General features: G+C 44.9%; 54 protein-coding genes (1 of these 54 cut by a window edge). 17 read left to right on the top strand and 37 right to left on the bottom strand.

The window, feature by feature from the left end; genetic code table 11:
- The 5 genes from FFM78_RS05985 to FFM78_RS05965 form a co-directional block, all read right to left on the bottom strand.
- On the bottom strand, positions 1-23 hold the 5' portion of the coding sequence (locus FFM78_RS05985) for a histidine phosphatase family protein (RefSeq protein WP_137637532.1). The gene continues 601 nt to the left of window position 1, outside the view; only the first 23 of its 624 coding nucleotides appear in the window; it begins with the start codon at positions 21-23; its stop codon lies beyond the left edge, outside the window.
- A 228-nt stretch (positions 24-251) separates the two neighbouring features.
- The gene (gene asrB / locus FFM78_RS05980) at positions 252-1040 is read right to left on the bottom strand and encodes an anaerobic sulfite reductase subunit AsrB (protein ID WP_223877018.1); all 789 of its coding nucleotides are present in this window, start codon (positions 1038-1040) and stop codon (positions 252-254) included.
- A gap of 1 nt (position 1041) precedes the next feature.
- Entirely contained in the window at positions 1042-2715 is a 1674-nt protein-coding gene (gene asrA, locus FFM78_RS05975) for an anaerobic sulfite reductase subunit AsrA (RefSeq protein WP_171001848.1), read from the bottom strand.
- A complete protein-coding gene (locus FFM78_RS05970) occupies positions 2712-3329 on the bottom strand; it encodes a 4Fe-4S dicluster domain-containing protein (RefSeq protein WP_137637530.1) in 618 nt (205 codons plus the stop codon). Before FFM78_RS05970 ends, asrA begins: the two co-directional genes overlap by 4 nt.
- Entirely contained in the window at positions 3329-5995 is a 2667-nt protein-coding gene (locus FFM78_RS05965; RefSeq protein ID WP_223877017.1) for a molybdopterin-containing oxidoreductase family protein, read from the bottom strand. Before FFM78_RS05965 ends, FFM78_RS05970 begins: the two co-directional genes overlap by 1 nt.
- Positions 5996-6400: 405 nt before the next feature.
- On the opposite strand from FFM78_RS05965, the gene FFM78_RS05960 reads away from it, so the two are divergent.
- Together FFM78_RS05960 and FFM78_RS05955 are read left to right on the top strand one after the other, a co-directional pair.
- The gene (locus tag FFM78_RS05960) at positions 6401-6664 is read left to right on the top strand and encodes a LysR family transcriptional regulator (protein WP_137637528.1); all 264 of its coding nucleotides are present in this window, start codon (positions 6401-6403) and stop codon (positions 6662-6664) included.
- A gap of 29 nt (positions 6665-6693) precedes the next feature.
- Positions 6694-7608, top strand: a complete 915-nt coding sequence (locus tag FFM78_RS05955) for a LysR family transcriptional regulator (RefSeq protein WP_137637527.1) — start codon at positions 6694-6696, stop codon at positions 7606-7608.
- Between the two features lie 167 nt (positions 7609-7775).
- Here the strand turns inward: FFM78_RS05955 and cls are convergent, their stop codons facing one another.
- Positions 7776-9233: a cardiolipin synthase gene (gene cls / locus FFM78_RS05950; protein WP_137637526.1), complete on the bottom strand. Its 1458-nt coding sequence runs from the start codon at positions 9231-9233 to the stop codon at positions 7776-7778.
- A 361-nt stretch (positions 9234-9594) separates the two neighbouring features.
- Positions 9595-9918 carry a hypothetical protein gene (locus FFM78_RS05945; RefSeq protein ID WP_137637525.1) on the bottom strand — a complete coding sequence of 108 codons (324 nt, stop codon included), beginning with the start codon at positions 9916-9918 and terminating at the stop codon, positions 9595-9597.
- 161 nt (positions 9919-10079) lie between these two features.
- Here FFM78_RS05945 and FFM78_RS05940 point away from each other — a divergent pair, with 161 nt between their 5' ends.
- The 6 genes from FFM78_RS05940 to tpx all read left to right on the top strand — a co-directional run bounded on the left by FFM78_RS05940 (position 10080) and on the right by tpx (position 15485).
- Positions 10080-11429: a TrkH family potassium uptake protein gene (locus tag FFM78_RS05940; RefSeq protein WP_137637524.1), complete on the top strand. Its 1350-nt coding sequence runs from the start codon at positions 10080-10082 to the stop codon at positions 11427-11429.
- Positions 11430-11448: 19 nt separating this feature from the next.
- Positions 11449-12594 (top strand): AI-2E family transporter, encoded by a 1146-nt coding sequence (locus FFM78_RS05935; RefSeq protein WP_137637523.1) that lies wholly within the window; start codon positions 11449-11451, stop codon positions 12592-12594.
- Positions 12595-12781: 187 nt separating this feature from the next.
- The gene (locus FFM78_RS05930) at positions 12782-13378 is read left to right on the top strand and encodes a TetR/AcrR family transcriptional regulator (RefSeq protein WP_137637522.1); all 597 of its coding nucleotides are present in this window, start codon (positions 12782-12784) and stop codon (positions 13376-13378) included.
- A 54-nt stretch (positions 13379-13432) separates the two neighbouring features.
- Entirely contained in the window at positions 13433-14092 is a 660-nt protein-coding gene (locus tag FFM78_RS05925) for a TetR/AcrR family transcriptional regulator (protein WP_223877016.1), read from the top strand.
- A 197-nt stretch (positions 14093-14289) separates the two neighbouring features.
- Positions 14290-14868 carry a hypothetical protein gene (locus tag FFM78_RS05920; RefSeq protein ID WP_137637521.1) on the top strand — a complete coding sequence of 193 codons (579 nt, stop codon included), beginning with the start codon at positions 14290-14292 and terminating at the stop codon, positions 14866-14868.
- A gap of 125 nt (positions 14869-14993) precedes the next feature.
- A complete protein-coding gene (gene tpx / locus FFM78_RS05915; protein ID WP_137637520.1) occupies positions 14994-15485 on the top strand; it encodes a thiol peroxidase in 492 nt (163 codons plus the stop codon).
- 306 nt (positions 15486-15791) lie between these two features.
- On the opposite strand, the gene FFM78_RS05910 is transcribed toward tpx, so the two are convergent.
- From FFM78_RS05910 to FFM78_RS05815, 21 genes are all read right to left on the bottom strand, one after another.
- Positions 15792-16850 (bottom strand): LCP family protein, encoded by a 1059-nt coding sequence (locus tag FFM78_RS05910; protein WP_137637519.1) that lies wholly within the window; start codon positions 16848-16850, stop codon positions 15792-15794.
- Positions 16851-16916: 66 nt separating this feature from the next.
- Positions 16917-17069, bottom strand: a complete 153-nt coding sequence (locus tag FFM78_RS13845) for a hypothetical protein (RefSeq protein WP_171001847.1) — start codon at positions 17067-17069, stop codon at positions 16917-16919.
- The gene (locus FFM78_RS05905; protein ID WP_137637518.1) at positions 17069-17956 is read right to left on the bottom strand and encodes a ribonuclease H family protein; all 888 of its coding nucleotides are present in this window, start codon (positions 17954-17956) and stop codon (positions 17069-17071) included. Before FFM78_RS05905 ends, FFM78_RS13845 begins: the two co-directional genes overlap by 1 nt.
- 1001 nt (positions 17957-18957) lie before the next feature.
- Positions 18958-19581, bottom strand: a complete 624-nt coding sequence (locus tag FFM78_RS05900; RefSeq protein WP_137637517.1) for a CBS and ACT domain-containing protein — start codon at positions 19579-19581, stop codon at positions 18958-18960.
- A 3-nt stretch (positions 19582-19584) separates the two neighbouring features.
- Entirely contained in the window at positions 19585-20295 is a 711-nt protein-coding gene (locus FFM78_RS05895) for an ABC transporter ATP-binding protein (RefSeq protein WP_137637516.1), read from the bottom strand.
- Positions 20295-21071 carry an ABC transporter ATP-binding protein gene (locus FFM78_RS05890; protein WP_137637552.1) on the bottom strand — a complete coding sequence of 259 codons (777 nt, stop codon included), beginning with the start codon at positions 21069-21071 and terminating at the stop codon, positions 20295-20297. The genes FFM78_RS05895 and FFM78_RS05890 overlap by 1 nt, the downstream gene beginning before the upstream one ends.
- The gene (locus FFM78_RS05885; protein ID WP_171001846.1) at positions 21071-22027 is read right to left on the bottom strand and encodes a branched-chain amino acid ABC transporter permease; all 957 of its coding nucleotides are present in this window, start codon (positions 22025-22027) and stop codon (positions 21071-21073) included. The genes FFM78_RS05890 and FFM78_RS05885 overlap by 1 nt, the downstream gene beginning before the upstream one ends.
- A gap of 9 nt (positions 22028-22036) precedes the next feature.
- Complete coding sequence (locus FFM78_RS05880; RefSeq protein WP_035456844.1) at positions 22037-22915, bottom strand: branched-chain amino acid ABC transporter permease; 879 nt, start codon at positions 22913-22915, stop codon at positions 22037-22039.
- Positions 22916-23286: 371 nt separating this feature from the next.
- Entirely contained in the window at positions 23287-24480 is a 1194-nt protein-coding gene (locus tag FFM78_RS05875) for an ABC transporter substrate-binding protein (RefSeq protein ID WP_137637514.1), read from the bottom strand.
- A gap of 382 nt (positions 24481-24862) precedes the next feature.
- The gene (locus FFM78_RS05870) at positions 24863-26074 is read right to left on the bottom strand and encodes an NRAMP family divalent metal transporter (protein WP_137637513.1); all 1212 of its coding nucleotides are present in this window, start codon (positions 26072-26074) and stop codon (positions 24863-24865) included.
- Between the two features lie 86 nt (positions 26075-26160).
- Entirely contained in the window at positions 26161-26910 is a 750-nt protein-coding gene (locus tag FFM78_RS05865) for a LamB/YcsF family protein (protein ID WP_137637512.1), read from the bottom strand.
- Positions 26911-26950: 40 nt separating this feature from the next.
- Positions 26951-27739 carry a putative hydro-lyase gene (locus FFM78_RS05860; RefSeq protein WP_137637511.1) on the bottom strand — a complete coding sequence of 263 codons (789 nt, stop codon included), beginning with the start codon at positions 27737-27739 and terminating at the stop codon, positions 26951-26953.
- Between the two features lie 12 nt (positions 27740-27751).
- The gene (locus FFM78_RS05855; RefSeq protein WP_137637510.1) at positions 27752-29071 is read right to left on the bottom strand and encodes an acetyl-CoA carboxylase biotin carboxylase subunit; all 1320 of its coding nucleotides are present in this window, start codon (positions 29069-29071) and stop codon (positions 27752-27754) included.
- Between the two features lie 11 nt (positions 29072-29082).
- Positions 29083-29484 carry an acetyl-CoA carboxylase biotin carboxyl carrier protein gene (locus FFM78_RS05850; RefSeq protein ID WP_171001845.1) on the bottom strand — a complete coding sequence of 134 codons (402 nt, stop codon included), beginning with the start codon at positions 29482-29484 and terminating at the stop codon, positions 29083-29085.
- A 194-nt stretch (positions 29485-29678) separates the two neighbouring features.
- On the bottom strand, positions 29679-30680 hold the full coding sequence (locus FFM78_RS05845) for a 5-oxoprolinase subunit C family protein (protein WP_137637508.1): 1002 nt from the start codon (positions 30678-30680) through the stop codon (positions 29679-29681).
- A complete protein-coding gene (pxpB, locus tag FFM78_RS05840) occupies positions 30680-31402 on the bottom strand; it encodes a 5-oxoprolinase subunit PxpB (RefSeq protein WP_137637507.1) in 723 nt (240 codons plus the stop codon). Before pxpB ends, FFM78_RS05845 begins: the two co-directional genes overlap by 1 nt.
- Positions 31403-31677: 275 nt before the next feature.
- Complete coding sequence (locus tag FFM78_RS05835) at positions 31678-32217, bottom strand: DNA-3-methyladenine glycosylase I (protein WP_137637506.1); 540 nt, start codon at positions 32215-32217, stop codon at positions 31678-31680.
- Between the two features lie 556 nt (positions 32218-32773).
- Complete coding sequence (locus FFM78_RS05830) at positions 32774-33442, bottom strand: ABC transporter permease (RefSeq protein ID WP_137637505.1); 669 nt, start codon at positions 33440-33442, stop codon at positions 32774-32776.
- Positions 33442-34371: an osmoprotectant ABC transporter substrate-binding protein gene (locus FFM78_RS05825; protein ID WP_137637504.1), complete on the bottom strand. Its 930-nt coding sequence runs from the start codon at positions 34369-34371 to the stop codon at positions 33442-33444. The genes FFM78_RS05830 and FFM78_RS05825 overlap by 1 nt, the downstream gene beginning before the upstream one ends.
- Entirely contained in the window at positions 34371-35009 is a 639-nt protein-coding gene (locus FFM78_RS05820) for an ABC transporter permease (RefSeq protein ID WP_137637503.1), read from the bottom strand. The genes FFM78_RS05825 and FFM78_RS05820 overlap by 1 nt, the downstream gene beginning before the upstream one ends.
- Positions 35006-36172 (bottom strand): betaine/proline/choline family ABC transporter ATP-binding protein, encoded by a 1167-nt coding sequence (locus FFM78_RS05815; RefSeq protein ID WP_137637551.1) that lies wholly within the window; start codon positions 36170-36172, stop codon positions 35006-35008. Before FFM78_RS05815 ends, FFM78_RS05820 begins: the two co-directional genes overlap by 4 nt.
- A gap of 343 nt (positions 36173-36515) precedes the next feature.
- On the opposite strand from FFM78_RS05815, the gene FFM78_RS05810 reads away from it, so the two are divergent.
- On the top strand, positions 36516-36956 hold the full coding sequence (locus FFM78_RS05810) for an Hsp20/alpha crystallin family protein (RefSeq protein ID WP_137637502.1): 441 nt from the start codon (positions 36516-36518) through the stop codon (positions 36954-36956).
- Between the two features lie 113 nt (positions 36957-37069).
- Here the strand turns inward: FFM78_RS05810 and FFM78_RS13840 are convergent, their stop codons facing one another.
- Positions 37070-37231, bottom strand: coding sequence for a hypothetical protein (locus FFM78_RS13840; RefSeq protein ID WP_171001844.1), 162 nt, complete (start codon positions 37229-37231; stop codon positions 37070-37072).
- Positions 37232-37492: 261 nt separating this feature from the next.
- Between FFM78_RS13840 and FFM78_RS05805 the strand changes: the two genes are divergently transcribed.
- Both FFM78_RS05805 and FFM78_RS05800 read left to right on the top strand, forming a co-directional pair.
- The gene (locus tag FFM78_RS05805; protein ID WP_137637501.1) at positions 37493-38806 is read left to right on the top strand and encodes a hemolysin family protein; all 1314 of its coding nucleotides are present in this window, start codon (positions 37493-37495) and stop codon (positions 38804-38806) included.
- Positions 38807-38832: 26 nt separating this feature from the next.
- Positions 38833-39210: a YbaN family protein gene (locus FFM78_RS05800; RefSeq protein WP_137637500.1), complete on the top strand. Its 378-nt coding sequence runs from the start codon at positions 38833-38835 to the stop codon at positions 39208-39210.
- 217 nt (positions 39211-39427) lie between these two features.
- Here the strand turns inward: FFM78_RS05800 and FFM78_RS05795 are convergent, their stop codons facing one another.
- From FFM78_RS05795 to FFM78_RS05780, 4 genes are all read right to left on the bottom strand, one after another.
- Positions 39428-41035, bottom strand: coding sequence for a BCCT family transporter (locus tag FFM78_RS05795; protein WP_263390745.1), 1608 nt, complete (start codon positions 41033-41035; stop codon positions 39428-39430).
- 433 nt (positions 41036-41468) lie between these two features.
- On the bottom strand, positions 41469-42020 hold the full coding sequence (locus tag FFM78_RS05790; protein ID WP_137637498.1) for a sugar O-acetyltransferase: 552 nt from the start codon (positions 42018-42020) through the stop codon (positions 41469-41471).
- A gap of 58 nt (positions 42021-42078) precedes the next feature.
- Positions 42079-42645: an NUDIX hydrolase gene (locus FFM78_RS05785; RefSeq protein WP_137637550.1), complete on the bottom strand. Its 567-nt coding sequence runs from the start codon at positions 42643-42645 to the stop codon at positions 42079-42081.
- An 80-nt stretch (positions 42646-42725) separates the two neighbouring features.
- Positions 42726-44120 carry a Na+/H+ antiporter NhaC family protein gene (locus FFM78_RS05780; RefSeq protein WP_137637497.1) on the bottom strand — a complete coding sequence of 465 codons (1395 nt, stop codon included), beginning with the start codon at positions 44118-44120 and terminating at the stop codon, positions 42726-42728.
- Between the two features lie 756 nt (positions 44121-44876).
- Here FFM78_RS05780 and FFM78_RS05775 point away from each other — a divergent pair.
- Entirely contained in the window at positions 44877-46229 is a 1353-nt protein-coding gene (locus FFM78_RS05775) for an FAD-dependent oxidoreductase (RefSeq protein ID WP_137637496.1), read from the top strand.
- A 265-nt stretch (positions 46230-46494) separates the two neighbouring features.
- The gene (locus FFM78_RS05770) at positions 46495-47355 is read left to right on the top strand and encodes an aldo/keto reductase (protein ID WP_137637495.1); all 861 of its coding nucleotides are present in this window, start codon (positions 46495-46497) and stop codon (positions 47353-47355) included.
- A 388-nt stretch (positions 47356-47743) separates the two neighbouring features.
- Here FFM78_RS05770 and FFM78_RS05765 read toward each other — a convergent pair whose 3' ends face one another.
- Positions 47744-48757: a hypothetical protein gene (locus FFM78_RS05765; RefSeq protein WP_137637494.1), complete on the bottom strand. Its 1014-nt coding sequence runs from the start codon at positions 48755-48757 to the stop codon at positions 47744-47746.
- A 184-nt stretch (positions 48758-48941) separates the two neighbouring features.
- Here FFM78_RS05765 and FFM78_RS05760 point away from each other — a divergent pair, with 184 nt between their 5' ends.
- The 4 genes from FFM78_RS05760 to FFM78_RS05745 all read left to right on the top strand — a co-directional run bounded on the left by FFM78_RS05760 (position 48942) and on the right by FFM78_RS05745 (position 53777).
- Complete coding sequence (locus FFM78_RS05760; RefSeq protein WP_137637493.1) at positions 48942-49817, top strand: hypothetical protein; 876 nt, start codon at positions 48942-48944, stop codon at positions 49815-49817.
- On the top strand, positions 49810-50871 hold the full coding sequence (locus FFM78_RS05755) for a hypothetical protein (RefSeq protein WP_137637492.1): 1062 nt from the start codon (positions 49810-49812) through the stop codon (positions 50869-50871). The genes FFM78_RS05760 and FFM78_RS05755 overlap by 8 nt, the downstream gene beginning before the upstream one ends.
- Before the next feature lie 123 nt (positions 50872-50994).
- Complete coding sequence (locus tag FFM78_RS05750) at positions 50995-51795, top strand: fumarylacetoacetate hydrolase family protein (RefSeq protein WP_137637549.1); 801 nt, start codon at positions 50995-50997, stop codon at positions 51793-51795.
- Between the two features lie 245 nt (positions 51796-52040).
- Positions 52041-53777: a CotH kinase family protein gene (locus tag FFM78_RS05745; RefSeq protein ID WP_137637491.1), complete on the top strand. Its 1737-nt coding sequence runs from the start codon at positions 52041-52043 to the stop codon at positions 53775-53777.
- A gap of 168 nt (positions 53778-53945) precedes the next feature.
- Here FFM78_RS05745 and FFM78_RS05740 read toward each other — a convergent pair whose 3' ends face one another.
- The 3 genes from FFM78_RS05740 to FFM78_RS05730 form a co-directional block, all read right to left on the bottom strand.
- Positions 53946-54929, bottom strand: a complete 984-nt coding sequence (locus tag FFM78_RS05740) for a glycosyltransferase family 2 protein (protein ID WP_137637490.1) — start codon at positions 54927-54929, stop codon at positions 53946-53948.
- A 2-nt stretch (positions 54930-54931) separates the two neighbouring features.
- Positions 54932-55939: a glycosyltransferase family 2 protein gene (locus FFM78_RS05735; protein ID WP_137637489.1), complete on the bottom strand. Its 1008-nt coding sequence runs from the start codon at positions 55937-55939 to the stop codon at positions 54932-54934.
- 448 nt (positions 55940-56387) lie between these two features.
- The coding region (locus FFM78_RS05730) for an LPXTG cell wall anchor domain-containing protein (RefSeq protein WP_137637488.1) at positions 56388-57671 on the bottom strand (1284 nt) is incomplete at its 5' end.

The raw sequence follows: 57671 nt of genomic DNA, 5'->3' as shown, positions 1-57671 counted from the left end.
CGAATAAAATAAAATTCGGTCAAATTTTCCACCCCATTAATTAATTGCTATAGCTAAATAGTATCATTGCCGCTGAGCGGCTGCAAATACGGTTACGAATAGTTGAATATTGTTGGTCCAACTTACAGCATCAACATAATATAGAGCAGACAAAAATGGTGGTAAAAGTAGTTGCACACTATTTTTACCACCATTTTTTGGCCAATAGATTCGACCTAAATTTAAAATGACCACCCGAAATAACGGCAACTTTAGTCAAACAGATTTTTAGCCTTGGTGTAATTGAACACTGGTCCGTCTAAACAAACGTAAGTACCGTTGATCTTGCAGTGACCACATTTGCCGACACCACAAGACATGCGGCGTTCAAACGACACCCAGATTTTATCTTCTTGGGCGCCATTGGCCAGGCATTCCTGGGCCGCCAGTCCCATCATGACCGGCGGCCCAACGATCGCCACGTTATAATCGGCAAAATCAGCGAAAGGAATTTCTTTGATATATTGCGTCACGAAGCCTTGGTGAAATCCTGGCGCTTCCATATTATCTAAGCAATAAATCGTATGAAATTTCTGGGCAAACTTAGCGAGTTCATCACTAAATAACACCGCATTGACATCCTTAAAACCTGTGATCAAATGCACCGAGCGGGCAATCGCTGGATGATCATAAAAATGATTCAAGATCGTTTTCAAAGGCGCCATCCCAGTACCACCACAGATCACAACTAAATCTTTGCCTTCAAAATCGGCGACTGGGAAACTATTACCGTAAGGCCCGCGCATAAACAAAGTATCATTAGGCCCTAACCCAAAAATACCGTTGGTCAGCCGACCGGTTTTACGGATCGTAAATTCCAGATAACCGACACCGCGACCGCTGATCGAGATCGGCGCTTCCCCAATTTTAGGGATCGACAGCTGGAAAAATTGATTGTAAGCAGTCGGCCGATCGTAAGCAACCCGAAAGGTATATTCCGCTTGCGTTTCCCGCAAAACTTTTAAAATTTTATGGGCTTGGGGCAACATTATATTTTCCACGTTATTGCACCTCGCTTTTTGCTTTTTCTAGCGCATCATGAAACTCATTGATCGTGTCCAAAACAGAAATATCCTGAGGACAGCGGGCGATACAGCGACCGCAGCCAACACACATATTCTCACTGCCACCGAAACGTTGCCGGTAATCATAAACTTTATGGAGTACTTTGAAACGCATATTAGCGCCTGGTGTTTTCCGCACACACCGGCCACCAGCCGTGCGGGTAAAGCTATCCAACATGCAAGATGACCAAACCCGACGGCGTTCCCCATCTGGGCTAGTTTCGTTATAACGGACATCGGTGGTATCGAAACAAGTACAAGTTGGACAAACCGTATTGCAACCACCACAACCAATACAATTATTGTCAAACTTATGCCAATAATCCAAGTGTCCCGCCAATTTCAATTCAGCTGTATTATTGATCTCAGGCAGTACCGCTTTTTGCTTATTTGCGGTGACAAATTTCGGGGTAAATTGACTAGGTTGCATTCCGGAAAAGGCAGCCGCTAAACTAGGATCCTGGACTTGGACTTGAACGCCATCGGTACCTAGACGAACCGCCAGGCTGTAGTTGTGACTGACATTAGTATGCATGGAAACGCAGAAACAATTAGGCAAACTTTGCTCACATTCCAACAACACGATTTTTAATTTGTCACGCAATCGCTTGTAATAAATATCCTCATTGCCGCCATTTTTCAGAAAAATATTGTCGGTTCGTTTTAAGGCATTGATATCACACGGGTGTAAAAACAGAATAATATCCTTATCGTCAGTTAACTGGCTTTCCTGACAGCCATTTTGGTTGAAATAAAATAGGGTCTGCATGATCGGATAATAAATTTCTTTAGCCGAAAAATCGGACTGGCGATCCGTTACGATCTCTTTAACCGAATTAATTTCACCAAAACGAACTAATTCAGGTTGATCAGGATTACGACTAGCCATTAATTTAGGCGCGTAAACATGATAATGTTCCTGCCATTGACTGATAATTTGGTCCATTGCCGCGTAACTTAAGGCATAACTCGGTGGTTTGGGCGCCGGGGCATCAGCCGTAACCAGTAATTTAGCTTCCATTTGTAAAAAGCCGAGCGTTAACTTGGCGACACCGGGATAAAAAGTTGTCCGACTATAGCGGGCAATATCTTGACAAAATTGCGGCACCCAATTCAATAAATGCCGGTGCAAAAAGATTTGTTGCTGCGCTAAGCTAGCTTCTGTACGCACTAAATGCGCCATAAATTTCAGTTCCACCGCAATATGATCTTCTTTAATATCTGTTTGTTCCGTAACAAGTGCTAGGCCGGCCGCAGCATACTCGGCCTGAACCTGCTCCCAAGCTTCCTGCATGATCAATTTTTGCTTACTGGTATAGACAGATTCATAGGGAAAGGCGGCCTTCCCTTTTGGTTCCCCTGCTGCTAAGAAAACTTTCGCATAGTCAACGGCGAGATCATCAATTGCATCCACATGCGAATTAGCGGTTAAAAAAGTATGGATCTGATCATAACCAGCCTGCAGCGTAACCTCACCACAAGCGGTAGGGTAAGTCAATTGCCTTAATTGCCGCAAAAGAGCCGGCGAAACCTCGTGCTCATATAAGCGGGCTAAAAACAGATAGAACTGCTGCCGATTTTGCTGGACAGCTACATCATTAATTGCTGTCATCCCTGCCGCCCCCTTCTCACACCGACACAATCTTGGGGTAAAACATCTTGCCATTTATCATTTTTCAAAATATAACGTACTGACGGATGATTACCAAAGTCGCGTAAACTATAGATGTGATCTTCACCAGCGGCGGCTAACAAACGAGCTACTTCACTATTCGGGTCATTAATATCGCCAACGTGTAGTGCACCACCAGAACAATTCTTGACACACGCCGGTAGGCCACCTTGACGACGATTTTGAATACACAGAGTGCATTTATCCGCCACATTCATCTCCTGATCAAATGAAATCGCACCATAGGGACAAGCACGCCGGCAGGCACCGCAACCAATGCATTTATCCCGGTCAATTTGAATCGTACCGTCGGCTTCATTAACATGGCAGGCACCGGTGGGACAAACTTTGACACAAGCGGGATTTTCACATTGCTGGCACATTGTCGGCAAAAAATACATTTGGATGTTGGGGTAGGTGCCAGTTGGCCCGATTTCTTTGATTTCATTGCGCATAGTGCCTAGGCCTAATTGGTTTTCCAATTTACAAGCAATTTGGCAGCCTTTGCAGCCGATGCACCGATCCACTTCGATCACAAAAGTTATTTTTTTCATTATTTTACTCCTTTCGTTATATCTGGTGTCGGTGCACTCGGCGTTGCTAACCAAGGTTTAAAGTCCTTTGGTTGTAGCCAAACGCCTTCAGGTGCGGAGTCGGCCTTAGTGATATTAACTAAATAACCGCGTAATGTGTAGGTTCCAAAAACATCGTTATACGGTGCCTGCGAACGGGACAGAACGTTAACATTCATTTCCTGCCAGCCATGCGTTTTGGTATTTAACGTTTCCGGATTCCAGAAACGTTCCATATACACCGCTCCAGGGTTGATCCCAGTAGTCACTTTAGCGATGCCCCGTACTTTACCACGTAACGACTCGACCCAGATCCAATCATCATCAGCAATACCAAATTTTTTGGCGGTGGCTGGATGAACCCAAACTTCAGGAGCTGGATAAAGTTCACGGGTCCAGGCCGCATTGCGTAACGTCCCATGATGAAAATAAGGCACCCGACCATTAGTCATGACTAACGGATATTTTTTGGCCAGCTGACTACCTTTTAAAGGACTTTCATAGGGTTCTTCATAATACGGTAGCGGATCATAATCCTGAGAGGCCGCCGGTAATTCACAATGACTGTATGGTTGGCCGGTTCGCCCTAACGTGATCAGGCGTTCCAAGTAGAGTTCACACTTCTTTGATGGCGTGGGAAAGCCCTTTGGTTGACCCGTTTGCGGATCCTTTTGTAAATAAACATAATAGCTACGGTAGTCAGCTTCACTCATATAGGCCACTGGTGCTTGCTGCTTTAACTGCTGCCACGTGAAGCCTGTATTCTTCAAGTTGGCATCCAACAATTCTTCCATTGAATCCCAATATTTCAGATCACTGCCCATATAATCGGCATCAAAAGCTTTTTGGCACCCTTCATGGCCTAATTCCGCACACCGCTTAGCTAATTTCGACCAAATCATCGTTTCGTCCATTGTTTCCCAAGTATGGGTCACAGCTTGCCGTGCGATCAATTTATTACACGATTCCACGATCATATCCGTTTCTAACCATTCTTCAGTTGGCAACAGCATATCTGCATAAGCCGAAAAAGAAGTTGGGTACATATACATATGGACAATAAAATCGACTTTTTTACTGGCCGCCGCCCAGCGTTTACTGTCGGCTAAGTTGACCAACTTATTGCCAGAACGCTCTAACCAAACACGTAACGGATAGGGTTCACTAGTTTCAATCGCATGTAACACGCTTGGTGCGTGGGCCGCTAACCACATATGCAACCCTTTATACTCATTGCCACCTAAACGCTTTTTCAATTGCTCGTCTGGTAATTTTGAAGCCGCTGGGGGTACGCAATAACCGATCATGTTAGTCGCACCTGCAGTGCCGAAACGTTGTAACAATGCCCCTGGCCGTTCAACATCCCCCATTAGCATGTCAATGATCCCGGCCGCCATCGCCGCCTGAGCCGAATTCGGTGATTGATCTGTAGCAACACCAATACAAAGACCTCCAGGCATATTGTTGATGAAAGTCAAAATGGCTTCCTCGATCTTCGCTTCAGGAACCCAACATAACGCCGCTGCTTTGGCTAAAGTGTAGTCAGCCACACGCTCCTTAAGTAACTGAAAACCCGTTTTATAAGTGACACCATTGATCACATAAGTGCCACTTAAAGCAACATCTAAGTCATCGTTCCACGGGTAAGCTAGTGGTTGCGCAGACTGTGTTTTTCTATCCCAAACCATAAACGTGTCCGGTTGTTTTGGATCAGCACTTTTAGCTGCGCGCCACTGCATTTTTGTTTTAGTATTAACTAAATAAGGTAAATTGGTCCATTTCAATACAAAATCATGGTTATAGGCTTTATGCGCAATAATATAATTGATCCAGGCTAATTGCAGTGCCACATCTGAACCGGGCCGTACCGGCAACCATACATCGGCCTTAGCCGCATCCGGTGTCATCCGCGGATCAATAACCACGGTTTTAACCCCTTTGGCCCGCAGATCAACTAGCGCACTGCCGCCCATAGCGGGACTAGAATAAGATGGATCCGCACCCCATAAAACCAAACATTTCATTTTCGTATCGTGGGCAAAATAAACCTCTTGGGCGTTGGAGTCCGCAATACTGGCATTGGTCCCCCCATACATCATGTCGTAGATACACATCCGTGGTAGGTAACATTGCGCACATCCTGGTTCAAACCAATTGGGTGTCCCAAAAATATTGCAAAACCGGGAGATACTCCAAAATTCTGGATTACCGCCGCCACCAGTGGAACAAAAAACACTTTCTGCACCATAATCGCGCCGCGCTGCCATTAGCTTATGGGCAATCGTGTCAATCGCCGTGGTCCAAGTAATTCGTTTCCATTTGTTTTCACCGCGCGCCCCGACACGGACCAACGGATACTTATTCCGATTGGGATTGTAAAGTGCTTGGATTCCCGATAAACCTTTGGCGCACATGTGACCTTTACTCATTGGATCTTCTGGATTACCTTCTAAGTGAATCACACGGCCATTTTTAACCGTGGCGATCACACCACAATTGGAAATACAGGCCCGACAAGCTGTTTTGATCGTCTTGATCGAATCTTTTGGTTGTGCCTGCTGCTGTGCGTCCACTAACGCACTGTTAGCATCATTCAACTCTAAACCAGCCACCACATTAGTTGCCGCAAAAAAATTAGTTTGCGCCATCATTTAACCTCCCTTTGACCTATTCGTTTAGTAATAATTAAGTGATATAAATCACAATGATCAGCAAAAAAAGTTATTTAATTGACTTTTTAGCTCATCGGTCACGTTAAATATAACATCATGAAAGCGGATTAAATATGGCCTTACCTAAATCAGTTATGCAAAATAGTTCGCATAAAAAATATAATTTTAGTTTAGCTTAAAAATATTCTGGAATAAAAGGCCATTAATAAACTGATCTTGCTATTTTGCTGTTGAAAATAAGCTGCAAAATGATCCGCTAGTTATGCTATTTTTTTGTGAATAGCAGTTTATAATTAAATTAGTCTCAATAGCTTGGTAATCAGGTTATATACTGCACATAAGGACTTCAACCGCAACAACACATTAAGGAGTTGGTTGACCATGGATTTTGCTCGTCTCGCCGAATTTATTGCCATTATTGATGCTGGTAGCATTGCCCAGGCCGCCACTAAACTAAATTTATCCGCAGCAACTTTAAGTCACCGTTTACGCCAGTTTGAACAGACTTTAGGTTTTAAATTATTTAAACGCAACCACACGCGTATGGAACTGACTGCTGAAGGTTATTATTTCTACCAAGATGCGCTGCGAATCAGTCAACATTATCGGGCCATCAAACAAGCGATGCACCAAGCGACCGAATAGCAACCTTATTTTTACGGAAAGGAACTCGCATGGACACTAATAAGTTATACGAATTTTTATTGCTTTCGCGTACTTTGAACTACAGCAAGGCAGCGACAAGCTTGTATATTGCCCAATCAGTTTTAACGCGCCATATTCAGGAAATGGAAGCCGAGCTGCAATTACCGTTATTTACGCGAACCACCCACCACGTGCAATTAACGCCAGCAGGTCAAGTTCTGGCGCAACAAGCAGCAGGGTTGATCAATGATTGCGATCACGCCATCAGTGCTAATCGGTTGATCGCCCATTTTAATGCTGATACGATCCGCATCGCTTGTGTTTTAGAATTGGCACATTCACCATTTATTCAACGCTTCATCAATCAATTTCGCAGTCGTTACCAGCACATTGAGTTGACCATTGACGTTTTAGCCGATGGCACCACCGAACAATTGTTGCAAAGCGGCCGCTACGATATTATTTTTACGCCTTGTGAATTTATCACCCCTAATGACCAAGTGCATGCCTGCCTGATTCAAAGGTGTGCAGTTGGCTTGGCGCTTTACCCAGAACATCCCTTATTAGCACGCACTAGTTTGACCTTAGCTGATTTGGCCCAAGAAACATTGTTAGTCCCTTTTGCCGATGAATTATTTGGTCCCTACGCTAAAAACTGGAAAATTGCCGAAAAATATACCCATAATCAAATCAGCGCACTGAAAGTTGGCAATTTACCCACGGCTTTGCTCGAAGTTGCCGCCCGCCGCGGGGTTGCTTTAGTCCCTGAGTATGCCAATAATTTAGCGCCCCGCAGCGTCGTCATTAAACCTTTGGCCGATCCGCATTGTCGTTATAACGAATATATTTATTACAATCAACGGGCCACTAATAATGTTGCGCAAGTCTTCTACACAGAGTTCTGCCAAACTTACGTACCTGCCCAAGAACGACATAAACATTAGGTGGGTAAATTTAGTTAATTGTGCTGCCGTAAATTCTAAATTTTGCCAACTAAATAGCGCCAGTAAAAGTAGGCAAAGTTCTACTTTTACTGGCGCTATACCATTTTCCAGATTAATTGCGTCTACCATTTAGCCAAATAACGACTGACCTAGCACACATTATATTTTTAAAGAATCGGTGATAACAAACGAGAAAATCGTTGTTTTATGATCAGCCAGTAAGACTGTTGATCTATTTCTTTCTGTGTTAATAAGCGACTATCGGCCATATCCGCAGTAAAAATACGGGCCAATTGTTTGGCGACCTTAATGTCATACATAAAGGCATTGACTTCAAAATTCAATTTATAGCTACGAAAATCTTGATTAGCTGAACCGACACTAGAAACCTTACCGTCCATCACCGCAGTTTTAGCGTGTAAAAAGCCTTTTTCATAAATATAAATTTTGACTCCCGCCGCAAATAATAGCTGCGCATAGTATTGGGTGGCGCGATAGATAAACGGATGATCGGGCATATGGGGAATCATGATCCGAACATCAATGCCTGATTGCGCCGCGATCGTCAGCGCCGACAACACACTTTCATCCGGTACTAGATAGGGTGACTGTAGCCAAATACTTTTCTTCGCCATTGAGATCATCTTGATATAACCGGCTTTGATCTGTTCACGATCCGAAGTTGGCCCAGAAGTCACGATCTGCAAGGCAGTGGTAGCATTTTTAGGCCGTAATGGTTTCGGAAAGTATTTTAGCTGGTACTGCATGTGCCGTTCCGGCTGTACCGAAACGTTCCAGTCCATAACAAAACGCGTTTGCAGTGCTAGAACACTATTGCCAATGATCCGTAAATGAGTATCCCGCCAATAACCAAAACGCGGCATCCGACCTAAATATTGGTCCCCCACATTAAAGCCACCTGTATAGCCGATTTTACCGTCGATCACCACGATCTTCCGGTGACAATGATAATTTAAACGTGTTTTAGTGATCGAACTGTGCGACGTAATAAAAGTGGCCGCTTGCCCGCCTAATTCTTCTAAAGGCCGAAACCATTTTTTAGTCGCCCCGCGCGATCCGAAAGCGTCATACAAAACACGGACTTCAACACCTTGCTTGGCCTTTTCTTCCAGCAGATCTAGCAGTTCTTGGCCAATGCGGTCATTATAGATCGTATAATATTCAATATGTATACTTTGTTTGGCCCGCCGAATATCCGCAAATAAGGCGGCAAACTTTTTTTCGCCTTCAGTAAAGATCTCGACCTGATTACGTTTAGTCAGTGGTGCATTATCAGTGGTTTCAAATAGACGTACCATGCTACTGGCATTGGCCGTGACTTTCTCCGACAACGGTGTTTCAAACTCAACATCATCGTGTTGCTGCAAGGCGATCATTTCCTGCAACCCAGTTCGATCCTGATGTTCAATGGTAAATAATTTTTCGCGGCCCATACCGCGACCCAGAAAAATATACAGTAAGAAACCAACGATCGGTAATAAAACTAGCACTAATAACCACGCCCAAGTTGTTGAAATATCACGGTGCTGGCGAAAAACAGTAATGATCGCCAAAAATGCATTTAAGGTCACCACCACATCAACTATGATCTGTACCCAACTCATCTGTGATCCCCCTTCGTATCAAGTATCCAATGGTTTTCATTATACGCCTCTTCGATCAAAAACCGAACTGATTTCCTTGGGCTGGTAAGCATAGATCAGACACCTGGCTATAAGACCTAGATTTTAGAACGCCACATTAAATGTGCAACGCTTTGAGCAAAAGGCGTGGCCGGCAACGATAAAGTGACGCGACAATCACTATTAGGCGCAATTCTACTCGTTGGTCCTTTATCCTGTAAACCATAAATAAATGGCGCTTCATTTTGGCACTAAAGCACCAAGTTTGCTTGCCTAACATTTTAATCAAAACTAAAAAGTGAGCTTACGGCAATTAATTGTCGCAAACTCACTTTGATTCTAGTTAAAATGATTTTAAACCTAAAACTGCCCCTAATTTTTGACCTGCAGCAACCCGGGTTTTCAGTTGGTCCATATCGAAAATGATCCCTGTAATTTCGTGATCGGCAAAATCAAACCGTTCATAGTAAATATACGGTGATTTATCGGCGGCGTGAAAGGCATCGCTGATCTGGGTCGCAAACTGTCTTGCCCAGTCATCGTCTTGCAACTTAGCGAAGTCCTTACGCGTAACGTATCCTTGTTCCTTGATCAGCTTAACGGCTTGATCAACAACCGCTGAATCAATTTTTGCTACTTTTTTCTCTGCTACTTTTTCTGCTGCCATTTTATCGCTTCCTATTTCTTAATCGGGTGGCAAGCCCTTAACCATACAATTCTAGTATAGTTCTTTTCCGTAGGGATGTGGCTATCGTTGTCCAATTAATTATGGCATAATTGAACAAGCAACATTAAACGCTTAAATTAGAAAAAAGTTAGGTGGTGGCCATGCAAATACCAGGAAAACAACATCGAATGCCTTTACCCAAAATTTTGACCTTAGGTTTTTTAGCCCTTATTTTACTCGGTGGACTTTTGTTGATGCTGCCACTGGCCACGCAGGAACACCACAGTACACCATTTATTGACGCTATTTTTACCGCCACTTCCGCAACTTGCATCACTGGCCTGACCACGGTCAACACTGCGGCGCATTGGTCGTTATTTGGTCAAAGCGTTATTCTGATCATGATCGAGATCGGTGGTCTAGGTTTCATGACCTTCAGTGTGCTCCCTTTTATATTATTAAAACGGCGGGTCGATCTAACCACGCGGCTGTTGATCAAAGAGTCCCTTAATTTCGAAAAGCTGGCCGATGTTAACAGTGTGATGAAATACGTGATCGGTTTATCGCTGGCGATTCAGACCTTAGGGGCGGCTTTGCTATTCATTGACTTTTATCCCCGCTACGGCCTAGCCCGAGGACTTTTTATGAGTGTCTTTCATGCTGTTTCCGCCTTTTGTAATGCGGGATTTGATCTATTCGGTAATAGCTTGGAAAGTCAGGCTAATGATCCTTATTTGATTTTGGTTATTAGCGCGTTGGTCATTGCTGGCGGTTTAGGCTTTCTGGTTTGGCGCGATCTACTGCTGTTTAAACGTCGGCGGCGCTTATCCCTGCATACCAAGTTAGCCTTGAGCACCACCGGTGTTTTATTAGTTGGTGGCTTTATTTTATTTTTGCTCACTGAAGATAACTTAGCCGTTATGGCTGCGCAAGTTAGTCCTGGTAAACGCCTAGTCAATACATTTTTTCTTGCCGTTACACCGCGAACTGCTGGCATTACTACCATCCCTTACAGCCAAATTTCTATCGCCGGTATTTTATTGACGATCGTTTTGATGTTTATCGGGGGAACACCGGGCTCAACGGCTGGTGGGATCAAAACCACCACCTTAGGATTATTGACCTTGCAAAGTTGGGCCGTCTTACGTGGCAATCGCGATGTTGAATTTGGCCACCGGCGTTTTAGCGATCAAAATATTCTCCGCGCCTTAATGCTAGTTTTTCTATGTTTAGTTTTAGTTATCGTGGCCGGGTTGATCTTAACCATAACGGAAACAATTCCGGAACGTTACGGCCTTGAGTACATTATTTTTGAAGTCATTTCTGCTTTCAGTACTGCCGGCATGACGATGGGGTTGACCCCACACCTGACGATCATCGGAAAATTGATCATCATGTTATTGATGTTTTTAGGCCGGGTCGGCGTCTATACCGTCATGTTCACCGTACTCAATGCCAGCCATCCTCAAAAGGGATATCGTTATCCCGCCGAAAATGTTATGTTGGGCTGAGCAAATTAAGGAGGTCATTATGGGAAACAAACCGTCCACTTGGTTCGTACGTCTCTTTCTCAACAATAAAGTCACTATTTATTTATTGAACATTTTATTAGGGTTAGTGGTGATCTGGTTGGCCACTAAATTAAGCTGGCTACTGGATCCCGTTGGCCAATTTGTTGCGATCATCGCACCACCGCTGATCGTTGCCGGCGTCTTGTACTACTTAATGGTACCGCTGGTCAATTTATTGGAGCGCCGCTGGCACGTTAAGCGCGTGCTGACCATCACCGCCTTATTCGTTGTGCTGTTACTGCTGATCGCAATCGGCATGCGCTTATTCATCCCCACTGTGCAGGCCCAGATCACCAGCTTTACCGGCGCCGCACCGCAATATTGGCGTGAACTGACTAAGATCCTGACCAACGTCGCCGATGAACAGCACTGGCCCGATTTTATTGATCTTAAACAAGTCGGTCAGGATCTGACCAATTTCTTTGGCGGTAAAAATGGCAACTTAGTCGACGGCACTTTTTCACAGCTGGGGACGATCATCAACACGGTTGGTAACGTGGTGATCACGATCGTGACCGCACCGTTCATGTTGTTTTTCATGTTAAAAGACGGCCGCCGCTTTCCGCAATACGTGGCAAAATTACTGCCCCATCGCTACCAAGCCACTTTACTGGATCTTTTCAATGAGATCAGCACCAAAGTTGGCCAGTACATTCAAGGCCAACTGACGGTCGCCTTCTTGGTCTCGCTCATCTTCATGATCGGCTACAGCGTGATCGGCCTACGGTTTGCGTTGGTTCTCGGTCTACTAGCCGGCCCGCTGAACCTGATTCCCTACCTAGGCTCGACCTTAGCCCTGATCCCGGCGCTGATTCTTGGTGCATTGACTTCAGTCCAGATGTTTATCGCCGTTGTGATCGTCTTTTTTGTCGAATGGCTGCTGGAGACGCAGGTGATCTCACCGCTGGTCATGGGGAGTAATATGGCGATGCACCCCGTGACCATTGCGGTCGTTTTACTGACCGCAGGAAAATTATTCGGTTTAGTTGGCGTGATTTTAGGCATTCCAGGCTATGCCGTATTGAAAATCATTGTTAGTCGGCTGTTTAACTGGTACCGCAGTCATGCCAGCTGGTATGCTGAGCACCGCGATGGTGAAGAATAATATGGGAAGTCAATGAGAATTTGGCAATATTTCACTAAATCTACTCAGAAACTATACACAGCATTCGCTCCTGCTGTATAATTTGGTAATATGGTTACGTATCAGCAAGTAAAGTCGCATTCCCATGGGCTTTATAGCGGTTGGCGTAACCTGTGAGATCACAGATTTAATATTGGGGGCATTATTTATGGGACTGCGTGAACGCAAAAAAGCGCTCAAGCGTCAAGAGATCGTTACCGTTGCTACAACTTTATTTGAGCAGAAAGGCTTCGACAAAGTAACTGTTGCCGAAATCGCTAGGCAAGCCGGTATCGCACCGAAAACGCTATTCACTTATTTCAAAAGCAAAGACGACATTATGTTTCACAATGAAACCGCACTATTAGGCGCCATCCGCCACTTGATCCAGCAACAAACGTCGATTGCTAATCTGTGGCCGGCCTTTCACCAATTTACGGAGGCTTTGCCAACGGATGAGTCCGTGCAAGGTCCATTACAGGCCACACGGCAGCTGATGATCAACGTGAGCCGTAATCCTGAGTTAAGCGCCCGCCGCTTACAAATGTGGGCGACTTACGAAACCGAAATCCAGGCGGCTTTGCTTGAACAACGGCTAACCGATTCATTGACGGCGCAAGTTTTAGCCCACCAAATGATTTTGGTGTTGCAGATCATGTTTGCGGAGGCAATTCCCGATGAGCTGTGGCAAGCTCGGGTCACCCGAATTTTCAACGCCACTAGCCAAGTTGCTAGTTTGACTAATGAAGTCGATATGACGCTTTAATTATTAGAGAAACCCTGCCAGTCGGTAGCGTTTCTTTTTTACTACCCTAATAAAATGATCGCGACCAACGTTAAGTTAGTTCTGACCACCTTTGACCAATACCGTCGCTTCGCTTATACTGCAGATATGCGAAAAAAAGACGAAAAAAAAGCTGAACAGATCATTGCCAGCGTCACCGAATTAATTTTGGAAGTCGGTTTAAGCGGCGTTACCATTGCTAAAATTGCCCAGGCCGCCGATCTATATCCTTCGACGATCTACATTTATTTTAAGGACAAGGAAGATCTGCTGCGCCAAGTTTTCCGCCAACAACGGCGGCAGTTGCAGCAGTATTTAGGTGAAAAATTAGCGTTGGTGTCCACCCCTAACCAGCAAGTTCAAATTTACATGCGGGCGCTTTTTCAATTTGCGCAGGATCAACCACGTCAATTAGCGACTTTAAATCAATTTCTCGGTTCCCCTTTGCTGGACCAATTGGCGATCCCCACAGTGGAACAAAATTTAATTTTTCCGGAATTAAAAACCGTCCTGCAACAAGGACAGGCCGCCGGCGCTTTTCGGCCTGTCCCGGTGGCGCTAGCAATCGCGCTGATCAATAGCGACGTGTTGCAATACGCACAAGCGGTCCAACAGCATTTAGTTGATCCAGTGGTTACCCCCCTCGATCAGCTTTTAGCCCTGACGGCAACTTGGTTACTGCCGCCTAAAAATTAAGCTTACCGGCAGCAGGCCCTTTAATTGATGCCAAAAAACTGCAGTGACCCGATCACCATGCTACAATTTAAAGTAGTCGTCGTTTGCGAATAGGGAAAAATTTTAACGATTATTTAGTAACTATTTTAACGTAAAGCGGCTAAAATACAGTGTGGTATCCTAACACCCTTTGTTGCCCTATTAGAAGGAGAATTGAAATGAGTAAACAAGATAAACCGACTAGTCGAATGGCGCGGCATGCGCCTAAGCCTACCCGGCGCAATTCAGCAGCAACGCCAACTAAACAGCCGATCAGCTCGTTAAGTCAAGCACCTAAAAAACGCCAACCCTTCATCACCCGCCACCGGTGGTCCTTGATCACGATCGTTGTTTTGATCGTCGCTTTCGGCATTTACGCTGAATTTTCCAGCATCACCAGCGATAATCAAGCAGCGGAACCAACTGCAGTGACCAGCAGTGATTCCAGTAGTGCCGCTAGCAGTACTACTGCCAGTAGTAGCCACCACAAGGCAAGTAGTAAGACTGCAACCAGCAAGGCTAGTTCAGCTGCTGATACTGAATCCAGTGCGGCTGCCAGCAGTGCCAGTACTAGTAGTGCCGCCAGCAGCACAACCGCCAGTTCAACTGCTGGCGGCGACGGCCAAACTTTCTCCTCGACTAGTGCGGCTGTAGCTTGGGGACAGGCCAATGCCTCTTCTTGGATGGCGGCCGGCTACAGTAACTTTACCGTTGTCGCCAACGGCGCTGGCGGTTACACCATTGAGTACACTAAATAACGGGCAAAGTTTTATTTAAGCAATTATTCAATAAGCATTAACTGCTTATTTCGGCGAAATAAATTGTGCACAATTATAATTTGTGTTATGATAGGGCTACCAAAACTAATAATGAGGTGAGTTGAATGAACGTTACAATGAAGGGTGAACCCCTAACAACTGCTGGGACAGCACCAGAAGTTGGCACACAGTTACCAGATTTTAAATTAGCCGATAAAGATGGTAAAACGTTGACTGCCGCTGATTTCAAAGGCCAAACAACTTTGATCAGCGTCGTTCCGAATATCAACACCAGTGTCTGCAGCATTCAAACAAAACATTTCAATGCTGACGCTGACAAAGTGCCTGGTATTCGCTTCGTAACGATTTCCACGAACACAGCTGCTGAACAATCAACTTGGTGCGCAGCAGAAGGCGTTAAGAAAATGGAAATGTTATCTGACGCTAAGGAAGAATTTGGGCGCGCATTAGGCTTGTTCATCCCCGCTGCCGGTATCAACAGCCGTTCGATCTTCATCGTTGATGCCAGCGGTAAGATCCGTTATCGGGAATTGATCAGCGAACAAACCACCGAACCTAATTACAGTGCTGCATTAGACTTTTTAGCAACTTTGTAAGTTAAGCTGGGACTAATCAAATTTTAGCAACTACCTTAAGGCCATTGCTTAGTTGTGCGGTTGCCGCGATCATTGCCCAATTCAAAATAGCATAAGTTGGCCGTAAAAATACCAGTAAAAAACAGGATTAACTGTTTTTGACTGGTATTTTATTTAGCAATGCTTGCTCTAGCTTAAAAATTGCGCGTTCTTCCCGCTTATTCCTGGCTAAGGGTTTGACCTTAACTAAATTATGACTGCCTAAGTGTAGGCAAAAAAGTAATTCAAGCAGTACCTACGAAATGAGGGCCGTTCACATGGCCTTTATTAGTACGTATTATCCGTATAATAAACCGTATCTAAACCGAAAGTATTGTAGAGCTGACTATTATGCCCGTCGAAAGTAACGTTTAGCGCATTTAGCCGTGTTTCCTCATTGTCGATCTGCTTCGCCGGCAAAGCTAGCTCTTTACGCAAAGCATTGGACGTTTGCGTTAACGCCGCAGTGGTGGCGATTTGGTAGGAGCTACCGTTGATCCACGCATCGGCCCCCTGCAATTGCTGCGAAGAAATATGACTGGCATTTTGCCGATATTTCAAGCCGTGACGCACTAACGCTTTGAAAGCAACATCAGTCCGTACATTGGGTTCCAAGGCCTTCAACAATTTTTGATAACGGGACAGCCCTTGCGTAGACGCCAACTTCTTCGTCACCGCACGAATCACCGCCTGCTGCCGCAATTGACGCCCGTAATCACCTTTAGGATCGTCATAGCGCATTCGGGCGTAACTCAGTGCCTGCTTACCATTAAGGTGATGCGTCCCTTTTTTGATCGTAATGCTATTGAACGTAAACGTTAAGTCACTGTGCACCGTGACCCCACCGACGGCATCGACCATTTTCTCCAAGCCACCCATGTTCATCGTCAAATAATAATCAATATGGATGCCTAACAGCTTGCTGATCGTTGCTTTAGCCATTTTGGCACCACCTAAGTTGTAAGCTGCATTTAATTTTTGCATATTGCGTTTTTTATCGCCGACCATCTCCGCTAACGTATCCCGAGGAATACTGTGGAGCACCGTTTTGTGGGTCTGCGGATTGACGGTGGCCACCATCAATGTATCTGAGTTACCTTTGTCGATCCGGCCATCAGCCCCGGTATCCACACCTAAGATCAGCACGGAAAAAGGCTTGCCTTGCGCCAGCGCAGTTGATGTCTTTTGGCCGTTGGTATCGTGCATCCGATTAAAACTGGTTTCGGTCACATGGTAGATTCGGTAAACAACGACCCCACCAACACCACCTAAAACTAAAATAATAGCTAGCAGTGCTAACAAGATCCAACGTACCCAATGACGCTTTTTTCGTCCACTCCGTCGCATGAATTTACCGGCTTTCTTTCAGAATTTCTCACTACAGCCTACCACAATTGAGCAGGCAAACTCAACTCACCGCCGCCGAAAAAAGCGACCTAAACCAACACTTAGCAGCATTAACCCACCTGCGGCCAACAACCAGAACCAATCACTGGCCTGCACCAACGAATAACCAACGAGCACTAACACCAAAAGATAGCAAACGCCGCCACCAAAGCGCCGCATCAGTGCTCACCTTTATGCTCTTGCAAAAAGCCCATTTGGTGCAACTGCGCGCGAATCGCCTGCATTGATTCAGCTGAAGGCCGCGCCTGTGCGGCTGGCTTAGCCGTTGCTGCTTGCGTTTTAGCAGCGGTTTTTTGCGGCGCAACCGTTGCTGGCGTGGTCGTGGCGACAACCGGGTGCAAGCAAGTAGGCGTCAGCTGATCCATAGTCTGATTCAACGCTGCATCGACAAAAACGTTGCCGGCATTAGTGGCATGGCCTTTGGTCCAGCGATAATCAATTTGCGTAAAAGCGCGTAATAGCTGCGCCAATTGCTGCCACAATTCCTTGTTGGCCAAAGGTTGCCCGCCACTACGTTGCCAACCGCGGCGCTGCCAGCCCGCCAACCAATTTTGGGTGATCGCGTTTAGCACATAGCGCGAATCTGCGATCACCACCACTGGTAAAGTGGTACCCCACGTGGCCTTGATTTTGCGTAGACCTTCAACTAAAGCGGTAAGCTCCATTTTATTATTAGTTGCGCCAAATTCACCGGCGGAATCACTGAGCCGCTGGCCTTGATACGCGATTAGATAGGCCCAAGCCGCCTTATCGCCACTTTTAACGTGGCCTCCTTGCACATTACCTGTATTGCGCGAGCCGCCGTCTGTGTAGATCTGAATGGCGTTGGCTGGCAATGGTGCGGCTGGTACCTTGCTTGGTGTTGGTTGTGTTTTGGCCGTGGTGACCCCAGTTTTCAGCCACGCTTCAGCGGCCGCTTTAGTAGGGAAACCTTTGTAGCGCGCCCCTTGATAGCCATCAACCAACGGTTTGGCTTCCGCCCAAGTGGTGTAAAAAACCCCTGTTTGGCGACCATGTGCGATCGCATAATATTTTTTTGCTGCCATATTATTCACCCTATCGTTTTACGTTGCTAATTTCTGCTGTTATTTGCTAGCTTCCAGAATTACTACTATCTATTGCATTATACTGTATTTTGCCTCTGAAAAAACAACTTATTGCAGGAACCAGTATTTTCAACTGCTGCTGGCCTTACTCCGCAACACTTGCGCTAAGCTGACGCCTCGTAGACATCAGCAGAGCAAGTTAGGTTCCATTCCGGCGCTGGCGTATGGAACGCGTGCGACTTGGACTTGCCGCTTTTTGGCTTAGTCCAATCGACAACGGGAAGCACGTTCTGTTTAGCGAATACGTTCAAACAATTGATGCTTGATAAGATTAGTTATTAAGAACGAGCGACAGTGGTTGAACATAAACAGTTGATCAATTTAATTGTTTGATTAGTCAATCAAGTGTGGCTTAACGGCTCTAATAGTTCGCAATTTTCAAGTTGAGCAGCAACACTGGATATAAACTTGTATAACTGTTTTTACTATATCCGTCGTTTACACAAACAACATTTCAATGTTCGGTTGCAGCCAGATGGAATGGAGGGGCGCGAGGATCAGCTGTGTCGATAGTTCTTAATGGTGGTCCTTACCATTTAGAACTATGCGGTATTGGCGAGATCCACTTTTTCACCCGCTTTTGTTTTAAACTGAAAAAGTTAGCTCGCCAAACCGCCACGCGTTGCCATGTTTCTTGCGGCACGGTTTTTGCCACAAGAATGGACAACGACGCGTTAATCAAGACTTTGGAACAAAGTCTACCGTTATTAGCTAGTCCGTCCTCGTACCCCGGAATGGAATCTAACCAGTTCTGCCCTGCTCTAAGGTCCTAAAAATTAGTTAAAGCCTTTAATTATGATAACTACAATGCACTAGTTTTGATCGTTTTACAGCAAAGATAGTGACGGTAACTTAGTTTAGATCATGTGTCTGTTCAAACTAAAACAAGACCCCAACACAAGTCACTTATGTTGGAGTCTTGTTCGTAAAACATAGCTGCGTTAAATCAGTTCAAAGCCAGCACCAGTCAGTGCTGCTTTCACGCCGGCAGCATCCGTGGTGTCCACATGTAATTCGATCAAACGAATATCCGCACGATCCGTGACCATCAACGTTAAAATATTGTAGTTGTGCTCCGCTAAAGCATCACTGACCTTAGCTAAGAAACCCGCCACATTTTGCGTTACCTTGATCGTCACGGTGGTCCCGCCTTGATCATAACCAGCAATATTTAAGAACGCATCGAAAATATCATTATTGGTAATGATCCCCACTAGTTGGCCCTCAGCAACCACTGGCAACACGCCAATTTTGTAATGGCGCATTTGGAAAATAGCATCTTCCAGCACCGCATCAGCCGGAATCGTACGCACTTGTTTTTCCATCACGTCAGCAACGGTGGTTTTATTCAATAAATAATTCACTTCATAAACCGATAGGCTGGTGGCTTTGGATGGTAAAGCGGCTTGGATGATGCCTTCGGTGACCAACCCTACCAACTGACCATTATCTAACACTGGCAGCCGGTGAATATCATTATTTTTCATGAGATCAACGGCGTCGTTGATCCGCGTTTCCGGCCGCACGGTGATCAACTTCTTGGTCATATAATCTGCTACGCTCATACACTAACCCCCTAAGTAAGCTTTCTGCACTTGATCATTTGCTAACAGTTCTTTCCCAGTACCGCTTAATATAATATTACCGGTCTGCAAAACATAGCCGCGATCCGCAATAGCTAAAGCTTTAGCCGCATTTTGCTCGATCAATAAAACCGTGGTGCCTTGTTGCTGGATCACCTGAATGATATCAAAGATCTCTTGGATAAAGATCGGTGCCAAGCCCATGGACGGTTCATCCAACAAAATCAGCTTCGGCTTAGCCATCAATGCGCGCCCCATGGCCAGCATCTGCTGCTCACCACCAGATAACGTGGCGGCATCCTGTGTCCGTCGTTCCTTTAAAACCGGGAAGCGCTCGAAGACCATATCGAAATCAGCCTTAACGCCATCGCGATCTTTACGTAAAAAGGCGCCCATTTGCAAGTTTTCCACAACGGTCAAGCCTGGAAAGATATGCCGGCCTTCTGGTACTTGCGAAATACCGGCGGCCACGATTTTCTGTGACTTATACTTTTGAATTTCTTGATCTTCATAAGTAATCGTACCACCTGATGGTCGCAACAAGCCAGAAATTGTCTTCAAAATCGTGGTTTTGCCCGCCCCATTGGCGCCGATCAAAGTGACGATCTCACCTTGATTAACTTCAAAATTAACCTTTTTTACGGCTTGGATCACGCCATAATTAACGGATAGATCGGTTACTTTCAGTAAGGCCATTAGTCGCCACCTCCTAAGTAAGCATTGATGACCCGTTGGTTGCCCTGAATTTCTTTAGGGGTCCCTTCGGCGATCAGCTTACCATATTCTAAAACATAGATCCGTTCGGCTAAATTCATAACCAAGGACATATCGTGTTCGATCAATAAAACCGTGATGTGGAATTCAGACTGAATTTGTTGGATCAGACGAGTTAGATCCGCCGTTTCCTCCGGGTTCATCCCCGCTGCTGGTTCGTCCAGAAACAGGATCTTCGGTTTAGTGGCCAACGCCCGAACGATCTCCAATCGCCGCTGCGCCCCGTAAGGCAAGTTACGCGCCAAGGTCGTCAACTGATTTTCCATTTTAAAAATGCTTAATAGTTCCACTACTTGTTGGTGCAGCGCCGCTTCCTTTTTATAGAAGCTTGGTAAACGGAAAATACTTTCCAGGAAGCCTTCTTTGTTTTTGTCAGTCATGGCGATCAAGACATTTTCTTCCACAGTTAGATCCTTGAACAAGCGAATGTTTTGGAAGGTACGGGCCATGCCCTCAGCAGCAATTTTATAAGGCTTTTGCTTATTCAAAACTTGTAAGCCTTTGTCCGTTTGCAAACTAACGGTGCCCTCTGAGGGAATAATAACGCCAGTCAGCAGGTTGAATAAGGTGGTTTTACCCGCCCCATTTGGCCCGATCAACGCGACTAATTCATTGTTGTCTAGGTGCATGGTCACATCCGAAACTGCCGCCAAGCCACCAAAGTTTTTAGTGAGATCTTTTACGTCTAATAAGGGCATCACTCAGCATCCCCCTTCGCTTTTTTGTGGGTAAATAAGCGCCGAACGGAGAATTCCCAGGTGCCTAACAAGCCCGATGGTTTGAACACCATGATCAAGATCAAGGCTAAGGAATAAAGGACCATCCGCAAAGTCCCGAAGTTCTGCAAAATCATATCCAGTATCCCTAACAGGAAGGCTGCTACAAAGGTCCCGGTGATACTACCGATTCCACCAAGAACGACGATGATCAAAATATTGATCGATTCCATGATCCCGAAATCAGTCGGATTGATCGTTTGGATGTAGTTGGCGTGCAGGGCGCCACCAATACTGGCAATCGCGGCGCCTAACACGAAGGCGATAATTTTATACTTTGTCGTGTTGATACCGATCGATTCAGCGGCAATTTCATCTTCACGCACCGACATCACCGCCCGGCCATTACGACTATGGACGAAATTAACGATGATCAAGGTAGTGATCACCACTAAAACATAAACTGTGCTCCAGTTAGCCAACATCGGAATGTTATACAAGCCAGCCGGGCCGTTAGTAATTTTTAAGTTGTTCAAAATGATCCGAATGATCTCGGCGACCCCCATGGTAGCAATCGCCAAATAGTCACCATTTAACCGCAAAGTTGGAATCCCAACAACTAAGGCCACGATCCCGGCAACGATCATCCCGACTAACAAGCCGAGTAGAAACCCACCAACCGAGGGAATCGCTGACGTAACTAACGCCGAACTGTAGGCACCTAAGGCCATAAAGCCGGCGTGGCCCAAGGAAAACTGACCAGAAAAACCAATGACCAAGTTCAGGCTAGTGGCTAAAATAATGTTGATCCCGATCAAAACTAACGTTGTTTCAGCAAATTGATCGATCACCCCGACCATTTCCAAAGCGTAGATCAAGACATAGCCAAGAATCGCAATGGCAAGCCAAATGGCATTGTATTTTAAATTCTTTTTCATCGCTGCCACCTACACTTTCTCTTTGATGTTCTTGCCTAAAATACCGGCAGGCCGAACCAATAAGATAATGATCAAAACAACGTACACAACGGCATCCTTAAAGGCGGAGAAACCTAAAGCTTGGGTCGCCGTTTCTAAAATACCGATAACAAAGCCCCCTAGAGCGGCCCCAGGAATCAAACCGATCCCGCCTAAAACGGCAGCGACGAAGGCTTTGATCCCTGGCGTCATCCCCATTAACGGATCGATCGAGTTATAATACAAGCCGATCATGACCCCCGCGGCACCGGCTAACGCGGAACCTAAGGCAAAGGTAAAGGAAATCGTCCGATCAATGTTGATCCCGATCAATTGGGCTGCGTCAGGGTCGACACTGACGGCCCGCATCGCTTTACCCATTTTAGTGCGGCGAATGATCAATTGTAATAAGATCATCAACACGATGGAAACGACTAAGATCAGAATTTGAATATTAGAAACCTTGGCGCCGAAAAAGTTATAACTTTTGACGTGCATCGCTTGGGGAAAATTACGAACGTTGGAACTAAATAAGTAAGACATCCCATTTTCCAGTAAAAATGATACCCCGATAGCGGTGATCAACGCGGCGATCCGCGGTGAATTACGTAAGGGCCGGTAAGCCAAGTATTCGATGATCACCCCAGCTAAGGCACAAAAGACCATTGCGGACAACAGCGCGGGCCAGAAGCTAAAATGCCATTGATTGATGACGTAGTAGCCCCAGAACGCGCCTAACATATAAATATCGCCATGAGCGAAATTGATCAACTTGATGATCCCGTAAACCATGGTGTAGCCTAACGCTAACAACGCGTAGATACTACCTAATGATAAACCGTTCACCAGTTGTTGTAAGACTGTATGCACAGGCAAGTCCCTCCTTGAAATAGATGACAGCGTGGTGGAAAAAGTCAGCAGGCACTGGCGGCTAACCTATTACGCCATAGCGCTAGACGTAGTTAGCTGGAAGTGGTCGCTTTTCCAATCACGTTTAAATTAATTGATAAAAGTTGCTAACTGATAATCTTCTCAGTCATAACTCAGCTGAATAATTGCTGCCCATAATTATGAGCCTAAAATGAATTTAGTAGTAATGTAATTACTAAATACTGATTTAACTTAAGAATCGCTGAAAACTTCTGCTAGTTAGCAGTCGCTTTCAGCGATCCATAAGCAATACTTGATTAAGTTACTTGCTCAAAACTAAGTTGAACCGGCAGCCTGTTCAGCACACGCTGTTATTTAACGGCAGTGGCACTGACTTCTTCACCGTTTTCAACCTTGGAAATAATAACCTGCTTTTGTGGGTTATGTTTCTTATCCATGGTGATCGTACCAGTAACGCCCTTGAAGTTCTTCAAGTTAGCTAAACCAGTGGCGATCTTCGTGGAATCAGCTGATTTTTGATCTTCGATTGCCTGCTTGATCATGTAAGTGGCATCATAAGCCAAGGCATCAAATGTACCCGCTTGTTCATTGTAAGTCTTCTTGTAAAGTGCCATGTAAGCCCTGGCTTTAGCATTGTCGTTAGCTTTGGCATCGAAATGGGTGGTGTAGTAGATGTTGCTGGCGTTCTTCTTGCCGGCGATCTTAACTAATTTCGGATCAGCGAAACCATCAGCCCCTAAGATTGGTGCTGTGATCCCCATTTGCCGTGCTTGTTTCACGATCAAGCCAGCTTCGGAATAGTAACCAGGAACAAAGATGGCGTCGAAGTTTTTAGACTTTAGTTTAGTCAACAAAGCTTGGAAATCTTTATCGCCAGCCTGGTAATATTGGGTTTCAACGACTTGACCTTTAAATTCTTGCTTGAAGGCCTTGGTCAAACCTTGACCATAATCAGTTGATTTATCAGCTAAAATGGCCACTTTCTTCAACTTCATATTGTTGTAAACGTACTTGGCTAAAGCTTTACCTTGATAACTATCTTCGAAGCAAGAACGGAAGATATACGGTTGAACCTTACCATTCTTTTGCACGGTCAAACTATCTTGGGTCCCACCTGGTGTAATGAATGGCACTTTGGCTTTAGTTTGGTTCGGTAAGGCGGCCAAATCGGCGCCAGAAGTGATCGGGCCAACGGTTGCAACAACTTTACTTTGGGTCGTTAAGTTAGAAGCAACTGAGGCAACCTGTGAGTTATCACTTTTATTGTCCTTTTCAACTAACTCCAATTTCATCTTCTTGTTACCGACCTTAACGCCACCGTCTTTATTGATCTGCTTAACGGCCAAATGGACCCCACGCTGCATCGCTTGCCCATATGCAGCTGCATTCCCAGAAAGCTCAAAGTTACCACCAATTTTGATCGTATTACCTGATTGTTTATTGCCGCCGCTTGCAGCACTACCACTGCCACTACAGCCAGCTAATAATAAGCCAGTTGCCGCGACGGCGCCCAGCATGGCGAAAAATTTCTTACCTTTGATCATATATCTCCATCTCCTGTTATGCGTAAATTAGAATTCTAATTTGTTTTTAATAAACTAACATAATTTCGGTTTATAGTCAACGGCACTTCTCATAATATTCACAAAATATCCACATAAATCGCCTTCAACTAGGCAATTCAATTTTTTTGACTATTTTATAATCTAATTAAATTCACAGTTATTCCACAGGTTCACAACTAGGCCGTCAGCAGTTTCATCAGCACTTGAAAACAAGTTATTTTAACCGCGGCTATTTGCTGGTGAGCCTTGTAGCCTGCACACACCGAATAAACTGCACAAAAAAACACGGCCCATCCAAATCACATTTGATTTAAATGGGCCATGTTCTTTTTTTAAAAAATGAGGGATTACACCAGTTACACTAAAATTCCAACGTCAGAATCGTCCGTACACCAGCGTAGGCCATGAAAACAACGACTAACCAACCGGTAAATAATAGCCACCGAGGATGCCGATAAGCGGCCCCCATGATCTGCTTTTTGTTAGCGGCGACCAACAAAATGGCCAACGCGATCGGTAAGATCAGGCCGTTTAATGCCCCTACAAAGACTAAAACCTTAGCCGGATTACCGATAAAGTAGAAAATAGCCGTTGATAAAACAATAAAGGCAACGATCAACCAAGAACGGAAGCGCAAATATTTATTCTCGCTACCCTGACTGACCGTATAATCTAAGAATGAAACCGAAGTGAAGGTTGACCCCAACGTCGACGTCATCCCGGCTGCTAATAATAACAACCCAAAGAATTTATAGCCAAACTGGCCAGCGGCGTCTTTAAAAATTGATGCCGCTGGGTTAGTTGGATCCAAAACGTGACCTTCTAAAACCACGGCCAGGCCGGCTAAAAATAACATGATCCGAATGACTGAAGCCACGCCGATCCCCGTCAATGCACCTTGATTAACGTATTTGATCTTATCGGGGCCTTCAACGCCACCTTCCAGCAGCCGATGACCACCTGAGAAGGAAATATAGCCACCAACAGTGCCGCCGACAATCGTGACGATCGAATAAAAATCAATGTGCGTCGGCATAAACGCGTGGGTCACTGCGGCCTGATAAGGTACCGTCGTCACCGCTAAAATATAGATCAGGATCGCAACTTTGATGATCGCCAAAAATTGAACCGAGCGATCGACTACGCGCATCGCGTCTTTGACCAAGAAAATGATGATCGCAACGGCGGCAGCGATCAACGCACCATTTTCCGGTGAAATACCGAACAGCACATTTAGCCCTAACCCGGCACCACCAACGTTACCAATATTGAAGAAGAAGCCGCCGATCACGATCAAAACGGTTAACAAGTAACCTAGCCCTGGAAAAACTTCGTTGGCCAAAACCTGTGCCCGTTTTCCTGAAACCACAATGATCCGCCAAATATTCAACTGAACAATAATATCGACAACAATACAGATCAAAATAGCAAAACCAAAATTAGCCCCCATTTTACCGGTGAAGGTCGCCGTTTGGGTCAGAAATCCGGGCCCAACTGCAGCCATTGCCATCATAAAGGCGGCCCCCATCGCCACGCTAAATGGGGATTGTTTCTTTGCTTGTTTTTCTTTCATGCCAGCCACTCTTTCTCTTAAGCGCGTTTTGAACCCATTTTTATTAGGGTTGTTTAATTAAGCTAAACTTGGGGTTGCGGCTAAAATTATAAAGCTGTCACTTCAATGCCAGCCGCTAATAACGCGGCATGGATTTTCTGCACGAAAGCCACCGCCTTGGCCCCATCGCCATGAACGCAAACTGTGTCTGGCGCCAACGCCACCTTTTGACCGTCGATGGCCGTGACGCTTTGGGTTTGAATCATGGCCACCGTCCGTTGCACTGCTGTGGCTTCATCGGTGACCATAGCATTAGCTTGGGTACGCGGCACTAACGACCCATCGGCTAAATAATTGCGATCAGCAAAAATTTCCTGCGCATAGGGTAGATCAACGTCTTGGGCCGCCTTGATCAGCTGACTATTAGCTAAGCCCACTAAAATAAGGGTGGGGTCAACAGCCTTGATCCCTAAACAAATTCCGCGGGCTAACTCATAATCCGCAGCGGCCATATTATAAAGCGCACCGTGGGGTTTAACGTGGTGTAATCGACCCGTTTGACTGAAGGCTGCTAAAGCACCAACTTGATATTGCACGTCCGCTTGCGCCTGGGCAAGTGTGATCTGCATTTTACGGCGACCAAAACCAACTAGATCAGGTAACCCGGGATGGGCACCTAAAGCAACGTTATTTTGCTCCGCTAAGGCCACCGTAGCCGCCATAACCGTTGGGTCGCCAGCGTGAAAACCACAAGCAATGTTAGCTGATGTTACATAAGGCAAAACTTGCGCATCTAAGCCTAACGTATACCGGCCGAAGCTTTCACCAAGATCACAATTTAAATCTATTTTTACCATGTTAAATTCCTCCTACCTTGCTTGATCAATGAATAAACCGCTACAACTGATATTTCAGGTCCTGATCTTTGATGTCGGTAACCAACATATGCCCTGGTGCGTGGGTGATCACAAATTCCGGCTTGCTCTGCATAACGACCGCTTGCGGCGTTACACCACAAGCCCAAAAAACGGGTACCTCACCAGGCTTGATCGTGACCGCATCCCCGTAATCAGGCCGCGCTAAATCAGTGATCCCTAAAGCAGCGGGATTGCCAATTTGCAGCGGCGTACCGTGAACTTGTGGTAATTGTTCCGTCACGGTCACCGCCCGCACCACTTGATTTTCGGGGATCGGCCGCATACTGACCACATAATTCCCGTGAAAACGGCCCGCCGTTTTAGCCACAATATTGGTGTTATACATCGGCACATTGACTTGCTCGGTAATGTGGCGCATCTCAATACCAGCTTGAAGCAACGCCGCTTCAAAAGAAAAGCTACAGCCGATCAAAAAACTGACTAAGTCCGCGCGCCAATAATCAACCACAGCCAACGGTTCCGCCACTAATTTCCCTTGCTGGTAGATGCGATAGCGTGGAAAATCTCGAGCCAGATCAACATCTTGCGCAAAATCATGCAGCCTGCGACTACCACTGTTAGTAACTTCCAAAATCGGACAAGGCTTCGGATTACGTTGTGCAAACAACAAAAAATCATATGCATCACGTTCCGGCAAAATTACCAAGTTAGCTTGCGTATACCCGGGACAACGCCCGCTGGTTTGCTGACTAAACTGATTGCTGCGGCATAAATGGCGCAGCTGAACAGGTGTTTGCTGTTCACTCATGGGCAAGACCTCCTACTTTGACTGTGCTGCCACAAATTCATCAATGAACGTAATATTGATCTCATCAGCCAAATAAGCCGGTGCCGCCAGCAATTGCGCCAAAAAGTCTAAATTCGTTTCAATGCCGCTGATCACCGTTTCCCCGATCGCAGCACGCATTTTAGCCACCGCCGTCGCACGATCAGCCGCATAAACGATCACCTTCGCGATCATTGCATCGTAATCCGCCGGCACCACATAACCAGGATAGAGCGCCGTATCAACACGAATCCCATTGCCCCCTGGTAAATGTAGCCCAGTGATCCGCCCAGGAGTTGTGGCGTTAATGCGGCATTCCAGGGCATGACCATGGATCACAGGTGTTTGCGCCGGCAATGCTTGCCCAGCCGCCACCTGCAATTGAAGCGCCACAATATCTTGGCTGGTGATCAACTCAGTGATCGGATGCTCCACCTGCACCCGCGTATTCATTTCCATAAAATAAAATTTGCCCGGTCCCGCATATAAAAACTCGATTGTGCCGGCACCAACATAATGGATCGCCTGAGCCGCTGTGATCGACGTTTGAAACATTTGTTGCCGGGTAGCATCATCCAGCACATCACTAGGTGCTTCCTCGATCATTTTCTGATGATGTTGCTGTAGTGAACAATCACGTTCGCCTAAAACTAAAACTTGGCCGTGCGTATCGCCAATAATTTGGACTTCAATATGGCGGGGCCGCTCAATAAATTTTTCTAAATACATTTCGCCGTCAGCAAAGGATTTCTCAGCCTCACTTTGGGCTAATTGAAATTCATGGCTAAACTGTTCAGGCGTGGTGATCACCCGCATCCCTTTACCACCACCACCGGCAGCTGCTTTGAGCATCACCGGGTAACCGACTGTAGCCGCCATCTGCGCCCCAACTTGTTGCTCGGTGAAGCCTTCGGGACTTCCAGGGATCACCGGCACGCCAGCTGCTTGCATGATTTCGCGAGCCGCCGCTTTGTCACCCATCTGCGCGATCACTTTGGCCGCCGGACCGATAAAAGTCAACTGCTGCTCTTCACAGCGCTGCGCAAAGGCAGCATTTTCCGATAAAAAGCCGTAACCCGGGTGAACAGCATCAGCGCCCAAAGCCAGCGCCGCCGCCACGATCTGATCAATGTTCAGGTAACTCTTTTGCGGGTCCGCGGGGCCAACACAAATCGCTTCATCAGCTAATTGCACGTGTAGCGCAGTTTTATCCGCCGTTGAATAAATCGCCACCGTGGCTAGGCCTAGTTCCCGGCAGGCTCGAATAATACGAACCGCAATTTCACCGCGATTAGCCACCAATACTTTTTTCACGAACTCACTTCCTAATCTAGTTCAAATAACGGATCATCGAAGCCGACACGTTGCTCGTTGCCCACTAAAACTTGGGTGATCGTGCCAGCCTGGTCGGCCTTAACTTCATGCATCATTTTCATGGCCTCAATAATACCAATGGTTTGACCGACTTTAACGGTGGTCCCAGCTTTAACAAAAGGCTCATCATCAGGCGTAGCTGAGGCATAAAAAATTCCGACCAACGGCGCCTTCAAGGTCTTTTTAGGCGCCACTGTGGGTTGTTGCACTGCAGGTGTCGGCTTTGCGGCCGACGCAACCGGGGCAGCCGTTTTAGTCAATTTCAAGGTGGTCTGACCGTCACGATATACCAGTGAATTTAACCCACTGGCAGCCATATGATCCATTAATGCTTTGATTTCTTCTATTTTCATTCCGCTCATTCCTCTACTTCACAAATTAGGTAGATTTTTATCCTAAAAATCTCGGTTGTTACGGACGATGACCATTCAACTTACAGCGCAGACCGCTGAGTTGAAACATGGCTCTACTTCACAAATTAAGGTAGATTTTTATTCTAAAAATCTTTGTTACAGGCGCTGGCCGGCGTAGCTCACGCAACGCTACTTTAAAATAACCGCGCGATCCGGCTAGCGGCGATCCGTGGGCTTAAGTCATGTCCACTGGGTCGCTGTACTTGCTGGGTCAAAGTCGTTAAGTGTTGCTGCTGTTTTTGCAATAATTGTTGTGCAGCTTCAATTGTTATTCTAGTAAATTTAATGGTCATGCCAGGGCGTGCTTGCGCAAGTAACGGTAAATCAATACTGGCCACCACGGCGATCACCGGATAACCGCCAGTTGTTTGTCGATCAGCCAGTAAAATGATCGGCTCACCATTTTGGGGCACCTGAATCCCACCGAAGAAAGTACCTTCTGACAGTAAATTACCGGTTTGTGGAACTTTTAATTGATTGCCAGTTAGCCGGTAGCCCATCCGGTCGGCGGCGTCACTGATCGTAAACGCGCGTTGAACAAAAGCTTGCTGCACCGCGGTACTGAATTGATCAAATTGCGGCCCTGGGGTGACCCGCACTGTAATTTGTTTTGTAGCGTAAGTTGGCGCCGTTAATTGACGACTACCATAACTAGGAATATAGGCTGTGTCAGTTGCTAGCGGTAAAACATCGCCGCTTTGTAACGTGCGACCATGAAAACCACCTAGCTGGTAGCGCGTGCTGGTAGCCCGGCTGCCCATCACTTCTGGCACGGCGATGCCCCCCGCTACCGCTAGATAGCTGCGCAAACCATTAGTTAATTGCTTGATGGCCAAACGCTGCCCCGCTTGAACCAATTGTGCACGGTAAAAAGGAAAGGCTACGCCATCCAAGCTTGCCTGACCAGTGGCACCAGTTAAAGCAATCACACAATTCTGATTAAATTGCAGGGTCGGCCCAACGCTGGTTATTTCCAAAACCGCCGCTTGTGGTGAATTTGCAACTAACAAATTAGCTAATTGAAATGCCCACGGATCCATCACTCCAGCAACACCAAAGCCACTGGCCTGCTGCGTCAACCGTCCGGCATCCTGAACCGTTGTCAATAAGCCACCATTCAAAATCGTCAGTGTCATTAATCTTTCACCTGCTCCTGTGTGATCTGTAAGGTATAAGTTTCTGGTGCCGTCGCGATCTGCTTAAATTCACTTGGTGTGATCGCATCAAAATGAATATAATCACCGGCCTGATAAAGTAATGGCTGCGCACGCTGCCCGGCAAATAATTTAAGTGGGGTGCGGCCGATCAATTGCCAGCCACCAGGCGAAACAACTGGGTACATGCCAGTTTGTTCACCAGCGATCCCCACTGCCCCTGCCGGAATTGTTGCCCGGGGTGAAGCTAAGCGGGGCATCGCAATTCGCGGATCTAGGCCGCCTAAATAGGCAAATCCTGGCAGAAAACCTAACATATAAATCAGATAATTAGGCTGTGTGTGGCGTTGAATTAATTCTGTAACACTGATTTTGGCGTGTGCGGCTACATGAGTTAGGTCAGGCCCAAATTCCGGTGTATAGCAAACTGGAATATGCACAACTTTGACCTGTTTATTGGGTTGCAGATCTAATTCACTGATCGTAGTGGTAACTAATTCCTTGATCTGGGCCAAGCTAGTCAGTAAGGGCTGATAAAAAACAGTTAACGTTCGAAACGCCGGCAACAACGCCGTAATTTCCGAATGCGGCTGTAAAGCGGCCGTTAAGCGGCTGATGATCAAATTGATCTGCGGATCGATTTGATTGGCAAAAGTTACGTTTAAGGCTTGATCGCTGGCTGGAATTAATTCGTAGGGTAACAAGAATGACTACCTCCTTGGTTGATCAAAATAGGTCGTCGTGAGATCTATAAATTAGATTATAATTAAAATCCTCATAATTATCAAATCTAATTTTAATTAGAAATTAAACTATTAAGCAACCAAATACTGGTATGGCAGCTTTACTAACATTTAAAAATAGTTACACTTAACAAAAACGGGGTCGTGCCGGTTTAAAATTTGACGAACAGATAAATCAGGCCACAAAAAAAGGACCCGAAGAGTGCCTTAAGCCACTTCGGGTCCGTCCATCCACATTATTGATCTAAAATTTCATCTTGAATCAAACCAGCGGCCTTCATAAACATATGGGTCACCACCGGCCCAACAAATTTAAATCCGCGCCGTTTCATATCTTGCGCAACCCGACTGGCTAACGGTGAGTGATTATCGACTTCATCGGGCTCAACGTAAGTGATCAGCAGCGGCACACCAGCAACAAACTGCCATAAATAATTAGCGAAGCTACCGAATTCTTTTTGCACCGCTAATATAGCCTGTGCGTTCGTGATCGTGGCCTGAATTTTACGCGGATTACGAATCATTGCTGGATCCGCGGCGATCCGCTCCACATCTAATTCACTAAAAGCCGCCACCGCCTGAATTTCCATTCCAGCAAAATCACGCCGATAACGCGGCAATTTACTAGCCGCCGCCTGCCAGCTTAACCCAACTTGGAACACGCCAACCGTCAGCAGTTCAAATAAAATGTGATCATCATGGGTAGGCGTGCCAAAGTAAGCCGAATATTCGTGAGTGCCATTACCGGTCCACTGCTTTTGATCATCTTTTTGCATTGATTTAACCCCTCCACTGCACACTTCTTGTTTATGCTTCCAAATAATATATAAAATATGTTCCATAAGGCAGACGGCTTACGGTGGTTACCAACGTTAACTAATAGCGCAAGCCGCCGAGTTAAGCCCCGGTGCTACTTTGCGCTTAAGCCCACATAAAGCTTTTATCACGCAGCGCCTGCTAAATAATACCGGCAAAAGGTAACCGCATTTCTTTAATTGACAACAAAAAACCGCAGGCCTGCGTGCACCTGCGGATCGATACTAGCGGAAGACAACTTCCGAGACCAATTTTCAGTGATCTGACTCGATCACGATCGCTTTCGTGATAACCTGATCCCGCGATCAGCGCCGTTACGCTACCTTTCACGTAGCACGATACGATTCGTTATCCTACTAGCTTGACTAACTTAGCACAGCGCTAATTGTTTTTCTACGCAATCTCACGCTGGCGTCTCTACGGTGATGATTAACTCATCATCCCTAATTAGTCTCTCCGTCTTCCTTGATTTAAATATATCAGGTCCGGTATATTTTTGCAAGCGATTACACTCGGCTAATTTTGCTCTGCTTTTCGATTACTTGGATCAAAGCGTTTTTCAAAGAAACCAAGCACTAAGTCAGAAATAATCGCCATCAGCGCAGTCGGCAACGCACCGGCTAAAATAATGGCGCCGCCGTTGGTTGCGTTAGTTCCCCGAATAATAATGTCGCCTAAACCACCAGAACCGACGAAAGAACCAATTGCGGTGATCCCAATTGCTAGCACTAAAGCATTACGTAACCCGGCCATGATCACCGATAACGACAACGGTAATTCAATCATTCGGAGCACCTGAATGCGGGTCATGCCCATTCCTTTGCCAGCATCCAGCACGTCGTGGCTAACATTGACCATGCCAGTATACGTGTTTTTAATGATCGGCAACAATGCGTACAAGAAAACCGTGACGATCACCGTATTGACGCCTAAGCCAAGTCCTAACATAACGATCGACAACATTGCCAACGACGGAATCGTTTGAATCACGTTGGCCACACCGATCACCCAGGTACTTAATTTGCGGTAACGCGCGATCAAAATCCCAATGGGAATACCGACGATCGCCGCTAATAGCACCCCATAAATCGAGATCAAGAAGTGGCGACTGAATTGATCCAACACGTACATACCATTATGGGCAAAATAGTAACCCAATTGCTCTAAAACATTCATGTTTTGCATTAATCGCCACTCCCTTCAAAATAATTGTTCTGCTTCAAAAATTGTTCAGCAACGACAGAAGGTTCCTGTAAATTATTGTCCACTTTGTAATTCAAACGTTGCATGGTCTTCAACGGAATTTTACCATCTAACCGGTGCAAAATACCTTTTAATTGTGGGTGCCGCTTCAAGGCCGCATCGTTGACGACAACACTGGCATTATAAGGTGGGAAGAAGTGTAAATTATCTTTTAATAGCTTCAAATTATAGCTACCGATCCGGCCATCAGTTGAATAGCCCAGTACAGAATCCATTTTGCCACTAGCTAAGGCGTTGTAAACCAAGCCGATCTGCATTGGGTAAACACTGCCAAAAGAGAAACCATAGCGCTTCTGGAAGCCAGAATAGCCGTCGCCATGCCGATTCATCCAAATTTGGTCGATCCCGACCCGCATTTGCGGCGCGATTTTTTTCAAATCACTAACCGTATTTAAATTATGTTTTTTAGCGTACGCCTGCGTCACCATGAATTGATATGTGTCCGCAAAACCGTAACTCGGAAAATAAGTCATATGGTACTTCTGTTCAAATTCTTTGCGCACCATTTGGTCGACCTTCTGCGGATCGGTGACCCCAGATTTATTTAACACAGTTTGAAAGTCAGTGCCGTTATAACGAATCGCCGTCAAATCAGCATCACCGCGTTTTTGTGCCTGAAAACTAACCGTTCCAGAACCTAAATTACTGATCACCGTCGTTTTTAAATTTGAATAGTGCTCGATCATTTGTTGTAAAACGGCAGCCATGATCTGCTGTTCGGTGGTATTTTGGGCCGCAATTTTAACGGTATCCTTGCTGCTACTGCTTAAACCGGGAAAACCACACCCTGCCAGCACGGTGACTAATGCTAAAAAGAGCACCGTTAATTTAGTTAATTTATGCTTACGCATTAGCGGCTCCCCTCCTGTTTCGTGCGCGGTGTTAGTAATAATTCTAAACGCCCCAGTAGAAAATCAACGATCAGCGCTAAAATAATAACCGGGATCGACCCACCTAAAATCAAGTCGGGCCGGTACAAATTCAACCCATTAAAAATAAAGTCCCCTAAGCCACCAGCACCAATATAGGAAGCCAATGCGGTCCACGCAATAACGTAAGTCGCCGATAAACGCACCCCGGCCATGATCACCGGTGCCGCCATCCGTAATTCAACTTGCATGATCGACTGCAGGTTACTCATCCCCATGCCTTTAGCCGCATCCCGTAAGGTAGGATCAACGTTTTCCATACCTAAATAAGTATTGCGTAGGATCGGTAATAGCGAATAAATGAATAACGCCACAATAGCCGGCAAGGCCCCGATCCCAAACAAAGGGATCATCATCGCCAACAGCGCCATTGCGGGAATCGTCTGTAACACACTGGCTAGTCCAATGGTGAAGCCAGCAATTTTTTTATACCGGGTCAACAATACGCCTAATGGAATGGCCACGATCACGCCTAGGAATAGCGCAATTGCCGAAATGTAAATATGCTGCCACGTTTTCAGCAATAATTGACCGCCAAATTCTTGAAAGAATGTGATCACGCTTGATCACCTGCCTCGGTTGCATCAGCAGCGTCTGCCTTATCGGAATCACCCCAAAGTGCGTCATACACCATATCAACCAAGGTTGCCCGAGTAACGATGCCCACTAAATGATGATCATGATCGATCACCGGCACGTTTTTAAAACCACGCTTCAAAATTCTTTCCACAGTATCACGGATCACAGAATCTTCCTTAACGTAGAAGATATTTTTGTTCATAATATCACCAATTGCTTTACCAGTTCCGTAATATTGGTTGATCTGTTCAATACCGACAAAGCCGCGCAGAACCCCAGCATCATCAGTGACCAGCAAGGTATCAACCCGCTTGGTATGCATTTCACCTAGTGCTTCCTTTAGGGTTTGGGTCTCGCGTGCAGAAACCGCCTTAGTCGCAACTTGACCGACAGTGGTAATGCTGGGCCGCGCTTGGATCAACCGTTCTTGCCCGATCAAACTTTCCACAAACTCATCCTTCGGGTGGCGCAAAATATTATCCGGTGTATCCACCTGAACTTGTTTACCATGCGACATGATCACGATCCGTGTCGCCAAGGTCAACGCCTCATCCATATCATGGGTCACAAAAATAAACGTTTTACCTAGGCGCTCTTGCAGATCTTTAACCAGATCCTGCAATGATTCCCGGGTGATCGGGTCCAACGCGCCAAACGGTTCATCCATTAAAATGATGTCCTGATCAGCTGCTAGTGCCCGGACAACACCAATTCGTTGCTGCTGGCCACCAGATAATTCGGCCGGATAACGATCCAAATAATCAACTGGTAATTCGACTAGCTTGATCATCTCTTCAGCCTTGGCATTGCGTTTTTCTTCGGACCATTTTAATAATTTCGGTACTAAAGTAATATTATCCCGAATAGTCATATGCGGCATTAGCCCAATATTTTGAATCACGTAGCCAATTTTGCGGCGTAACTTCACCGGATCCATTTTGGCAATATCTTCACCGTTGATTTCAATGGTGCCGGAAGTTTGGTGTAACATGCGATTGATCATCCGCATCGTTGTTGTTTTACCTGAACCAGACGTCCCGATAAAACAAATAAATTCACCCTTTTCAATCTCCATATTAAAATCGTCGACTGCCTTGACGTCACCATAAATCTTATTTAAATGGGACATTTTTAGTAATACCATTTGTTCATCACCTTCTCTGTTCATCTACTGAGCCTTGTTTGGTTAAATTAACACTTAATAACGGTGCTAACAGTGGTTACTGACATAAGCAACGTAAAAATACACTCTTATATGGTAAACATACTTGCCGCCTAATTGCAAAAAAACACACGGTACTTGCGGCTGACGAAAACGGTTTAAAGTCGGTTCTAGCCTCTATTATTGCGGAATAAATCAACAATTGCAAATTAGCACTCAAAAGTTTTGAGTGCTAATTGTTGGACGTTTGACCTTCTTTGACTATAATAGAATTTGTAAGGTAATTAAAGGACCTGCAAAACAAAAATAAATGGAGGCTTTCGTTATGGCAAATGATTTAATGAATCGGCAAAATGACTTGATGGATTTCGGTGCAGGACGCTTTTTCAATCGGCTAGCGCGTAGCTTCTTCGCTGACGGTTTTCAAGCTCCCGAATTTGATGACACCATGCGTACGGATATCAAAGAAAGCGACCAGGCCTACGTAGCAACGATTGATCTACCTGGCGTTGATAAGAAGAACTTGCAAATCGATTATCAAAACGATATTTTAACGGTCAGTGCTAAAAGTGAACAAAAAACGGATGAACGTGATGAAAACGATCAATTAGTTCATCGCGAACGCCACTATGGTCAATTTTCACGGCAATATCAGTTGCCCAACGTTGACCAAGCTAAGATCACCGCAAAATACAGCGCTGGCGTTTTAACGATCACCTTGCCAAAATCCGCTGCGGCCACTAAACATCAGATCGAAATTCAGTAACTTTTAACGTTTTATTTTAATGAAAGCTTTCGCCAAATGACGAAAGCTTTTTTTATGGCCGCTGCTAGTTTAGCGCGTGGCGCATCTAACCGGCGCATCTGCTAATATGTACTTTATAATTCCCTTGCCGCACTAATACTGGCCAACAAAGCCCCTGTCGCCGTTAACATTAGGCTTAGCCAATGGATCTCCTCAACATTATGCGGTAAACAAATAATAAATAATCCAACAAAAACCACGGCCAACCAAAAATCAAAACGCTTTAGTAATCGCATGGTGTCGCCTCCCGTTTAAGCTTCACTATTTAGCTTAACCAAAAATTAAGAAATTAAAATCGCGCTTTTTGTCGATTTTTGGCTACGACTTTAGACGGTGTTTTAAACAAAAAATTTAGATAAGTAGCGTAATGTCAACGAATCCGCTAAAATAATGGTAACTAGAACGGTTTTTTAGTTGCTTTTATCAATCGTTATATTGTGTTTAGAAACACTATTGCTTCTACCCATACTCTAAATTAAATTTACTGGAGGCAGCCCATGAGCTTATTAATTAATTGGCTGATCATCATCGTTGTCGGCTTTATCGCCGCTATTTTCGTAGCAGCAGAATTTTCAGTTCTAAAAGTTCGCCCATCCTATTTAAAAGGCTTGATCAAAGACGGTAACCGTACCGCCAAGGTCACCCTTAATTTATTGGAAAAATTAAACGATACGCTGTCAACAACGCAGGTAGCGATCACCTTTACCGGGATCTTAATGGGGGCGATCGGGGAAAGTACCTTGTCGGAAACCATTATCTTACTATTCGCCGAGTTTGGGATCGACCTGCCAGAAAACTGGCTGTTGTCCACTGTCAGTGTGATCGTTTTGACCTATTTAGAAGTGGTGCTCACCGAATTAGTGCCTAAATCAATGGCGATCGACCGCCCAAATAAAATTGCGTTGTTGATCACGCGGCCAGTAAGCGGCTTTCAAAAGGTTGCCTTCCCGCTAGTCTGGTTCATGAATCTATCGGCGGCTTTGGTGCTGAAATTACTGGGCTACACTGTAGCTACAGAAAGCGAGGATATCTTCACCCAAGCCGAAATTCTTGGGATCACCCGGGAGGCAGTTCAAGGCGGTACCATCGATCCTGACGACGCCAAATTTATTTCCCGGGGCTTTGATTTTAACGATCGGGCCGCCAAAGATGTGATGGTTGATCGAACTTCGGCTAGTTTTATCAGTGATCAAGTTGACGTTGCTACCGCTTATCAGCACTATTTGAAAACTGGCCTGACGCGGTTTCCCGTAATGGTTGGGCAAAATCGTGATCAAGTCCGCGGCTATGTTTACGCCTACGATCTAGCTAAGCAAAATGCGGCTGACGCCACCGTCTCAGTACAAACTTTGATTCGGCCCATTGCCCGCGTACCTGAAGGCATGCTGATCAACGAAATTTACCGCATGATGGTTCGCACAAAGTCCCCCTTTGCGTTAGTCACTGACGAATATGGGGGCACCGCTGGCATTATCACGGATGAAGATATTAATGAAGAATTACTAGGCGATATCCAAGACGAAAATGATCGCGATAAAGACTATGTTCAGAAACAGGCCGACGGCAGTTATCGGGTCAACGGCAAAATCACGCTCAGCGATTTTGAAGTCGCTTTTAAAACGCGGATCCTGTCCTTTGAAGAAAGCAACGCGGTGACCTTATCTGGTTATCTGCTGGCGCAACAACCGACGATCAAGCTACACGAACAACTAAACGTCGATACTTTCACCTTGACCGTTGCGGAAACTGGCGATAATCAGCACATCACTTGGATCAACGTTACGCAACACGAAGCAGCCAGTGAAGCCTAAATCCCCCAATAAAGGATGGTTCCCACATGAAAAAATATGCTTATCTATTATTTGGCACCATCACTTTTATCTTCGGCACCTTAGGTATTTTTTTGCCCCTATTACCAACCACCGTTTTCTACCTGCTGACCGGTTTTTTCTGGTGTCGTAGCTCACCAAAATTGAATGCCAAATTGATCAAGCTGCCTGCTTATCAGGCATACGTGACACCCTTCCTAGAAAAACGAATGACCCCGCGCAGTAAACGGCGGATGTTTGCCATGATGGGGCTTGTCTTTCTCGTCTCGGCCATTCTCGTTGACCACCACCTGATCCGAATTTTGCTCGGCATCATTTATCTTAGTTTGGTCGGCGGTTTAAGTTGGTATTTAAAAAAGCGCCCAACAACAAATTCCGCAGAATGATCAGCATCAATTTAATTTCGGAAATTCACCTTAAGGGCAATGTCATTAACTTGGGGCTAAGTGGCTTGCCATTAAGTCTGTTTTCACCAGCAAAGTCCCCCAAAATAAATTTAAAAGGCACCTAAAGTGGCGATTATCCGCTACTTTAGGTGCCTTTAAGTGTGTCATTAGTGAATCTTTTTAGCAGTCGCCAAACAAGCCGTGGACTGCATTAACTTTAATACCTCACTGGCGCCAAGCCACTATGTTGCGCTTTACGCTGCTGCTTGTGCCGCAGACTTTGCACCTGTAACTCGGCATCGCGCTCCAAGCCAGCACGAGTTCGCTTAGTAGCATAAACGGTTTGATCGGCCCGAACCATTTGAACGATCGAACCCAGCAATAATATACAGACAAAGATCAGCGGCAAGCCGGCGAGAATACAGATCGTCTGCACGGTTTTAAACCCGCCGACAACTACGATGCCCATTGAAAAGAGAATAAAGACACCAACCCAGATCATCCGGTTAAAACGACTAGGATCTTGGCCCGCTTTTAACTTCAAGCTAGTCAATGAAGAAACGATGAAAGCCGATGATGAGATCGTGGTAGCCAAGAAAATAAAGCAGGATAACGCATAAAAAATCAAAACAGCCGCCTTAAAGGGTAGCGTGCTCAAAACTTTAGCGATCACCGCCGCCTGACCTTGGGTATTTAAGATCTGAACTAAGTTGACGATGCCACTATGCTGCAGATACAATGAGTAGCCACCGAGAATGGCATAGAAACTCATGCACCCTAAGGCACCAAATAATAACATGCCAACAACAATTTGCCGAATCGTCCGTCCCTTTGAGATCCGCGCGATGAACAGACCCGTAAATGGCATGTAGGACAACCACCAACCCCAATAGAAAATGGTGTTGGCGTTGGTGGTGACGGCGCCTTTACCAACAAAGCCTGTGCTTAACGGAACAAACCGAGTAATCAGGTGCCCTAAGTTGCCGATCTCGGAACGCGCAATAAATAAAGTTGGGCCTAAGACCAAAACGAAAACCAAGAAACCGACGGCTGTCCAAATATGGGCGGCACTTAGCCGGTCGATCCCACCTTCAAGTCCAGCAAAAACAGTTACCGCAAACAAGATAAACAAAATAGCAAACAAAAATAGCTTCAACATAAAGTTATCTGGTACACCGGTAAAGCTGTGGACAACAGTTGCTAAAATCGGAATCTCCAAACCAACAGAAGATCCGATCCCACCCATAATGCCGACGACGACTAAGAAATCGACAAACGTGCGTAAAGCCTTTTTGTAGCCTTGCTGGCCATCCAATAAAGTAATGGCCTCACTTAAACGTTGCACCTGGCGATGCTTATTATACATGGCATAGCCAATCGCGATCGTCGCTGACGCAAACATCATCCACGCCATTGGTCCCCAATCAAACTGACCAAACATACTGGCATCGAGGTACGCCATATGGGAAAAGGGCTTCACATTAAACGCCGGATGGGCAACTGCCCGCAGCGGATCAACCATACTTAACATTAAAATACTGGCATCGATCGCTGTCGCAAAAACCATACTGCCCCACTGAAAATTATTATACTTGGGTTTATCCGTTGGCTTGCCTAAGCGAATTTTACCAAAATGGCTGGTCGCTAAGTAAACAAAAAAAACGAAGTTCAGAATATATACACCGAAGAACAGCCAGCCCATGTTAGTCGTAATACCATCCATTAATGACGCTAACCAGTGTTGCAATGAATGCCCACCGAGTAGTAACGCCGCCGACATCAACACGAACAGACTCACAGTTGGTACAAAAACGGTTCGATCAATTTGTTTTGCTTTTAAAATTATAAACCTGCGCCTGAAAACACGCCCACAACCGACGTGCCCTAGTGGAAAATTACTGATTCGTCCTGGTGCTGCAAGCAAAAAATCTGCTTAAGCGTTAGCAAGTGCCTAAACACTTGCGCCCAGTCCCCAGTCGTTAATTCCCGGATTCATCCTTGATCACCGGTACATATAGTGCCACGCGAGGTTGCCCCCGTTCTAGGTAAGATCCAGTCGCAGTATTGCCTTCTTTCTTTTTTTATGGAATTAAGATTACTCAATTTAAATTGAGCTCAAGGAATTCGTGACCTTTTGCCGAGTGTTAAAAAAGGCGCTCATGTTTTGAGCATTAGCCTAGCTTGACGAATAATTCACGTAGTGGATTACTTGACAAGCGTGACTAAGCGGAAAACCATGCTTTTTTAACACGTTTTCGTTAAAGCTGTTTAATAATCCGGGCTGGATTGCCGGCGATCACGACCTTATCAGGAAAAGATTTTGTGACGACAGAACCTGCCCCAACCACAACTTCATTCCCTAAAGTAACGCCGGGCAAAACAGTCACCCGGCCACCAAACCAGCAGCTATCGCCGATGGTGATCGGCTTGCCCAGCTCAACATCGGCGTTGCGCGCCGCCGCATCTAACGGATGAACTGGCGTATACAAGCCAATATTAGGTCCGAAATAGCAGTGACTGCCGATGGTGATCGGACAAGTATCCAAAAACGTCATATCGTAATTACCGTAAAAATGATCGCCGATGTGAATATTAAAACCATAATCAAACTTAAATTCACTTTCGACAAAAAAGTCATCCCCGGTATCCGCCAATAACGCCTTAAACCGCCGATTACGTTCTTCATTGTCAACAATTGGGTTAATTTCTTTTAACTGCTGGCGGATCAGCTTACGCCGTTCGATCAATTCCGGATCAAACTGCTGATAAGCTTCGCCAGCCGTCATTTTCTCACGCTCTGTTTTCTTCATCATACTATCACCTTACCATACTTCCAACTAAATGTTTAGGTTAGCAGAAAAATAACACTTAATGTGCTGCTTGACAAAAGGCCAAGTAATAGCTAACTGCAGCAACAGTTTGCGCAGATTGGACGGTCCCTTTTTGGATCAAAGTAATTAAATCGGCGAATGGCACTAATTGACTGTTGACAAATTCATCCGCATCAAAATGTGTGGCAACGCGGTGCTTGGCATCAATGGTGGCTAACACAAGCGTTACCCGTTCGTCCGTAAAGCCCTCTGACGAAGTGACGGTGGTCAGTTCCTGTAACTTAGCGGCGACATAGCCGGTTTCTTCGCTTAATTCGCGCTTAGCCGCTGTTAAGACAGCTTCGTTTGGATTGATCAACCCGGCAGGTAACGCAATGCTTTCTTGATCGACCCCTGCACGGTACTCGCTATTGACAACCACCTGCTGGTCCGCGGTCAACGCTAAGATCGCTACTGCCGGCTGATGCAAGATCACGTCCCGTTGAACGGTTATTTGATCCGGCGTCGTAATGTGGCGCTGCACCAAATCAAAAATTGGACCCCGATAAAGGGTCTTTTCCGTCAGTAATTTGCCGCGGCGCCCAGCATTAGTTAGTTTTAACATCATTGATGATCCCTTCTACTTGAAAGATTAAAAATAAAAACTGCCGGGCGCATTCAGCAACTCGGCAGCCTTTGATTCTATTATAACGAGTTAACCGGCGTTTTAACACGCTGTAAGCCAATTCCCACAAAACCGCTTAATAAGGACATTACCGGGCACAATAAACTAAAGAATACAAAAGGTAAGTATTCAATGGTAGGAACGCCTAAGGTATTAGCCAAAAAGACGCCACCAACGCCCCAAGGAACCAAATAATTGATCACCGTACCGCCATCTTCCAAAACACGCCCCAGCGCCTCATCACTAAGTCCACCTTGGTTGAACGCCTTCTTAAAGGCACGTCCTGGCAAAATGATCGACAGAAATTGTTCCCCAACAAACAAGTTGACCCCGATACAAGCCGCCAAACCAGCGATGATCAATTTGCCACTGTTGTTTAAATGTTCGGCGACCGGCGTCATTACCGCTTCGATCAACCCGAATTTCACAAGTAGCCCGCCTAATGACAACGTCAAGACGATCAACGCCACAGTGGGCATCATGCTGACGATCCCGCCACGCGATAATAATTTATCCACACCGGCATTACCGGTATGCGCCACAAAACCATCGGTGATGATCGTGGCTAAATTTTTTAAGCCTAAATGTGGTTGCTCAACTAACAATAAACCAGTGGTGACAAAAACATTTAACAGCATTGTCGGGATCGCTGGGATCTTCAACGCCGCGCAAGCAAAAACTAAAACAATCGGCACTAACGCCCAAATCGAAATAGAAAAATTCTTGTCTAAAATACTAACCGTTTGTTGGATCCGCGCTAAGCTTGCGTTAGTGCTGGTGTGCCCCAGAAAACTGAAAATGATCAACGTGATGCCGCCAGCTGGTAAAATTGACCACCACAAGTTGCGCATATGGGTGAACAGATCAACATCGACCACGGCTGCCGCCAAATTATTGGTTTCTGATAACGGCGATAATTTATCACCCATGATCCCACCGGAAATAATCGCACCGGCAACCATAGCCGGATTCAAATTCATGGTCATCCCCATACCGAAGAAGGCTAAGCCAACAGTTGAGGCCACGGTAAAGGTACTCCCTACGGCGGCACCAACTAATGCGCAGACCACAAACACCGAAGGTAAGAACCAACGCACACTGATCAGCTTAAAGCCGACCACCATCAGCGTCGGAATGGTGCCCGCTGCGATCCAAGTACTGATCATAGCCCCGATCAAAATAAAAATAAAGATCGGGATGATTCCCTTTTCAATACCTTCCGCGATCCCAACATTGACACTAGCCCAATCTGAATGACGCCACTTCGCCCAAACCATGACCAAGCTCATCGCCAGCATAACTGGCACTTGCGGTGATAGGCCAAAGCCGATCACACCGATCCCCATGACTGCCAGTACAATGGCCAAAACAGTCAGCGCTTCAGTAAAACTCAATTTTTTCATTTTATTTTGCATTATTTTTCTCCACCTATTCGTTTAATATTAATGCGACATACTTAGATCAAACGCTAAGTTTCGATAACGAGCCTTACCACCACAATGCTGTTGCATCTCAATTTCCCCCAATTTCAAAATTCATATCAAAGTCATTTAAACCGGCCGTACAACCACCGGCTTAATATTTAAAAAAACGCCGAATTTGGATACCAAGCAATGATCTGGGTATAAAAAAAGTCCCTGCTGCAAATTTGCAACAGGGACGACAAATGCCGTGGTACCACCCAGATTGAGCCTAAAACTCCACTCTGCAAGCAAGTATCGGCGCTTGAAAACCGCTTGAACCCAGAACGGTATTTGGTCAACTTACCCTGATCGGTTCGCAGCAACCACCGACTTCCTGACACCCAGATAAATTGACTACTTCTTGTTCTGCTTTGTTCACTGATATAAATTAACTGTATCCTATCACGCCACCTGACCGTCGTCAACTACAAATCAACTAGTCACAAATTAATATTCCAGTAAAAGAGGCCCGCTTTGAAAATAAATACCTTCAACTTTGAGCGCGTCAACCGAAATAATTTAAATTTTTTTATTTTCGTAAATCGATCTTTAGGCCCGCTACAGCAGGTAAGTTGTTAGATATATTGTGTAAAATTTATAATCATTCTTATTAAGAAGTGGTTTCAATTTAGGAATGAATGACTTATAATGAAAGCGTAGTCGAAATTGTTTTCGCTACACAATATTTCGTAGGGGGTTGATTTATTTATGAAAGTAATCGTTGTTGGTTCGTCACATGGTGGCTATGAAGCCGTACGTGAAATTTTGGCAAATGATCCTGACGCCGAAATCCAGTGGTATGAAAAAGGCGATTTCTTATCCTTCCTTTCCTGTGGCATGCAACTTTACCTTGAAGGTGTCGTTAAAGACGTTAATTCCGTCCGTTACGCTACTCCTGAAAAGATGCGTGCGCAAGGCGTTGCTGTTTACACTAAGGAAGAAATCACTTCAATTGATCCAAAAGCTCACACCGTCCATGTTCAAAATCATAATAATGAGACTGAACGGGAAGAGAAATACGATAAATTAATTCTTAGTGCCGGTGCAGTTCCAGCTGCAATTCCAGTTCCCGGTAAAGATTTAGATAATGTCTATGCAATGCGGGGCCGGGATTGGGCGATCAAACTCAAGGCTAAAACCGTTGACCCTGACGTTAAAAACGTCGTCGTCATCGGTTCAGGCTATATTGGCATCGAAGCCGCCGAGGTTTTTGCTAAGGCCGGTAAACACGTCACTGTGATCGATTTATTGCCACGGCTATTAAGTTTGTACCTCGATGCTGAATTTACTGATACATTGACTAAAGAAATGACCGATCACGATATTTATCCAGCTGTCGGACAAGCTGTTCAGCGCTTTGACGGTCAGGACGGTAAGGTCACGCAAGTAGTTACTGACCAAGCCACTTACCCAGCCGATCTAGTTGTTGAAGCCGCCGGGATCAAACCTAACACTGCTTGGCTCAAAGACACGCTTGAATTAGACCAAAAAGGGTTGATCAAGATCGACGAGTATTTGCGGACTAGCCAACCAGATATCTTCGCTGTTGGTGATGCCACGTTGGTTCGCTTCGCCCCAACTGGTGGTCCAGCGCGGATCGCTTTAGCAACTAATGCACGGCGCCAAGGTCGCTATGCCGCTAAAAACTTAGTTGATGCGAAGTATCCAGTGCCTGCTGTTTCTGGCTCATCCGCCTTATCCGTTTTTGATTATAAGTTTGCTTCTACTGGGATCAAGGAAGGCACCGCCAAGGCTTATGGTGTTGACACTAAATCCGTGTTTGTAACGGATACTTACCGGCCGCCATTTGTTCCTGAAAGTGCTGGCAACACTAAAGTCTTCTTCAAATTAACTTACGATCCAAAGGACGGCCGTGTCCTTGGTGCACAGATCATGTCCAAAGCTAACGTTACCGCTAATATCAACGCCATTTCTTTAGCCATTCAAGGCAAAATGACCATTGATGATTTAGCTTACGCTGACTTCTTCTTCCAACCTGGTTTCGACCGGCCATGGAACATCATCAACGTTGCTGCCCAAAAAGCACAACGCGCAAACTGATCTAAAGACCAAAAATTGATTTTGGGTTTTACTGCGTAACGTAAATTCGACCCATAATTCCAAACTTTTGACGTACTTTAGGCATAATGTTCAAAACTAGTAAGAGGCTAGGACTTTTGTCCCGGCCTCTTACTTTTCCCAATACACGCTAAGGCTAAACGTTTATAGCTCAGCTAATTTTTAACTTACAAGTCATTTTCACAACAAATGATTACTTTTTTAGAGTGATTATTGCTATAGTAGAAATAGAAACGGAGGGATTATTTTGGTTCAATTAACTAAATTAACCGATACATTCACTTTAAACAATGGTACAAAGATTCCGATCGTTGGTTTTGGCACGTGGCAAACCCCTGATGGCGACGTTGCTAAAGCGTCAGTTAAAGCCGCCATTGCCGCCGGTTACCGGCATATCGACACTGCATTTGCTTATGGCAATGAAACCAGCGTTGGCGCTGGGATCCGGGAAAGCGGCGTGAAACGTGAAGAGCTATGGGTAACTTCTAAGCTGACTGGTGATGATCACGGCTATAATAACACCAAAAAAGCCATTGACACTTCCTTAAATAATTTAGGTTTAGACTACTTAGATCTCTACTTGATTCACTGGCCAAATCCCATTGCTTTTCGTGACGAATGGATCGAAGCGAACGCTGGTTCATGGCGGGCAATGGAAGAGGCCCAAGCTGCGGGTAAATTGCGGGCAATCGGTGTTTCTAATTTTCGGCCTAAACATTTAGAGGCGCTACTTAAAACCGCTAAAGTGGTCCCACAAGTTAACCAGATCTTCTTAAATCCTAGTGACCTACAAAGCGAAGTTGTCGCTTATAACAACGACCACAACATTCTATCTGAAGCGTACAGTCCTTTAGGGACAGGTAAAATTTTTGCCGTTCCCGAATTAAAGACGATCGCCGACAAATACCATAAAACCGTGGCGCAAGTTGTTTTACGTTGGTCATTGCAACATGGCTTCTTGCCCCTACCTAAGTCAGTTCATGCCGAACGTATCAACGAAAATACTAAATTATTTGACTTTGAATTAAGTGGCGCCGACATGACCGCCATTGATAAATTACACGGTGTCGCTGGCGTGGCGATGAACCCAGATACCATTACTTGGTAAGCATTATCAATAATGAGCTTATGCTCTGATTTAGTTGGTTTTCCTGATAGCCGGTTAGCGTGAAACAGAACCGGTAGCACAGCAAAATTTAATCATGCCGGCGGCAACGATCACGGCATTAACCTACGTTGTCCGAAAAAATGCCAGTAAAAGCAGCTTTGATCGCTTTTACTGGCATTTTGTTTAGAAATAATTTGAATTGCAAACCACCGAAGCTGGCTGATCGTACAACTACACTGACTAACCTTATTCGCCAACCAAAATGTGCTTCCCGCTGGCGATTGGACTAAGCCGGAAATTGGTAGGTTCAAGTCGCACCCGTTGCCCACACGTACCTAATAGCCTGCAGAAAGAATCACTCAGCTAGATTGTGGCTTTTTATTGATACTTAGCTATTAGCAGCATCAATAATTGATTGAATATAACCATTGGTATCTTCCAAAGTTGCGCCCGACACAACGTCAGTCATTTTATCATGAGCGTTCAACTGATTTTTCAGATCCGTTGCTGTTTTACCAGTGGTGTAATTAGTAATGGCATCCACTGACCTGCTCCGTGTCTGTGTTGCGCCAGCCTCGTCCTTCATCATTTTACTGTAGGCGGCGTCATTGGCTTGTTTCGAGGCTAGAACTTTGCCTTTAGGATAATATTTACCGAAATCTTGATTACTATTAGGGACACCTTTGAAATCTTTTTTGGCCACAAATTGGAATTCATCGATCGTAGCTGCTGCAATTTTAGTTCCACTCATTGCAACCGTTGTTACCGCAAAGGATTTATCACCATGGGGTGCGGCCTCGATTTGTTTCAATTCAATTTTATCGCTGGCAACGCTGATTCCTTTAGTCACATAACCTTTGGTCGCTGTATTGACAACGGACTTAACATAATTATTCGTATCGGCCAGAGTCGCCCCCGAGATGACTTTATTTTGTAACTTCTTATTGGCAGCTAAACTGGCCTTAAGTTGTTTGACCGTTTTTCCTACCGTATAATTTTCAATTGCTGTCATTGAGGCCGAACGTGTTTTAGTTGCCTTAGCCTCATCCTTCATTAATTTACTGTACACCTTATCGTTATTATTCTTTGAGATCAAAACTTGTTTGCCTGTGACGGCCTTGCCAAAAGCAGCATTACTGTTAGGTACTGGTGTTATCCCAGTTGTACTTTTTTTCATAAACTGAAACTCATCAATATGTGCGGCGACGATCTTGTTACCTTGTAAAGCAACCGTTGTCACAGCAAAAGCTTGCTTACCATGTGGTGCCGTATCTAGTTGTCGTAAGACCACCGGATCACTACTGGCGGCCTTTGTGTGTTGTGCATTAGCCAAAAGTGCAACTGGACTTCCCATCAACGCAACTGCAGCAACAGTGACCATTTTTTGCCCTAACCCGTTCATAAAACGTCAGCTCCTTATATTAAAGTTATTTTTTGTTGGCGCTTACATGATGCTCACCGTTATTTTATCATGGATCATGTGCAAAGCCTAACAAATTTTTAAATTTTATAATACTTTTCAAGTAAGCCCTAAAAGCTGTAGAATAGAAGCAAGAGTAAAAATAAATCGCAGGGGGGAATTTTCCGTGGATATTGAAAAATCTTTGGACTATCAAAAACGGTTCTTTACCAATTTTGCGGCAGCTTGGCAAGATCATTCTGATCTTGATCTCTACCGTGGAATTGATGCAACCGCCGATGCATTAAGGCTTGACCTCTCCGAAGTACCAGGTTACATCTTAGCTTATGATAAACAAGCTCAGGCCGAATTACGCGCCTACTTACAAAAGGGACTTGTGGAATGGTTACAAACTTACATCCCGTTTTTTGAGGTCAGTGCCGATGGCATCGTGATGTTCGGTGACTGGTATCACCGGCGGCAGTTTGGGGTGCTCGACGTTTGGACCCGGCAGATCATGCAGTATTCGGAGACTGAACGCCAGATCTTACCCGACTTAGAAACCTACGCCAAGGATCCCAAAAATTATCTCAAAAAGCGCCTAGCCAGTTTGCACGACGACGTCTTCGCGGACGCTGATCACTTGCAAAGCCAATTGGAAAAGGCCCAGGCTGCTGTGGCGGCAGAACCCGATGCCGCAACCCGTAGCAGCCGTGAACGCACTGGTGGTGGCTTTAAAGGGCTAATGAAAAACTTCATTGACCAGCCGGAAACTAACGAAAGCGTGCCGCAAAGTACCAGTGATACTAGTGAGGTAGCCAGCCTACAATCACATCTCAATACCGCACGGGCCGAAGCCCAAGCCCGCTATGATGAAGAAAAACGGCAACTTCAAGTTGAAGCCGCCGTAACTAATTACGAGTATCAGGCGATCATTGGACAATATAGTTCATTGAAACAATTTGAAAATTCACTACAGCATATTGCGGATAGTTATATGGCTAGCTTAGCGGCTGGTCCTCAATTAGCGGCGCAAAGAGAGGATGACGACGACAATGCTTAATTTCAAACAACCACAATTACGTGATGTCATCGAAGCGCCAGCCGATATCGCTGCAGCTCGTACCAGCCTCGCTCATTTGTACCAGCAAAAGCGGCAATTATTTACCGATAAAGCGCACTGGGCCCACAATAGTGCTGCGGTTTATGAATTTGGTGCCAGTTACACCCGCTTGTTTATGGATAAACTTTGGGAAGCATTCAACGATGATCCCGTTATTGGTGATTCTCCCTTATTGGACCATCTCTGGTTGCAAGTCGTCCAGCAAGATCACGGCACTGCAGTTAACATTAACTACGCTGACGAAGCCGGCACCAATCACTTATTGTTATCGATCGATCAGGCCTTAAACATGCAGGCCCATTTGACGGCGCACGAATTACCAGTTTTAGCGGATTTCACTGCCACCAAGCCGCAGTATTTACTCACAGAAAAAATGTTTCCGGCATTGCTACAACTGATCAAATTACTGTACGCCGCTAAGTTGCATTTTCTTTCACCAAAGGAAACCGTGCTACAACCAGTTGCGGGGCTCCACTTTGGCGTGAAGTTTCCTGATGCAAAGACCTTTACGGCGACGCTGAAGGTCAGCAACAATGTGGCCGTTCCAGTTAAAATCAATGTGGAAATTGGGCACTATGATGTGCGCAGCTTCAAAGTTAGTGACGAAACTGACAATGATGTGACTACCGTTGGTAAGCCCCAGGTTTCAGCCGGTGGCACCTTTAGTTGGGAAGCCCAGCATCTACCAGAATTAACTAATCAAACACTGACACTGACTGTTGAAGCAGTGGCTATTGATACTTTACCTTGCTTAGACAACTTATTTGTTACGGCTTCTGGCAATAATATTTTAATGCGGACGGGTGCTCAAGTTGGCAGCTATCAATTAGAATTGCCGAACCAAAAAGAATTAGGCTTAACCGTTAATTCGCAAGATGAAACGTTAACGCTCCATTATCCTGACACCGATACACAAATTTATGAACTCAGCAAAACTTACCCATTCTTTGGTGAATGGTTAGAAGAAACACTAAAAACAGCAACTAACGTTTAAAACGTCAATGGGGTGGTGGCATACATGTGTATGTCGCGGCCTCATTTTACTTTTGGATAGCAATTCGCAAAACAGTTGGCATTTATCCCCATTCGTGATCACGTTATGAAAGAAGTTAAATTTATGAAAATTGCGCTGCGTCAACAACAACCCTTTTTAATTGAAAGCTCCACCAGTGGCCGTTTAATTTTGAATCAAGCAACTATTCTCGCTGCCTTACAGGCAACTCCGGCTAACTGGCAGCTAGGTAAGCGCCAATCTTTTACCGCTGCCCAATTAACCGCACCAATTCCAGATACTAACCAAATCTTCGCCATCGGGATGAACTTTCGGGATCACTCAGAAGAGATTCACCTGGCACTGCCAAAAGTACCCAGCGTTTTTACGAAATTTAGTAGCGCCTTAACTGCTCCCGAAACAACGGTTACCATGCATGGTCCGCAAACAGATTGGGAAACGGAATTAGTCGTTGTCATCGGTAAAGCCGGCCGCAATATTCCTGTAGTAGCCGCAAATGACTATATTGCTGGCTACTTGATCGGCGAAGATCTATCTGATCGTGAAGTTCAATTTGCCAATACTCCGCCACAATTTTCGTTAGGCAAATCCTTTGCCGGCTACGCGCCAATCGGTCCGTGGCTGACCACCCCTGATGAATTTAGTTCTTTAAAACAGGCGGTGATCACAACAGAAGTCAACGGTCAGATCATGCAGCAGGCCCCATTAAGCCAGCTTATTTTCACCACTCCAGAATTGATCAGTTACTTATCCAGTATCGTTGAGTTGCAACCTGGTAATTTAATTTTCACTGGTACACCTAGTGGCACCGGTGTTGGTCACCAGCCCCCGCTTTATTTAAAACCCGGCGATCATCTGCGTGCCAGCATCACTGGTTTAGGCGCATTAAATTTAACCATGAAATAAAAGATAGTATTCTGAAAAATAAGTAACCAATTAGCGGCAATTACGATTTCTTATTCCGATCAACACTAAGTCACTAAGCAATGTGCGCACGCTATGATTATTATATTGGCGCTATTCACGCTATAAATATTACAATTGCGGCTAAAATTTAGCCTTGCGCAAGGTTTAAAATATTAAGCACTTTCATCATTAATAAGCTAAATAATGGTAAAATTAACTTATATTATAAGAGTTGGGGTGATTTTATGGCAGATATTGACTTCGATGTCTACGTAAAGAATATGGTGGAAATAAACTACACAGCGACTATTGATCAGACTGCTCGATTTGACGGGCTTTATAAAGGGATGATGTGGCCATATAACCATGGTAGTGTAATGGGTAACCATGATGCTAGGCCACTACACGGCGTTTCGATTCAAGTTAAACGAGAAGCCCACTTAAATACCGGCATGGTCTTTGTTGAATTTGAGTGGAAAAATATTGATGTTTGGATGCCTAAAGATGGTATTATTCCACCGCTGCTTGATGCTAAAACAACCCTCACCAATCAATTAGCAAGTCTCACCGTTGGTAAACTCGATTATCCCTATTTTAAAGAAATTCCACAAACCAAAAGTCGAAATCATATCCCACTTGGCTACATTAATAAAGATCGCTTAGCTGGGCAATCCATTCTAGTCACAGCCACCGCCATTCGCAGTGATCAACGCAGCTTCAGTCAGTTTTTCACTAACGGATCAAGCTTTTGGATCGATTCCGCGGCCATAACCGGAACTGGTACCCCGCTAACGACCCTGTTCATCGGCAGCGACACTGCATTGCAAACGAAGGCAAAATCTAAAACCGCTAATGCTTTGATTCGACGGCCAAACGGTGATAGCGAACGGGCACAGATCAAATTTTCCGTTCAGGGAAATTATACCAAGGATTTCAAGCGGCAGAATTTTGAATTTGAACTTTACAATGACTTTGAGCAAACCACGCCAAAACCAATTCAGTTTGGGACTTGGCAACCTAGAAATAAATTTTCCCTCCGTGGTGATTACACTGACCAAACTCATTCACGAAACGGAACTGGCTATTCGTTATGGCGCGAAATTCTAAAAACTGAGCCGTATTACTCAACGACGATCAAAGATCAGGAAATGTTAGGCACTATTCAAACTCAACCCATCAACGTCTTTTTCAACGGCGTAAATCACGGTATTTATAGCCTTTCCAGCTATTTTGATGCTGCCAGCATCAAACTTGATCCGCACAATGAAGCTGAAATTCTCTTGTTAGCATTAGATGGTTACACCAATGATAAGGATCTGGCTTTTGCTAATCCAACTGCTAGACTAAACAATTCCGACTTTGGTGTGATGTCCGCGCAAACCGCCGCCAGTAAAAAACTATTTGCGCAGACAAATCGTTTGATGACCTTCATCAATTCAACCAGTGATCAAGAATTCTATGAAAATGCTAAAGAATACTTCGATCCACTTAATTTAATTGACTATATTTTATTTGTTGGTGCACTTGACGCTTTTGATAATGTTGCCCATAACACAACCGTCTTCACTTATGACGGCATGCATTGGCTATTTTCCTTGATTGATCTAGACATTAGTTTTGATATTGATGCCGATGGTAAGCTGCTTTCAAATCCGCATCCAGTGTTCGGTAATATCCAGTCACCATTGTTTAAACGCATTTTTGCTTGCTTCCCCGGAGAAGTCAAAGCCCGCTGGCAGGAATTACGGCAATCAATTCTCAGTGAAGCGCATATCATCGCGGTTTACCGGCAAACTATGGCCAAAATTGGTGAAGCAAACTTTGCAGTTGATCAGAATATTTGGCACAGTCCAACTGGATCAACTAGCAGTCTGCAAAACGTTACTAACTTTGTTCACCAGCAGTTGCCTAAATGTGATCATATTATCGGTAAGGCATTTCATGATAATATTTTACAAGGGTTTAAAATAGATTTTAAGTAGCTTTGAATTAACCTTATAGTTAATAACTATAAGGTTTTTTTGTGCTTGAATTTCAACTTGTCTACAAAAAAAGGTTTGATTCCCACGTGAAATGGAATCAAACCATAATGAATTACCTATTCAAGCTATGTCGTTTTAAAATACGCTTAACCGTAGCGTATTTTTAACTTAGTTTTTCAGAAGTGCTTCGTAGTGCGCTAAATAATCACGGAAATCCGAAATATCATAATTTTCATATTGAGAACCAGGCTTATGCAATGCTTGTAACTGCTGTTGCATAATGCCTTGAGTTGAATCCCATAAATCCGCGTTTTCTTTTAACATTAATTGCTGTTCGTGATCTAATGCCGCAGCATCGTACCCGGGATTCTGTTTTTGCCAATAGAATAAGGTTGCGACAGAATTCCCAAAATCAAAGGCCAATTTTTGCGGCGCCCGTTCTTTGATTTTGCGTAAATAGTACTTATTCATTTTGGCCCATTGATCCAACTGAATATTAAATTTCAGGGCCGGATCTCTGACTGTAGATTTTTCGTTATACAACCAGCTATACACAAACGAATTCAACCAAACAACGTCACTGGCCAATTCGATCGCCATCGAACAAAAATAAACATCTTCAAATATTCGAACGTCATCTAGCCAATGTAAATCCATTCGCGCAACATAATCGCGATTAAACCATTTAGCGTACGCAGCACTCCAAATAGGTTCATTATGCAAATAGAAATAACTACCATCAGCATGACGACCTTGTTCAATATACTTAGCAACAACCACTTCATGATCGCCATCTTTAACCGCATTAAAGAACTCCAACAAAGCCCCATCATAATAAAACTCGTCGTCAGCATCAACGAACATGTAATAACGACCACTAGCCATGCCCATACCGCGCTGTCTAGCAACCCCAGCACCACCGCTGTTTGTGAAATATTTGTAGTGAATGTTAAGATTATTAAATACAGCAAAATCATCTAAATTTTCAAGTTGCTTACCACCATCGCCAACTAAAATAACTTCCACTTCATTAAAATTGATCCCGATCTGATAATTAATTGATGACAAAGCAATACTAAGTTGGTATTCATCTTCATTATAGAAGGGAATAATAATTGATACTGTTGGTTGGGTCATATTCTTTGTCGCCATTATTATTTTCCCTCCTGTGTATAAATCTGATCACTTAAAGCAGACTGTTCTGTTTCAAATAAGAATTTAACCGCATCCTTATTGCTTAAATCAGCATAGATGGTCCCTTTATTATTATAATCTATAATTGTTTGCATAATTTTACTTCTTGCCGGCAGCCAATAAGAACTAAACTCACGCAGTAAGCGCTGATTCTCCTTTGTAAACTCCGCCGGATCGACAGGCTCGAATTTCTTCTGACGATAGAAAATATCCGCAACATAATTCACAAATAAATCTTCGACCCGCTCAGGATGATACTTTTGAACTGCTTCAAGGAAATAACGCCGGCTCCTACTCCAAACATGCAATTGATCATCAAAAGAAACACCAGGCTTCTCCGTACTGCGACCAGTCGAGCGATTATTATAAAGCCAAGTATAACCAATAGCATCAATATACTTAATATTTACTGCAAATTCGTAGGCGAGCCCAACAAAATAAGTATCTTCAAACACTCTTAGATCATTGGCCCAGCGAATATGGTAGTGCTCGATCAAGTTACGATTAAACCACTTAGAGAAAATAGAATAGTTTTCATTATTATTATGAAAAACATAGTATAGATCGCCAGTATTGATATCTTTTGCTTGCTCCATGTATTTACCCGCAATTAAATCATAATCATTCTGATCAGTAAGATTGAAGAAGTCCAATAATGCGCCATCAATATGAAATTGATCGTCGGCATCCATAAACATAAAGTATTGGCCTTTTGCATGATTCATTCCCATTTGCCGAGCAGGTCCTGGGCCATGGCCTTCACGCAAACGAAGGTAAATAATGTCTAAATTTTTTAGTAATCTAAAAGTATCTTTGCCATTTGGCAGCTCAGGACCGCCATCATTCACTAAAACGACTTCGACCTTTTCAAAGTCAATCCCAACTTGGTTATTGATCGAAGCCAATACATTGAAAACTGTATAGACTGGCTCACTATGGAACGGAATAATAATAGAAACTGTTTTCATAAAATTACAACTCCTTTATTTATTATTGTATTAGCGGCTGCTTTATTCAACTTATCTCTGACTTAATAACAGTCGACATATTCTTCACCTATTTTCATGTACCACAATCGCTTTCATTTATCATTAATTATAGTATTCATGGCCCATTAATTACACCAGTTTGAAAAATATGCTACTGCTAATTAATATAAATTAACGGTTGTTCCGCCTATTTTATAATTAATTGAAGCAACTAAGTTGATCCGCCAATTTTCACAGCTATTAGCCCATAATCTTAAAGCACGTCTAAAATCTTCTCGGAGATGAAATCTAAGCATAGCCATTATTGAACTTCAGTCACTAACAGTAACCGACCCAGCTAAAAATTTGAAACCGCCAAAAGGCCCCACATCAATTATCTTTGGTGTGAGGCCCTTTAGTTTAATCTAACGTTTGGTTACAGTTACTTTTAATCTTCCTTACGCTTTCTCAAACCAGCTAAACCAAAGAGTGATAATAATACACCCAATAAACCTAATTCAGAAAGGTTATTCTGCGCTTCAGAAGTTTGTGGTAATTTACCCTGTCCATTATTGTCCTGTGCCTTTTGAGAAGCACTATTCAAATTAACGGCATTGTTATTCAAGTTAACGTTACCAGCATTCTGTGAACCAACACCTGTAACATTACCTTGCGCACTGTTACCACTGTTATTTGCACCTGAACCAAGACCCGGTACAGTTACAGGAACACTAGCACTTGATTTACCATCAATTACTTGCGTAACATCAAGAACTTCACCTGGTGTAACACTGCCAACTGGTAAACCAATACTGAAGTGCCCGTTACCATCGACAACACCGCTAGCAATTTCATTGCCATCGCTATCGCGAATAATAATCGTTGCTCCTGGAGTACCAGTACCAGTGATCGTAACTTGCCCGTTTGGAGCAGTTGTAGCAGTAACATTACCTGGTTTCGCAACATTATTCGGCGCAACTACTGTACCACCTGGCGTCGTTGTTGTGTTACCACCATTATTCGAACCAACAGTGGTGCCACCTGGCGTTGTGGTCGTACCGCCTGGCGTAGTGACATTACCACCCGGTGTGGTTGTGTTATTGCCACCAGCATTCGGGCCAACTTCTGTACCACCTGGCGTTGTGATCGTACCACCAGAAGTGATCGTTGTCCCACCCGGTGTAGTTTGCGTACCACCTGGGGTCGTCGTATTCTGACCTGGTGTCGTGGTTGTACCACCTGGCGTTGTTGTGGTGCCACCTGGCGTAACCGTTGAGCCACCTGGCGTATTGACATTACCACCTGGGGTAACTGTTGTACCACCTGGGGTCTTTTCAGTACCACCTGGCGTAATTGTTGTACCACCCGGTGTGGTTGTCGTACCACCTGGGGTCGTCGTATTTTGACCTGGTGTGGTTACTGTGCCACCTGGCGTTGTCGTCGTACCACCTGGGGTGATTAGAGTACCACCTGGTGTTTGTACTGGCTGCGTTGGCTGGCCAGTTTCTTCACCAGTTCCAGCGCCTGGGCCGACTTCTGTACCGCCTGGTGTCGTGATCGTACCACCAGAAGTGATCGTTGTCCCACCTGGTGTAGTTTGTGTGCCACCTGGGGTCGTCGTATTCTGACCTGGTGTCGTGGTTGTACCACCTGGCGTTGTTGTGGTGCCACCTGGCGTAACCGTTGAGCCACCTGGCGTATTGACATTACCACCTGGGGTAACTGTTGTGCC

This window comes from Loigolactobacillus binensis (assembly GCF_005405165.1).
In the GTDB taxonomy this organism is placed as follows: domain Bacteria; phylum Bacillota; class Bacilli; order Lactobacillales; family Lactobacillaceae; genus Loigolactobacillus; species Loigolactobacillus binensis.
This window is presented reverse-complemented; position numbering and strand designations above follow the sequence as displayed.

Coding starts and splice junctions, on each gene's coding strand:
- asrA (WP_171001848.1), bottom strand. CDS start 2,715: ATGACAGCAATTAATGATGTAGCTGTCCAGCAAAATCGGCAGCAGTTC.
- FFM78_RS05970 (WP_137637530.1), bottom strand. CDS start 3,329: ATGAAAAAAATAACTTTTGTGATCGAAGTGGATCGGTGCATCGGCTGC.
- FFM78_RS05965 (WP_223877017.1), bottom strand. CDS start 5,995: ATGGCGCAAACTAATTTTTTTGCGGCAACTAATGTGGTGGCTGGTTTA.
- FFM78_RS05960 (WP_137637528.1), top strand. CDS start 6,401: ATGGATTTTGCTCGTCTCGCCGAATTTATTGCCATTATTGATGCTGGT.
- FFM78_RS05955 (WP_137637527.1), top strand. CDS start 6,694: ATGGACACTAATAAGTTATACGAATTTTTATTGCTTTCGCGTACTTTG.
- cls (WP_137637526.1), bottom strand. CDS start 9,233: ATGAGTTGGGTACAGATCATAGTTGATGTGGTGGTGACCTTAAATGCA.
- FFM78_RS05945 (WP_137637525.1), bottom strand. CDS start 9,918: ATGGCAGCAGAAAAAGTAGCAGAGAAAAAAGTAGCAAAAATTGATTCA.
- FFM78_RS05940 (WP_137637524.1), top strand. CDS start 10,080: ATGCAAATACCAGGAAAACAACATCGAATGCCTTTACCCAAAATTTTG.
- FFM78_RS05935 (WP_137637523.1), top strand. CDS start 11,449: ATGGGAAACAAACCGTCCACTTGGTTCGTACGTCTCTTTCTCAACAAT.
- FFM78_RS05930 (WP_137637522.1), top strand. CDS start 12,782: ATGGGACTGCGTGAACGCAAAAAAGCGCTCAAGCGTCAAGAGATCGTT.
- FFM78_RS05925 (WP_223877016.1), top strand. CDS start 13,433: ATGATCGCGACCAACGTTAAGTTAGTTCTGACCACCTTTGACCAATAC.
- FFM78_RS05920 (WP_137637521.1), top strand. CDS start 14,290: ATGAGTAAACAAGATAAACCGACTAGTCGAATGGCGCGGCATGCGCCT.
- tpx (WP_137637520.1), top strand. CDS start 14,994: ATGAACGTTACAATGAAGGGTGAACCCCTAACAACTGCTGGGACAGCA.
- FFM78_RS05910 (WP_137637519.1), bottom strand. CDS start 16,850: ATGCGACGGAGTGGACGAAAAAAGCGTCATTGGGTACGTTGGATCTTG.
- FFM78_RS13845 (WP_171001847.1), bottom strand. CDS start 17,069: ATGCGGCGCTTTGGTGGCGGCGTTTGCTATCTTTTGGTGTTAGTGCTC.
- FFM78_RS05905 (WP_137637518.1), bottom strand. CDS start 17,956: ATGGCAGCAAAAAAATATTATGCGATCGCACATGGTCGCCAAACAGGG.
- FFM78_RS05900 (WP_137637517.1), bottom strand. CDS start 19,581: ATGAGCGTAGCAGATTATATGACCAAGAAGTTGATCACCGTGCGGCCG.
- FFM78_RS05895 (WP_137637516.1), bottom strand. CDS start 20,295: ATGGCCTTACTGAAAGTAACCGATCTATCCGTTAATTATGGCGTGATC.
- FFM78_RS05890 (WP_137637552.1), bottom strand. CDS start 21,071: ATGCCCTTATTAGACGTAAAAGATCTCACTAAAAACTTTGGTGGCTTG.
- FFM78_RS05885 (WP_171001846.1), bottom strand. CDS start 22,027: ATGAAAAAGAATTTAAAATACAATGCCATTTGGCTTGCCATTGCGATT.
- FFM78_RS05875 (WP_137637514.1), bottom strand. CDS start 24,480: ATGATCAAAGGTAAGAAATTTTTCGCCATGCTGGGCGCCGTCGCGGCA.
- FFM78_RS05870 (WP_137637513.1), bottom strand. CDS start 26,074: ATGAAAGAAAAACAAGCAAAGAAACAATCCCCATTTAGCGTGGCGATG.
- FFM78_RS05865 (WP_137637512.1), bottom strand. CDS start 26,910: ATGGTAAAAATAGATTTAAATTGTGATCTTGGTGAAAGCTTCGGCCGG.
- FFM78_RS05860 (WP_137637511.1), bottom strand. CDS start 27,739: ATGAGTGAACAGCAAACACCTGTTCAGCTGCGCCATTTATGCCGCAGC.
- FFM78_RS05850 (WP_171001845.1), bottom strand. CDS start 29,484: ATGAAAATAGAAGAAATCAAAGCATTAATGGATCATATGGCTGCCAGT.
- FFM78_RS05845 (WP_137637508.1), bottom strand. CDS start 30,680: ATGACACTGACGATTTTGAATGGTGGCTTATTGACAACGGTTCAGGAT.
- FFM78_RS05835 (WP_137637506.1), bottom strand. CDS start 32,217: ATGCAAAAAGATGATCAAAAGCAGTGGACCGGTAATGGCACTCACGAA.
- FFM78_RS05830 (WP_137637505.1), bottom strand. CDS start 33,442: ATGCAAAACATGAATGTTTTAGAGCAATTGGGTTACTATTTTGCCCAT.
- FFM78_RS05825 (WP_137637504.1), bottom strand. CDS start 34,371: ATGCGTAAGCATAAATTAACTAAATTAACGGTGCTCTTTTTAGCATTA.
- FFM78_RS05815 (WP_137637551.1), bottom strand. CDS start 36,172: ATGGTATTACTAAAAATGTCCCATTTAAATAAGATTTATGGTGACGTC.
- FFM78_RS05810 (WP_137637502.1), top strand. CDS start 36,516: ATGGCAAATGATTTAATGAATCGGCAAAATGACTTGATGGATTTCGGT.
- FFM78_RS13840 (WP_171001844.1), bottom strand. CDS start 37,231: ATGCGATTACTAAAGCGTTTTGATTTTTGGTTGGCCGTGGTTTTTGTT.
- FFM78_RS05805 (WP_137637501.1), top strand. CDS start 37,493: ATGAGCTTATTAATTAATTGGCTGATCATCATCGTTGTCGGCTTTATC.
- FFM78_RS05800 (WP_137637500.1), top strand. CDS start 38,833: ATGAAAAAATATGCTTATCTATTATTTGGCACCATCACTTTTATCTTC.
- FFM78_RS05790 (WP_137637498.1), bottom strand. CDS start 42,020: ATGAAGAAAACAGAGCGTGAGAAAATGACGGCTGGCGAAGCTTATCAG.
- FFM78_RS05785 (WP_137637550.1), bottom strand. CDS start 42,645: ATGTTAAAACTAACTAATGCTGGGCGCCGCGGCAAATTACTGACGGAA.
- FFM78_RS05780 (WP_137637497.1), bottom strand. CDS start 44,120: ATGCAAAATAAAATGAAAAAATTGAGTTTTACTGAAGCGCTGACTGTT.
- FFM78_RS05775 (WP_137637496.1), top strand. CDS start 44,877: ATGAAAGTAATCGTTGTTGGTTCGTCACATGGTGGCTATGAAGCCGTA.
- FFM78_RS05765 (WP_137637494.1), bottom strand. CDS start 48,757: ATGAACGGGTTAGGGCAAAAAATGGTCACTGTTGCTGCAGTTGCGTTG.
- FFM78_RS05755 (WP_137637492.1), top strand. CDS start 49,810: ATGCTTAATTTCAAACAACCACAATTACGTGATGTCATCGAAGCGCCA.
- FFM78_RS05750 (WP_137637549.1), top strand. CDS start 50,995: ATGAAAATTGCGCTGCGTCAACAACAACCCTTTTTAATTGAAAGCTCC.
- FFM78_RS05745 (WP_137637491.1), top strand. CDS start 52,041: ATGGCAGATATTGACTTCGATGTCTACGTAAAGAATATGGTGGAAATA.
- FFM78_RS05740 (WP_137637490.1), bottom strand. CDS start 54,929: ATGGCGACAAAGAATATGACCCAACCAACAGTATCAATTATTATTCCC.
- FFM78_RS05735 (WP_137637489.1), bottom strand. CDS start 55,939: ATGAAAACAGTTTCTATTATTATTCCGTTCCATAGTGAGCCAGTCTAT.